Annotated in this window: 47 protein-coding genes and 7 pseudogenes; 20 read left to right on the forward strand and 34 right to left on the reverse strand. The window is 69.4% G+C overall.

Features of this window, described 5'->3' with window-relative positions:
* Window positions 1-856 precede the first annotated feature (856 nt).
* Window positions 857-1119, forward strand: a pseudogene (locus tag ACFYZS_RS03765) (hypothetical protein).
* Between the two features lie 105 nt (window positions 1120-1224).
* On the opposite strand, the gene ACFYZS_RS03770 reads toward ACFYZS_RS03765, so the two are convergent.
* From ACFYZS_RS03770 to ACFYZS_RS03785, 4 genes are all read right to left on the reverse strand, one after another.
* Window positions 1225-1539 carry an SCO5918 family protein gene (locus tag ACFYZS_RS03770; RefSeq protein ID WP_389006408.1) on the reverse strand — a complete coding sequence of 105 codons (315 nt, stop codon included), beginning with the start codon at window positions 1537-1539 and terminating at the stop codon, window positions 1225-1227.
* A gap of 49 nt (window positions 1540-1588) precedes the next feature.
* Complete coding sequence (locus ACFYZS_RS03775; protein ID WP_389006410.1) at window positions 1589-2005, reverse strand: CBS domain-containing protein; 417 nt, start codon at window positions 2003-2005, stop codon at window positions 1589-1591.
* Between the two features lie 46 nt (window positions 2006-2051).
* Window positions 2052-3566, reverse strand: a complete 1515-nt coding sequence (locus ACFYZS_RS03780) for a DEAD/DEAH box helicase (RefSeq protein ID WP_389006412.1) — start codon at window positions 3564-3566, stop codon at window positions 2052-2054.
* A gap of 316 nt (window positions 3567-3882) precedes the next feature.
* On the reverse strand, window positions 3883-4086 hold the full coding sequence (locus ACFYZS_RS03785) for a cold-shock protein (RefSeq protein ID WP_030873616.1): 204 nt from the start codon (window positions 4084-4086) through the stop codon (window positions 3883-3885).
* 1289 nt (window positions 4087-5375) lie between these two features.
* On the opposite strand from ACFYZS_RS03785, the gene ACFYZS_RS03790 reads away from it, so the two are divergent.
* A complete protein-coding gene (locus ACFYZS_RS03790; protein ID WP_389006415.1) occupies window positions 5376-6107 on the forward strand; it encodes an ANTAR domain-containing protein in 732 nt (243 codons plus the stop codon).
* Window positions 6108-6112: 5 nt separating this feature from the next.
* Window positions 6113-6841: an ANTAR domain-containing protein gene (locus ACFYZS_RS03795; RefSeq protein WP_389006417.1), complete on the forward strand. Its 729-nt coding sequence runs from the start codon at window positions 6113-6115 to the stop codon at window positions 6839-6841.
* 23 nt (window positions 6842-6864) lie between these two features.
* On the opposite strand, the gene ACFYZS_RS03800 is transcribed toward ACFYZS_RS03795, so the two are convergent.
* Window positions 6865-8475, reverse strand: a complete 1611-nt coding sequence (locus ACFYZS_RS03800; RefSeq protein WP_389006422.1) for a hypothetical protein — start codon at window positions 8473-8475, stop codon at window positions 6865-6867.
* Between the two features lie 2395 nt (window positions 8476-10870).
* The gene (locus ACFYZS_RS03805) at window positions 10871-12055 is read right to left on the reverse strand and encodes a barstar family protein (RefSeq protein ID WP_389006424.1); all 1185 of its coding nucleotides are present in this window, start codon (window positions 12053-12055) and stop codon (window positions 10871-10873) included.
* A gap of 856 nt (window positions 12056-12911) precedes the next feature.
* Here ACFYZS_RS03805 and ACFYZS_RS03810 point away from each other — a divergent pair.
* The gene (locus ACFYZS_RS03810) at window positions 12912-13253 is read left to right on the forward strand and encodes a hypothetical protein (protein ID WP_389006426.1); all 342 of its coding nucleotides are present in this window, start codon (window positions 12912-12914) and stop codon (window positions 13251-13253) included.
* A 365-nt stretch (window positions 13254-13618) separates the two neighbouring features.
* On the opposite strand, the pseudogene istB reads toward ACFYZS_RS03810, so the two are convergent.
* The 3 genes and pseudogenes from istB to ACFYZS_RS03825 all read right to left on the reverse strand — a co-directional run bounded on the left by istB (window position 13619) and on the right by ACFYZS_RS03825 (window position 16143).
* Window positions 13619-14412, reverse strand: a pseudogene (istB, locus tag ACFYZS_RS03815) (IS21-like element helper ATPase IstB).
* Between the two features lie 4 nt (window positions 14413-14416).
* Window positions 14417-15814, reverse strand: a complete 1398-nt coding sequence (locus tag ACFYZS_RS03820) for a transposase (RefSeq protein ID WP_389006428.1) — start codon at window positions 15812-15814, stop codon at window positions 14417-14419.
* Window positions 15815-15882: 68 nt separating this feature from the next.
* Window positions 15883-16143 carry a hypothetical protein gene (locus tag ACFYZS_RS03825; RefSeq protein WP_389006430.1) on the reverse strand — a complete coding sequence of 87 codons (261 nt, stop codon included), beginning with the start codon at window positions 16141-16143 and terminating at the stop codon, window positions 15883-15885.
* A 146-nt stretch (window positions 16144-16289) separates the two neighbouring features.
* Between ACFYZS_RS03825 and ACFYZS_RS03830 the strand changes: the two genes are divergently transcribed.
* Together ACFYZS_RS03830 and ACFYZS_RS03835 are read left to right on the forward strand one after the other, a co-directional pair.
* Entirely contained in the window at window positions 16290-16661 is a 372-nt protein-coding gene (locus tag ACFYZS_RS03830) for a DUF6193 family natural product biosynthesis protein (protein WP_389006432.1), read from the forward strand.
* Between the two features lie 160 nt (window positions 16662-16821).
* Window positions 16822-18011, forward strand: a pseudogene (locus ACFYZS_RS03835) (IS110 family transposase).
* 115 nt (window positions 18012-18126) lie between these two features.
* Here the strand turns inward: ACFYZS_RS03835 and ACFYZS_RS03840 are convergent.
* The 3 genes from ACFYZS_RS03840 to ACFYZS_RS03850 all read right to left on the reverse strand — a co-directional run bounded on the left by ACFYZS_RS03840 (window position 18127) and on the right by ACFYZS_RS03850 (window position 20298).
* Window positions 18127-18447, reverse strand: a complete 321-nt coding sequence (locus ACFYZS_RS03840; protein WP_389006434.1) for a hypothetical protein — start codon at window positions 18445-18447, stop codon at window positions 18127-18129.
* 653 nt (window positions 18448-19100) lie between these two features.
* Window positions 19101-19535 carry a hypothetical protein gene (locus ACFYZS_RS03845; RefSeq protein WP_389006436.1) on the reverse strand — a complete coding sequence of 145 codons (435 nt, stop codon included), beginning with the start codon at window positions 19533-19535 and terminating at the stop codon, window positions 19101-19103.
* Window positions 19536-19569: 34 nt separating this feature from the next.
* Window positions 19570-20298 carry a helix-turn-helix transcriptional regulator gene (locus tag ACFYZS_RS03850; protein ID WP_389006438.1) on the reverse strand — a complete coding sequence of 243 codons (729 nt, stop codon included), beginning with the start codon at window positions 20296-20298 and terminating at the stop codon, window positions 19570-19572.
* Between the two features lie 507 nt (window positions 20299-20805).
* Between ACFYZS_RS03850 and ACFYZS_RS03855 the strand changes: the two genes are divergently transcribed.
* The gene (locus ACFYZS_RS03855) at window positions 20806-20982 is read left to right on the forward strand and encodes a hypothetical protein (protein ID WP_389006440.1); all 177 of its coding nucleotides are present in this window, start codon (window positions 20806-20808) and stop codon (window positions 20980-20982) included.
* 12 nt (window positions 20983-20994) lie between these two features.
* On the opposite strand, the pseudogene ACFYZS_RS03860 reads toward ACFYZS_RS03855, so the two are convergent.
* Window positions 20995-21275 (reverse strand): annotated as a pseudogene (locus ACFYZS_RS03860) (IS5/IS1182 family transposase); the annotation flags it as partial.
* A gap of 929 nt (window positions 21276-22204) precedes the next feature.
* Here ACFYZS_RS03860 and ACFYZS_RS03865 point away from each other — a divergent pair.
* Window positions 22205-22807, forward strand: coding sequence for a hypothetical protein (locus ACFYZS_RS03865; RefSeq protein WP_389006442.1), 603 nt, complete (start codon window positions 22205-22207; stop codon window positions 22805-22807).
* A 506-nt stretch (window positions 22808-23313) separates the two neighbouring features.
* Complete coding sequence (locus tag ACFYZS_RS03870) at window positions 23314-24402, forward strand: hypothetical protein (RefSeq protein ID WP_389006444.1); 1089 nt, start codon at window positions 23314-23316, stop codon at window positions 24400-24402.
* 349 nt (window positions 24403-24751) lie between these two features.
* On the opposite strand, the gene ACFYZS_RS03875 is transcribed toward ACFYZS_RS03870, so the two are convergent.
* The 4 genes from ACFYZS_RS03875 to ACFYZS_RS03890 all read right to left on the reverse strand — a co-directional run bounded on the left by ACFYZS_RS03875 (window position 24752) and on the right by ACFYZS_RS03890 (window position 30490).
* A complete protein-coding gene (locus ACFYZS_RS03875) occupies window positions 24752-25147 on the reverse strand; it encodes a hypothetical protein (protein ID WP_389006446.1) in 396 nt (131 codons plus the stop codon).
* The gene (locus ACFYZS_RS03880; RefSeq protein WP_389006448.1) at window positions 25144-27246 is read right to left on the reverse strand and encodes a hypothetical protein; all 2103 of its coding nucleotides are present in this window, start codon (window positions 27244-27246) and stop codon (window positions 25144-25146) included. The genes ACFYZS_RS03875 and ACFYZS_RS03880 overlap by 4 nt, the downstream gene beginning before the upstream one ends.
* Window positions 27243-28991 (reverse strand): hypothetical protein, encoded by a 1749-nt coding sequence (locus tag ACFYZS_RS03885; protein WP_389006450.1) that lies wholly within the window; start codon window positions 28989-28991, stop codon window positions 27243-27245. Before ACFYZS_RS03885 ends, ACFYZS_RS03880 begins: the two co-directional genes overlap by 4 nt.
* A gap of 74 nt (window positions 28992-29065) precedes the next feature.
* Complete coding sequence (locus tag ACFYZS_RS03890; protein ID WP_389006452.1) at window positions 29066-30490, reverse strand: site-specific integrase; 1425 nt, start codon at window positions 30488-30490, stop codon at window positions 29066-29068.
* A 136-nt stretch (window positions 30491-30626) separates the two neighbouring features.
* Between ACFYZS_RS03890 and ACFYZS_RS03895 the strand changes: the two genes are divergently transcribed.
* The gene (locus ACFYZS_RS03895) at window positions 30627-31619 is read left to right on the forward strand and encodes a hypothetical protein (protein ID WP_389006454.1); all 993 of its coding nucleotides are present in this window, start codon (window positions 30627-30629) and stop codon (window positions 31617-31619) included.
* 671 nt (window positions 31620-32290) lie between these two features.
* On the opposite strand, the gene ACFYZS_RS03900 is transcribed toward ACFYZS_RS03895, so the two are convergent.
* Window positions 32291-32899: a TetR/AcrR family transcriptional regulator gene (locus ACFYZS_RS03900; RefSeq protein ID WP_389006456.1), complete on the reverse strand. Its 609-nt coding sequence runs from the start codon at window positions 32897-32899 to the stop codon at window positions 32291-32293.
* A 631-nt stretch (window positions 32900-33530) separates the two neighbouring features.
* Here ACFYZS_RS03900 and ACFYZS_RS03905 point away from each other — a divergent pair.
* Window positions 33531-33923 carry an ester cyclase gene (locus ACFYZS_RS03905; RefSeq protein WP_389006458.1) on the forward strand — a complete coding sequence of 131 codons (393 nt, stop codon included), beginning with the start codon at window positions 33531-33533 and terminating at the stop codon, window positions 33921-33923.
* Between the two features lie 84 nt (window positions 33924-34007).
* Entirely contained in the window at window positions 34008-34694 is a 687-nt protein-coding gene (locus tag ACFYZS_RS03910; RefSeq protein WP_389006460.1) for an SDR family NAD(P)-dependent oxidoreductase, read from the forward strand.
* A 222-nt stretch (window positions 34695-34916) separates the two neighbouring features.
* On the opposite strand, the pseudogene ACFYZS_RS03915 reads toward ACFYZS_RS03910, so the two are convergent.
* Both ACFYZS_RS03915 and ACFYZS_RS03920 read right to left on the reverse strand, forming a co-directional pair.
* Window positions 34917-35383: pseudogene (locus ACFYZS_RS03915) on the reverse strand (CGNR zinc finger domain-containing protein).
* A 128-nt stretch (window positions 35384-35511) separates the two neighbouring features.
* Complete coding sequence (locus ACFYZS_RS03920; protein WP_389006462.1) at window positions 35512-36150, reverse strand: TetR/AcrR family transcriptional regulator; 639 nt, start codon at window positions 36148-36150, stop codon at window positions 35512-35514.
* A gap of 102 nt (window positions 36151-36252) precedes the next feature.
* Between ACFYZS_RS03920 and ACFYZS_RS03925 the strand changes: the two genes are divergently transcribed.
* Together ACFYZS_RS03925 and ACFYZS_RS03930 are read left to right on the forward strand one after the other, a co-directional pair.
* Entirely contained in the window at window positions 36253-36675 is a 423-nt protein-coding gene (locus ACFYZS_RS03925; protein WP_389006464.1) for a Dabb family protein, read from the forward strand.
* A gap of 115 nt (window positions 36676-36790) precedes the next feature.
* Entirely contained in the window at window positions 36791-37162 is a 372-nt protein-coding gene (locus tag ACFYZS_RS03930; RefSeq protein ID WP_389006466.1) for a nuclear transport factor 2 family protein, read from the forward strand.
* 686 nt (window positions 37163-37848) lie between these two features.
* Here ACFYZS_RS03930 and ACFYZS_RS03935 read toward each other — a convergent pair.
* From ACFYZS_RS03935 to ACFYZS_RS03945, 3 genes are all read right to left on the reverse strand, one after another.
* Window positions 37849-39384, reverse strand: coding sequence for a hypothetical protein (locus ACFYZS_RS03935; protein ID WP_389006468.1), 1536 nt, complete (start codon window positions 39382-39384; stop codon window positions 37849-37851).
* A gap of 350 nt (window positions 39385-39734) precedes the next feature.
* The gene (locus tag ACFYZS_RS03940; RefSeq protein WP_389006470.1) at window positions 39735-39968 is read right to left on the reverse strand and encodes a WD40 repeat domain-containing protein; all 234 of its coding nucleotides are present in this window, start codon (window positions 39966-39968) and stop codon (window positions 39735-39737) included.
* Window positions 39969-40617: 649 nt separating this feature from the next.
* On the reverse strand, window positions 40618-41085 hold the full coding sequence (locus tag ACFYZS_RS03945) for a lamin tail domain-containing protein (RefSeq protein WP_389006472.1): 468 nt from the start codon (window positions 41083-41085) through the stop codon (window positions 40618-40620).
* A 741-nt stretch (window positions 41086-41826) separates the two neighbouring features.
* Between ACFYZS_RS03945 and ACFYZS_RS03950 the strand changes: the two genes are divergently transcribed.
* The 3 genes from ACFYZS_RS03950 to ACFYZS_RS03960 all read left to right on the forward strand — a co-directional run bounded on the left by ACFYZS_RS03950 (window position 41827) and on the right by ACFYZS_RS03960 (window position 45231).
* A complete protein-coding gene (locus ACFYZS_RS03950) occupies window positions 41827-42300 on the forward strand; it encodes a nuclear transport factor 2 family protein (RefSeq protein WP_389006474.1) in 474 nt (157 codons plus the stop codon).
* Window positions 42301-42460: 160 nt separating this feature from the next.
* Window positions 42461-43474: an L-threonylcarbamoyladenylate synthase gene (locus ACFYZS_RS03955; protein WP_389006476.1), complete on the forward strand. Its 1014-nt coding sequence runs from the start codon at window positions 42461-42463 to the stop codon at window positions 43472-43474.
* A 323-nt stretch (window positions 43475-43797) separates the two neighbouring features.
* Window positions 43798-45231: a YncE family protein gene (locus tag ACFYZS_RS03960; protein ID WP_389007529.1), complete on the forward strand. Its 1434-nt coding sequence runs from the start codon at window positions 43798-43800 to the stop codon at window positions 45229-45231.
* 48 nt (window positions 45232-45279) lie between these two features.
* On the opposite strand, the pseudogene ACFYZS_RS03965 reads toward ACFYZS_RS03960, so the two are convergent.
* The 4 genes and pseudogenes from ACFYZS_RS03965 to ACFYZS_RS03980 form a co-directional block, all read right to left on the reverse strand.
* Window positions 45280-45850, reverse strand: a pseudogene (locus ACFYZS_RS03965) (transposase); the annotation flags it as partial.
* A gap of 187 nt (window positions 45851-46037) precedes the next feature.
* A complete protein-coding gene (locus tag ACFYZS_RS03970) occupies window positions 46038-46331 on the reverse strand; it encodes a DUF1330 domain-containing protein (protein WP_389006478.1) in 294 nt (97 codons plus the stop codon).
* Between the two features lie 33 nt (window positions 46332-46364).
* Complete coding sequence (locus tag ACFYZS_RS03975) at window positions 46365-47798, reverse strand: MFS transporter (RefSeq protein WP_389006480.1); 1434 nt, start codon at window positions 47796-47798, stop codon at window positions 46365-46367.
* Window positions 47795-48253: a MarR family winged helix-turn-helix transcriptional regulator gene (locus tag ACFYZS_RS03980; protein ID WP_389006481.1), complete on the reverse strand. Its 459-nt coding sequence runs from the start codon at window positions 48251-48253 to the stop codon at window positions 47795-47797. The genes ACFYZS_RS03975 and ACFYZS_RS03980 overlap by 4 nt, the downstream gene beginning before the upstream one ends.
* Before the next feature lie 79 nt (window positions 48254-48332).
* Here ACFYZS_RS03980 and ACFYZS_RS03985 point away from each other — a divergent pair, with 79 nt between their 5' ends.
* A complete protein-coding gene (locus tag ACFYZS_RS03985) occupies window positions 48333-48782 on the forward strand; it encodes a hypothetical protein (protein WP_389006484.1) in 450 nt (149 codons plus the stop codon).
* Window positions 48783-48858: 76 nt separating this feature from the next.
* On the opposite strand, the gene ACFYZS_RS03990 is transcribed toward ACFYZS_RS03985, so the two are convergent.
* From ACFYZS_RS03990 to ACFYZS_RS04010, 5 genes and pseudogenes are all read right to left on the reverse strand, one after another.
* On the reverse strand, window positions 48859-51351 hold the full coding sequence (locus tag ACFYZS_RS03990; RefSeq protein WP_389006486.1) for a M48 family metalloprotease: 2493 nt from the start codon (window positions 51349-51351) through the stop codon (window positions 48859-48861).
* Between the two features lie 171 nt (window positions 51352-51522).
* On the reverse strand, window positions 51523-52131 hold the full coding sequence (locus tag ACFYZS_RS03995; protein ID WP_389006489.1) for a hypothetical protein: 609 nt from the start codon (window positions 52129-52131) through the stop codon (window positions 51523-51525).
* A 352-nt stretch (window positions 52132-52483) separates the two neighbouring features.
* Complete coding sequence (locus ACFYZS_RS04000; protein ID WP_389007564.1) at window positions 52484-52903, reverse strand: hypothetical protein; 420 nt, start codon at window positions 52901-52903, stop codon at window positions 52484-52486.
* Between the two features lie 376 nt (window positions 52904-53279).
* Window positions 53280-53614: pseudogene (locus tag ACFYZS_RS04005) on the reverse strand (FAD-dependent monooxygenase); the annotation flags it as partial.
* 174 nt (window positions 53615-53788) lie between these two features.
* Window positions 53789-54364: a TetR/AcrR family transcriptional regulator gene (locus ACFYZS_RS04010; protein ID WP_389006492.1), complete on the reverse strand. Its 576-nt coding sequence runs from the start codon at window positions 54362-54364 to the stop codon at window positions 53789-53791.
* 70 nt (window positions 54365-54434) lie between these two features.
* Here ACFYZS_RS04010 and ACFYZS_RS04015 point away from each other — a divergent pair, with 70 nt between their 5' ends.
* Window positions 54435-55328 carry an NADP-dependent oxidoreductase gene (locus ACFYZS_RS04015; protein WP_389006495.1) on the forward strand — a complete coding sequence of 298 codons (894 nt, stop codon included), beginning with the start codon at window positions 54435-54437 and terminating at the stop codon, window positions 55326-55328.
* 223 nt (window positions 55329-55551) lie between these two features.
* Here ACFYZS_RS04015 and ACFYZS_RS04020 read toward each other — a convergent pair whose 3' ends face one another.
* Window positions 55552-55761, reverse strand: a complete 210-nt coding sequence (locus ACFYZS_RS04020; RefSeq protein ID WP_389006498.1) for a hypothetical protein — start codon at window positions 55759-55761, stop codon at window positions 55552-55554.
* A gap of 21 nt (window positions 55762-55782) precedes the next feature.
* On the opposite strand from ACFYZS_RS04020, the gene ACFYZS_RS04025 reads away from it, so the two are divergent.
* Window positions 55783-55923 carry a hypothetical protein gene (locus ACFYZS_RS04025; RefSeq protein WP_389006500.1) on the forward strand — a complete coding sequence of 47 codons (141 nt, stop codon included), beginning with the start codon at window positions 55783-55785 and terminating at the stop codon, window positions 55921-55923.
* A 208-nt stretch (window positions 55924-56131) separates the two neighbouring features.
* Here the strand turns inward: ACFYZS_RS04025 and ACFYZS_RS04030 are convergent, their stop codons facing one another.
* Complete coding sequence (locus ACFYZS_RS04030; RefSeq protein ID WP_389006503.1) at window positions 56132-56266, reverse strand: hypothetical protein; 135 nt, start codon at window positions 56264-56266, stop codon at window positions 56132-56134.
* Window positions 56267-56392: the final 126 nt, after the last annotated feature.

Genomic DNA, 56392 nt, shown 5'->3' on the forward strand with positions numbered 1-56392 from the left:
GGACGGGTGATGCGGGGATCGCGGTTGCTTGACCGGAGACCACCTCACTATCGATGTCCTGCGGTACCCGGGCTCAGCCTTCCGCCCGGGCGATCCTGATGGCGCCTCAACTCCTCCGTTCATCCCTCGGATGATCCACTACTTACCGCTAATACTGCGTACTGCTGGTACTGCTTGCGGCCTGACCAAGCGCCAAGCTCCGGCAGCCAGCCCCGTCGCCCGTCCTGCATCCGCTCTGGCTTGGAACCCCACTGCCGAACTTCCCGGTGCGCGCGCCCGCAGCCGACGCCTTCACCGAGGTGCTGCTACTGACTTGCACTGCTGGTACCGCTCACGGCGGCCCCTGATGACTGCGGGCCACCCGGTCCGGTCATCAGCCCCGTCGCCTCCTGCAACAACCCTGGCTTCGGAACTCGACCACCGAGCCGTCCGACAACTGCAACTACGGGTACTGCTGCCAGGCAGTTCGTCTCTGCCCGGCCCTGCGGTCTCTCTGGGCTACGAAAGAAACCATAACCACCCCACCACCCAATGTCTACTCTGGCCGTCATAGATTTTCCGGCCCGTCGGTGAAAGGTAGACCTATATGGTCGGGCCAGGATGCGCGGAGCGGCCTGCACGGCAGGTCAGCGACGGGGTGCTCGCCGCAGAGTGTGCGGGAGGCCGCGGACACAGCGGTCTTGGTCGTGTCCGAGCGCGTCACAAACGCCGTGCGCCAGTGCCGGGGCACCTGCGTCTTGCGACTGACGGGCCACGCGGAGAGCATCCGGGCGGCCCCGTTCACGACTCCAGCCCGCGCATGCCTCGTATCCGCACCCCTGACCTGTACGGCGGTACCGGTGGATTCGGCTGGCCCATGGTCAGCCGCCGGCTTGCTCCCGAAGCCGTGTGGAGGCAGCGGGTGTGGGAGGCGCTGACGGATTCCGCCCGTCTGGGCGAGTTCTCCGCGATCTTCACCGCACGACACCCCAGGAGGGGCCACCCACCCACCTGCACTTCCATGTGGCCCGCATTTTTCACGGCACGATGGGGATCCCGGAGACGGGTGGGGATCACCGCGTCCCGATCGCGGATGTCAGCGCCCGGACCATAGGCGACTTCAGCTGCTCCGACCACTGAACCGGCCCCTGCGCATGAAGCCCTGGGTACGCGAAACGGGCCCGACCGGCGTGTGCCGGTCGGGCCCGTTTCGCTCATCGGGTGGCGGCGTCGCTGGGCCACCCGTCAGGCGGTGAGGGGCGTGCCGAGCATCGCGGAGGCCCGCTGGAGAGGGCTGAGCACGAGCGTGGGCGCGGCGGTCCGGGGAAGGCCGCCGCGGCAGGTGAAGCCGAGCTGGGTCATGGCGCGGAGGACTTCGCCAGCGCTGAAGTCGCGGCGGTCCTGGCGGGTGATGACCTGACCGACCTGTTTGACGGGGTAGGTGCGGCGGCCGATGATCACTGACTCGCCGATTACCTGCTCGGGCTTGACGCCCTTCATCGACGCCAGGACACCGCTTTTGGTCAGGTCAAACGGGAAACGGGCGATGACACAGCGCATGGATGCCTCACAGGGTGAAGGGGAAACGGGCCGACCACGGTGCGGTGGTTCAGCGGCTGAGGGCGAGGACGCCCAGGGCGCCGCCCTGTTCGTCCACGACGGGCAGAGCGGTGAGCCTGCGGTATCGCATCGCGTGGTCGGCCTCGGCCATCGTCGTCATGGGCGAGGTGAACGGCCCGCGGTCGCCGAGGACATCGCGCAGACGAGCCCGGTCCGTGTACGCCGCGCCGTCGCGGACGGTGGTGAGCTGGGCACGGGTGACCAGCCCGGTGCACAGGCCGTTCTCGTCGCAGACGAGCAGATGGTCCGCGCGGGCGCCGGCCATGACGGCCAGGGCCACCTCGACGGTCATGTCATCGCAAGCCTGAAGGCCGGCCGCTTCCATGGCGTCGTCCACCGTCGGGTGGACGAGGTCGGCATGGGCATGGGCATGCGCCGGGCGGGGCTGCATCTGGACCAGCGTCAAAAGGTGCCTCCTGCAGAGGTGGGTCAGTGTTCTGATCACGTGGTTTTCAGGCAGCCGCGTCAAAGGCGGTCTGCCGCAGGCTCGCGCGCCGGGCAGCCGACACGGGCCCGCGTCGACCGCGGGAGGCCGTGCTGCGCTTGGGCCGTTCGGGCACCGGTGCGGTGATGGTGACCGGGATGCCGGAGGGGGCCTGGGCGCCGGTGATGCGGTTCAGGGCCTCGTCGCCCGAGCGGACCTGGGTGGTCAGCGGGGTGATTCCCGCGGCCGTCATCAAGCGGGCCATCCCGCGGCGCTGATTGGGGGTGACGAGGGTGACGACGCTGCCGGACGCGCCGGCGCGGGCGGTGCGGCCGCCGCGATGGAGGTAGTCCTTGGGGTCGGTCGGCGGGTCGACGTTGACGACGAGGTCCAGGTTGTCGACGTGGATGCCGCGCGCCGCCACGTTGGTGGCGACGAGAACGGTGACGTGACCGGTCTTGAACCGGGCGAGGGTGCGGGTGCGCTGCGGCTGGGACTTCCCGCCGTGCAGGGCCGCGGCCCGGACCCCGCTGTCGAGGAGGTCCTGAGTGAGACGGTCCACGGCGTGCTTGGTGTCCAGGAACATGATCACCCGGCCGTCGCGGGCCGCGATCTCCGTTGTCGTCCGCTGCTTGTCGGCAGCGTGGACGTGCAGGACGTGGTGTTCCATGGTGGTGACCGCGCCCTGTGAGGGGTCGACGGAGTGGACGACCGGGTCGGTCAGGTAGCGGCGGACCAGCAGGTCGACGTTGCGGTCCAGGGTGGCGGAGAACAGCATCCGCTGACCCTCGGGACGTACCTGGTCCAGGAGAGCGGTGACCTGCGGCATGAACCCCATGTCGGCCATCTGGTCGGCCTCGTCGAGGACAGTGACGGCGACGCGGTTCAGGCTGCAGTCACCACGGTCGATGAGGTCCTTGAGGCGGCCGGGCGTGGCGACGACCACTTCGGCTCCGGCGCGCAGCGCACCGGCCTGGCGGTGGATCGGCATGCCGCCGACCACAGTGGCCAGGCGCAGCTTGACCGCCCGGGCGTAGGGGGTGAGTGCGGCGGTGACCTGCTGGGCGAGCTCTCGCGTCGGTACGAGGATCAGGGCGAGCGGCTGACCCGGCTCGGCGCTCCGGCCGCCCGTACGGGTCAGCAGTGCGAGGCCGAACGCCAGGGTCTTGCCCGAGCCGGTGCGGCCACGGCCCAGGACGTCACGGCCCGCGAGAGTGTTGGGCAGCGTGGCGGCCTGGATCGGGAACGGGGTGGTCATGCCCTCACGGTTGAGCGTGGCCAGCAGCTGGGCCGGCATCGCGAGGTCCGCGAAGGCCTCGACGGCGGGCAGCGCGGGGGTGATCGTCTTCGGGGGTGCGAACTCGCCCTGGATCGCGGCGGGTCGGCGGCCGTAGCCGCCCGAGCGGCTCGGACCACCAGAGCGGCTCGGGGCCGACGAGCCGGAGCGGCTGCCCCGGCCGGAACCGGCGCCGGTGCCGAAAGCGGGGCCGCCGGTGCGGCTGCGGGTGCGAGACGAGCGCTCGTTCGTACGTGTGGGGTTCATGCGGAACCTTCCTTGACGGCACCCATCAAGGAATTCCCGCAGCATAGGAGCGACGTAGGGAATTGCGAGACCGGGCCGAATCGAATGCGAAAGCGCATCTGGCGGACGGGGAATCCGTGGGCTCAGACGCCGAAGTACGGCGGCACCGCGTGGGTGCGACAACCAGGAAAATGAAATCGGGTGCAGCTCCGAGAGGGCCAGTCGGCCGGATCTCTCAACGCTTGACCGCCGCGGGTGGACACACCGCGGGAAATGCATGCAGCTGGGGCCCGCACCCCGAGGGATGCGGGCCCCAGCTGCAGAACGCGTGCCGGCGTCAGGCGGGAACGATGTTCTCGGCCGTCGGGCCCTTCTGGCCCTGCGCGATGTCGAAGGTGACCTTCTGACCCTCGTTCAGCTCACGGAAGCCCTGGGCGGCGATGTTCGAGTAGTGGGCGAACACGTCAGCGCCGCCACCTTCCTGCTCGATGAAGCCGAAGCCCTTTTCCGCGTTGAACCACTTCACGGTACCAGCAGCCATGTCATATCTCCTTTGGGGCAATACACCGACGTCTGCACCGTGCGGACGTCGTGTCGCCGCGATGATGCCCCACCCGGAAATGACCGGGAAATGCAAAACACATCCTGCGGGCCGAAGTCCGACTGGAGGCGCTTGAAGTTATTGGGTACCAAAACTGCAACCGAGATCGACAGTAGCACGCTGAGACGGTCTGCGTGCGTTGAATATTTCCGGCCGCCGCATGGCGGTAGAAACCCTCCTCGCGGCATCCGTTAAATCCTGAGCTCGCGGTGACAGATATTGATTCAACCCGGGCGCAGCGTTTATAGGTGATTGCCGTCGACTGCAGGGTGCGGCCGCGAGGCCGTTGGCCGGTTGGCCGGTTGGCCGGTTGGCCGGTTGCGGACGTTGGACGGTGCCGATGTGGCGGACCGCTGGTGCGGTCCTCGCAGTGGTGAGGTCCTGTACGACGACGAACACGAAGTCGCTGCCGGGGAGGCGGCCCGGGAGCCCGGAGCGGGGAGACGGCGAGATCGAGGTGGAGGGGCAGGCTGTGGGACCGGACGGTGATCACGGCCCGGATGTCGGCGTCGATGAGGGGCCGGCCCTCGACAGTGGGCCGCCGGGTGAGGCGAGACTCGCAGCCCTCGGGCGAAAGGTCCCCGATCAAGGGCTGGCGTCCGGAGCGGAGAAGTGGCCTCTGCGCCCGGGGTCGTGGTGTGGGGCAGATCGCCGAAGAAGCCCCGCCTGCAGGTCCCGCCGGAGCCGACCTTCCCGCCGTTGCCCGGGGCACCCCCACGGAACGTGCCGTCGCAGCCTCCGCCGCCGCCGGCACCTGCGCTGCCGTCCCGCCCGGCTGCTCCGCCGCCTCCAGCGGCGGCATTGGCACACGTCTGGTTGAGGAAGTCGACGGGCCCGAGGCGGACCCCAACGACGGTCGTGTCCTTGGAGGCGCTACCGCTCCGACCTGCGTGGCCGGTCCATCCCCTCGCGCCGTCGGAGCCCCTGAAGTTGATACCGCCCGCGCCTCCCGGATCGGTGCCGTCCCTGCCCGATCCACCCGAGCCCCCGGGGCAGAGCGGGCGCCGGCACGGCCGTCATCGTGACGGCTCATGCGGCGCCCCGGTCCATCCGTGACGCAGTGCATTCACACGAACGCGTCCGGAGTGACGTTTCCCCCCTGACACCGGACCGAGACGGCCACCGTCCCGGCGCTTCCAGCAGAGTGGAGACGGCCGGCCGAGCCCTGAGCGGGGTCTAAGCTGGAGGCAACCTCGCGGCCTGCGAGTCGGGGCGGGGAGGTGAGGAACATGCCGGGCAGTGACGAGATGGCCCAGGTCCTCGCTCAGCTCCGTCCCGAAACGGGCAGCTCGGACTTCTTCGGAGGTGACCCGGCCCGCTGCGCCGTCGTCCTGGGCTTCGACGGCCTCGCGGTCTCCCTGACCACTGCGCAGGGGTTCAGCGAGCTGGTGTGGTGTTCACCCGGTGTCAGCGCGGACCTCGAGGACTTGCAGTTCACGCTCGGTCAGGGCCCTGCCTGGGACGCCGCCGCGCGCCTCACCGCCGTGAGCGAGCCCGAACTGAGCACCGTAGAAGCGGGTCGCTGGCCGATGCTGCTGGGCGAGGCGGTCGCGCTCGGCGTGCGCGCGGTGTTCTGCATGCCGTTGCACCTGGGCGGCGCATGCCTGGGCACGGTGACCTTCCAGCGTGCCGTCCCCGGCCCGATGACGGCCCGGGCCGTCTTGGACGCCCGGATCCTGGCGGCCGCCATGCTCGCCGTCATCCTCGACAGACCCCCCGACCCGGGGGTCTCCGCCACCGCGGAGGGGCACACCCAGTTCCACCGTGCGGCCGTGCACCAAGCCACTGGAATGATCAGCGTGCAAGCAGACGTCACCCTGCCCCAGGCCCTGCTGCTCCTGCGCGCCTATTCCTACCGCCACGCCCGCCCCGTCGCCGACGTCGCCGCGGACGTGGTGGCCCGGCGGGTGCATTTTCGAGAACTGCCGGAGCCGGACGCATCTGGCCGAACGAAGGAGTGAAGGCCATGAACCGCGAAGCCCGCGTCCTGGAAGTCGTCATCGAAGCCGTAGACACGGTGCTCGACGACTTCGACCTGATCGACTTCCTTCAGCGACTGTGCGAACGCTGCGTCGAACTCCTCGACGTCTCCGCCGCAGGCGTCATGCTCGTCGACAACAGCGACACCCTCCAGCTGATCGCCGCCTCCGACGAGCACACACGGCTGCTGGAACTCTTCGCCCTCCAGCACGATGAGGGCCCCTGCGTCGAATGCCACCGCACCGGCCAGATCTGGCTCAATGTCGACCTCAACACCCCTGCGGCCACGGTCGGCTTCCCCGCCTTCGCCGCCCGCGCACGCGCTGCCGGGTTCGCCACCACCCATGCCCTGCCCATGCGCCTGCGCCACCATGTCATCGGCGCACTCAACCTCTTCCACCAGGACACCCGCACGCTCACCCCAGCCGACGTACGCCTGGCACAGGCCCTCGCCGACGTCGCGACCATCGCCATCCTCCAGCAGCGCACGATCGACCGCCAGATCGCCGAGCACCAGCAGCTGGAAGCGGCGCTGAACAGCCGCATCACCATCGAGCAGGCCAAGGGCATCCTCGCCGAACGCTGGCGGACCGACCCCGACGGCGCGTTCACCGCACTGCGCCGCCACGCCCGCAGCCACCGGATCAAACTCTCCGACCTCGCCGCGCAGATCGCCGCCGGCACCCTCGACACGGACGACATCGACCGCTCCTGAGCCGAGGCGTGGGACGGCCGGGCTCAGTTGGTGCGGAGACTGGGGAGGTGCGTGCCGATGTATCCGATGTGGATCTGTCTGGTGCGGCCGCCGGTGTCGTCGTAGAGGTGCAGCCGCGGGGCCGGGGGGCGGCCGGAGCCGATCCGGACGTGCTCACCCATGAAGACCCGGCCCGAAGGGTGGATGGTGTGCGGCACGGGGAAGCAACGGGCCTCGTGCAGGCGGGGACTGGCCATGAGGCGTGCGGATTCGCGGGGGGCGTGGCGCGTCGGGGGGAAGAGGGTGGCGGCATCCGGCCAGCGCAGGTAGGCGCCCAGGTGCGGCAGGAGTTGGGGGCCGTGTGCGGTCTTCGCCGCGGCGTAGCTGTTCAAGGTGCCCAGGGTCTGCCAGGTGCGGCGGATCCAGACCTGTTCGAGGGGGTGGCCGCGCAAGGGGCGGGTGGTCTCGGTGATGTCCGCGAGGACGAGATGGACGCACTCGTGGCGTGTCTGGTGAGCGAGATCTTCCCAGTTGTTCGGTACGACCTCGGTCAGTGCCCGGGCGGAGGCGGGGCGGGGAGCGGCGCGCTGTGAGCGGAGGTGGTTGATCTCTACGGTCTGAGCGTCGAGTAGTTCCTCTGCGGCCTCCGCGTCCCGTTCTGCGGCTCGGAGGCGTCGGCCGACGGCGTGCAGTGCGGCGGCCAGGGCTCCCGAACGGATTCTTGTGGCGAGGGCGGCGAACCGTGCTCGCGCGTCCTGGAGTTCTTCGGTCACGGCTCGTTCGCGGCTCTCCGCTTCACGAGTTGCCCTCAGCGCGTCCTCGAGCGCGCCCCCGATGGTGCGTGTCAGTGCCCGCTCCTCGGCGCGCCGCGCGGTGAGAGCCTCCGTCGGCAGCCGCTGCTCCCCCAGAGTCGCCACGAGACGGCTCAGGCGTTCCCCATCGGATTCCGCGAGCCAGGCGGTGCGCAGGTGGTGGACCCGGTCCAGGACGCGGCTGCTCGTCGGCCAGGGCTCGTTCGCGTAGCGGACGACGACATCGACGAGGGGTGCGGGATCCCGGGTCAAGTCACCCTTGACAGCGCGGGTTTCGGGGATGGTCGCGGGCCGGGGCGGGCGGGAGGGCAGGATCAGGGCGCCGCCCTCGGGCAGCTTCACACCGGTCGACCGCACGAGACGGTTGACGGACCGCCGCTGCGCGCCGAGGACCCGGTACTCCAGGACCCGGCCCGTCAGACCGGGCGGAAGGCCCTCGAGTACGCGCGTGTCGGCGAAGGTGGTGCGGTCACCGTCGTGGACGAGGACACTGATCGAGGAGGGACTCGCGGAGGTCTCCCGTAGCCAGTCGCGCGTGCCAGCGGTTCCGGGCACCGGGTTCGGATGGGCGAAGCGGACGGCGGTGGACTGGTCGCAGATGTCCCACAGCAGGTCCGGGGTGCCTAACAGGGCCGGCGGTGAAGGCCATTCCCAGGCCCGGGGCCGGCCGGCCGTGGCCTTCAACTCGTAGCGGGATCCGCCCTGTTCCGGAACGTCCCGCACGCTCAGGCGTACTCGTAACGGTACGTCGCCTGCGACCGGCCAGCGGATGTGGAAGTCCGCGGCCTGTTCACCGGCGGGGATGTCATGGAGGAAGTCCCCGATGATCCCGCGTGTTGTCACCCCCTCAAGGTGGCCATGGACCAGGGCCGCAGCCTCTGTTCCCACGCACCATCCACGGTTGGCCCAGGCCGTCACGGGCAGGACGGCCGGCTTCGGTGATTCGGTCACGCTCTAATACCCCAGGAGGTCGGGAACGGCCGCTGAGGCTCGACTCGGACAGCCTTCTCGACCCATGCGGAAGGTGCACATCCGTAGGTCAGAACCGGTTGCCATGACGGATGGGGCCAAAGCGGTCAGTGCGGGCGGCTGAATGGAGAGATGGGACAGGGCGATCCGGGACAGGGACCGCCGACAGGACTCCGACTCGTATGCCCATGCCGAGGCAACGCCGAGGGGCCACGGCAGCGAGCCGTGCACACCAACGAGGCAGAGATGATCACGGGGGCGCGGTGATCGGCGGAAGTCCCTCCACTGCCACGGGGTCTGGGTGGCGCGGAAAGGCGGATGATCACGGGGTCTGGGTGATCGACGGCCGGCCTCAGGCCGGACCCGGACGAACTGCGCCGTCACGTGCGGGAGGCACGGACGGGCAGCGTCGCCGGGCCCGCCTGCGGCCGGCCGGGACTGATTCTGCCCATCGACACACGGCTGCCACGACCAAGACCGCGAGGATTCACACGAATGGTTTAGAAGTAACGATTCCTGGAAGCGGCCTTCCGGTTCAAGCTCTGCTCCGGCCCGGCGGTCACGAGGCGGGTCCGCGGCAAAGACTCTGACCGCGTAGTCGTCGCGTGCCGCTCCCGCACCGGTATGGCCCGTCGTCCCCCTGTGGCCTGCACACCGCGAGGACTACAGCATCTGTTCGGCGTGTGCGGTGGCCGTGCGGTGCAGCACGGGTACGAGGGGGCGCAGGCAGTACAGCGTCTTGCCGAGCCACAGGGCGGTCTGCCGTGCCGGGCGGGTGGTGAGGTGGGTGTGGGCGGCGCCGAGAGCATCGATCGCCTTGGGAGCGTATGCGCGGGCATGGCTGTGCGCAGCGGTGGCCAGGCCGTGGACGGCGTACGCGGTTTCCTCGGTGGTGGAGCCGTACAGTCCCCAGCCGCCGTCCGGGTTCTGGGTGGTCAGCAGGGTCTCGACCGCTTCCGTGCAGAGGGCGGCCGCGAGGGGGTGGTCGATCCCCGCCGTGATGCGGGCCAGTTCACCGTGGGGGTAGGTCGGGGACAGGTGCCACTTGCACAGTGTCCGCCTTCGGCGACGGCGTGGGAGAGCCAGCGCAGGACCTGGGTCAGCCGGTCGTGTCGTCCGTCGAGGGCGAGTACGGCCGCCACGTGGATGTTGGTGGTGGTCGACGGGTCGTGTTCGAAGAGGAAGGTCCGGTAGCAGGCCTGGAACGGGTCGTAGAGCGTGTCGAGACAGGTGGAGTCGGGAACGCTCCGGCCTGTGATCCGTGCGGCGAGCATGGCGCAGGCGGTGCTGTCGCTGTCGCTGTCGCTGTCGCTGTCGCCCGGGATGGTGAGCCCTCCGTCCAGTGTGCTGACCGTGCAGAGCAGGCCAGAGGGGTTGTTCCAGGTCCGCGCGGAGCGCGTCCAGTGCTGCCGGGGCGGGTGTGGGCGTGGTTCCCGCCACGTGTTCGAACATGACGGTCCAGGCAGTGGCGAAGTGGGGACCCGGTCGAGGTAGCCGCGAGGGACACGGCAGGTGTGCAGGTAGCGACGGAGTCGTTCGACGTGCTCGGAGGTCGCGTTCTTGCCACGGCGCTCGACTTCGAGGAGGAAGAACGCCGAAGCGGCGGGCGCGTTGGATATGGATCCGTTGGGGGCCTGGAGCGACAGCACTGGCCCGTCGCCGGCTCGCCGGCACCGAGCCGGTCCCCCACCATCGCGTCACTCCTTCGGGGTCGGCCCGCCCACCGACGGCTCCCGGGCCGGACGGTTCAGCAGAGCCATCCACGTACGACCCCCTGGCCTTCCATCAGCGCACTCGGGCCGCCGGCTCCGTGCCCGCCACTCCTGACCGCGGTGCGCGAAGGGCCGCCACCCCCCACGGGTAGCGGCCCTTCGCCCACCGCGTCGACTACGGGGCCGGGGTGAACTCCACGACGGTGTCGCCGCAGCCCCGCCGCGATGTCCAGCAGCCGCTCACGCTCCACCCACCAGCGGACAGGCCCCGGCGGAGCTTGTCCTCAGTCCACTCCTTGCCATACCGACACAGCGCCCCCGGAGCCAGCGGTTCCCACTGCGCCGGGTCCTTGTCTCCCTTGCCCCCGGTTCGTGGCCGCCGTCACCGCCACCAGCGACGACAACTGCCCCTGATCGTTGGCGTACGCCTCCCGCCGCTTCGCGGTCCAGGCGCTGGCGCCAGCTGGCGGGGAGCGTCATTCCAAGCGCGCGGTATTCGTGTGGCCGGTTCGGCAGTCCCATCAGAGTGGTGCTGCTCCGCGAGGTGGTCGGTGGATTCACCGGAGGACAACGGTGACGCCGCGGCTCTCGAGGAGTTGCACGGCTTCCTCGAAGTAGGTGAGCTTTCCGCCGTGCTCGAGGGTGAAGTTCAATGCATGGCGAGCGATGTCGGCGTCATGCCAGATCAAGGTGAAGGGCCCGATAACGCCGCGTTGACCGCCCAGGCAGTCATTGAGATCGTCGAGTCCTCGTCCGAACCAGCGGCCGGGACCGATGAGTGCTTCGCCCAGCGCGCAATAGAGGCCCGGCTCGTCGGTGATGAATCGTCCCTCAAGGTGATGGGTTCCCCCAGTCCGATCCGGCTCGCCGCCTGGATGAGGGCGTATCAGGGCGAGCCACTCAGCTCGCCCGCCCGTGTCCAGTGAGGCCCACTGGTTGGGCGTCGTCGGGAAGCCCTGGTACCAGGTCTCCCAGATGCGTCGGGCACCCAGCGAGGGTCGATCGTCGTCCCCTCCGTCGGCGAGCGTGATGTCGATCAGGGACCCGCCCAGCACGGATGTACTGACCTTGGCGATCTCCAGACGGACCCAATGGGACCCCATCTCCCGCCCGAACCGGTCCAATGCCACCAGTACCCCCCACTCCTGGGTCCAGGCTTGCGGGTTGCGCAGGGCAGCGAGCAGTCGCTCGCCGGGCTCGCAGCCAATGAGCTGCAAGGGGATGTCTGGGCGGGCCTTGCGCGGGGCGAGGAGGCCGTCGATGCTGTGGCATTCGCCGGTAGGCCCGCCCCTGTAGTCCTCTTCGGCTACTGCAAAACGCGGAACGGCAGGCATGGTGCCAGGGCCGGCGCCGGGCCAGACCTCGCTGTGTTCGATCACGCCGGTACCGACGACGACGTCGACAAGGTTCGGATCGGTCGCGTTGGGCGAGTGCGAGATGACGACCGTGTCCACCAGGGTCCACGCGAACTGGGGGCCCCTCTCATCTGAGACGTCGACGTCCAGATTACCCAAAGACCGCGTGGCCTCGTCAGGGAAGGCGAGCACAGCCTGCCATGGGCCTGCGGGCGTGCACCCGCGCAGAGTCAGGAGTTCACGTGGCGGCGGCACCGGGTCGGCGAACAGTCCCTCGACATCGGCGCACCGCCCCCAGAAGTCGCTCTCAAGGTCAGCGTCCTGGCGGGTCAGAAGGTATCTGACCGGAAAGATTTGATCCCACGTGGCATGGTCCTCGACCCGCACGAAGCCTCCGAAAAGCTGAACCGACTTGGCGGGTCAACGATACGGAGCAACGTTCCCTGGCCTGCCGGAAGGGCCAGTCAGTTCTTGTTCTGATGAAGTCTGCCGATGGTCTGTTGGCGTGCCTGTAGGTAGGTGGTCCAGTCGGTTGCGGCTCGGCGGCGGCACTGCAGCGCGGTGATGACGTGGAGCCCGAGGAGCGGGGCCGGGACCGCCGGCGGCAACTCCTCGGCAAGCTGGATCAGGGCGGTCGCGCATGAGGAACGGATGGCGATGCCGTGTCTGGTCAGGACCCGGGCGAGGGAGACTGGCGGAGCGGTGGGTTCCCGGCCGACTGCCGGGTAAGAGCCAGGTGACGGGCGTATCGCCTCTCCAGCCCTGCCTGGGCTGCTGCTCGATGAGTCGGGTGAGAGGGGTGGCGAGGGGCTGCGGGAGGCGGATCTGAGTGCTGTCGAGGCGGATGATCTGGTGGCCGTCCTGGACGTCGAGGTGCCCGGGGGTGAGGGCCATGATGTGGGTGAGGTGCTGGCCGAACAGCAGGAGTAGGGACCCAGCGGCCCTCACGTCCAAGGGGAGGTCCTCGTCGTGGAGGCACTCCTGGAGGAGGTCCCAGTGGATGTCCTCGTCCATTCCCTCCGGCTCGGCCTTGCATCGGTGAGGGACCAGAAGGTCGCCGGTGTGGCCGCGCCGAGCCGTCCAGACCAGGAAGTCCCGCACTGATGCCGATCCCGAATTCTCCTCAGAGCTACTCTTCGCCCCAGTTGGTTCACGGAGTGAACCAACTGGGGAACGTGGGGAGCGAGCGAGGGCGTGACGTGGTTGCTCTTCGGGTGTCAGAGCTGTGGGGGATGATCGGGCCATGCTGCAAGCGAGAGACGAGCACGGTCGTCAGGCGAGGAACCCGGGGCCCACGGCCTTGAGCCGGATGGTGGCGAACCTCGGCCGGGGCAACGCCTTCGTGATCGTCGAGCGAGTCGACGATGAGGCGGCCGGCGACTGGTATGTGCAGGTGTGGCTCAGGGATGACAACACCTACCAGCTGGAGTTCCGTGACGGGACGGCGGCAGAGCACTACCAGACCCGGACGATCTCCCAGGAAAAGGTGATCGCCGCCCTGAACGGCTGGGCCAAGGGGCGCCTGGACTGGAAGGACGCCTTCATGTGGAACAACATCGGCGCCTGGTTCAAGAACGCCGACTGACCCTGCCCGCCGCCTGAGGCCGACAAGGTCAGTGGCGTGCGGTCGCTCAGCCGCGACGCATGGGGATGACGTCGGGACTCGCTGTGGGGATGGTTGGCCGCGCGGCCTCGGGAGTGGCGAGAAGCGCCACGATGGTGACTGGTTTGTCGCAGTGCGGGCAGTTGCGGATAGCTGTAGGCGTCAGGGGTGTGGGTGCCGGTGACTGCCGCGTGACCACGTCGGTTTCCGCTGTGTTGATGGCTTCGTCGCGTTCACGGCGTCGTCGCCTGGCTGCTTCGGCTTTGCAGCGGGGGGTGCAGTAGGTGTGGCGGGTGGCCTGGGGGTTGGCCTGAAACTGGGTCCAGCAGATGGGGCAGGCCCGGAGTTCAACCACCACGTCCGGTCACCCCTTTGCGGAGGTTGTCGGAGTGGGACTGGTGCGAGCGGAGACGGTAGGACGGTCCGTCGATACCGACGACGGCGGCGCGGTGAAGGAGCCGGTCGAGCATCGCGGCGGCGACGGTCGCGTCGCCGAAGGCGCCGGCCCAATCTGCGATACCGACATTGGTCGTGAGGATCGTGCTCGACTTCAGATACCTCTGGTTGATCACCTGGAAGAGGGCCGAAGCGCCGTCGCCCGGCAGCGGGAGTAGCCCAGTTCGTCGATCACGAGCAGGCGGGGTCCGGCGAAGAACCGCATGATGCTCGACCAGCGGCCTTCGAGTGCGGCCTTGTGGCACTTGGCGGCGAGTTCGGCGGCGGTGGTGAAGTAGACGCGGTGGCCGGCATCGACCGCGGAGCGGGCGAGTGCGACGGCCAGCATCGTCTTGCCGACGCCGGGCGGGCCGACCAGCAGGACGTTGGAGGCGTTGTCAAGGAACCTCAGGGTGGCCAGGTCGCGGATGAGTTTCTCGTCGACGCCGGGCTGGGCGGCGAAGTCGAAGTCGTTCAAGGTCCACGGTTCTGGCAGGCAGGCGAACCGGAGTCGGGAGGAGAGTTTGCGGGCCTCGGTCGCCTCGACTTCGATCTCGAGTAGTTTCTCCAGGGCGGTGGTGAGGGTCATCCGCTCGGCTCGGGCCTGGTCCAGGACGCGGGGAAGGGCTTCGGCGGCGTCGTTGAGTTTCAGATAGGACAGGTGGCCTCGCAGCTGCTGGTAGCGGCGGGCCTCGCTCATCGGCATGGTGTCACTCACTCTCACGCTCCTGGTCTTCGTGGGTGGGGGCCTGCCGGAGCCGGTCGGCGACGGCGGCGTAGTGAGACAGGTCGATGACGACCCGGTTCGCGACGTCTGTTTCAGGTCGGCCGCGAAGCTTTTCGGCTTCCGCCTGGGCTGCGGCCGACGGGGGTCGGCGGACCTTGGTGCGGCAGGGAGCCTTGTCGGAGAACGAGGCGAGAACGGCTCGTTCGAGGGCAATGACGTGTCCGGCGTCCCGGATGGTCTGCCCGGCTCCGTCCGGTGCCCGGCGGTGGTGGGCGATGACCGCTCGGCCGGCGGTGACCACGTGCAGGTCGTCCTCGCCGAGGCGGATCCGGACCGTGACGTGGGCGCCGGTCAGCCCAGGCGGGACGGAGTAGTGGTTGCCGGCGAAGGAGACGAGTCCTTGCGGGCTGACGACGCGGGTCTGCTCCAGCTCGGCGGGGAACGGGCGGGTCGGCAGTTCCAGCAGCGGCTCGGCTTCGGCGAGCGCGGCGACCGTGGTTGAGGCTCCGTCGAGCTTGCGTTTGCGGCTGTCCATCTGGACGGCCAGCTTGTCCACGCCGTTCTGGCCTGCCTCGATGCTGATGCCGTCCGGGACGGTTCGCCACCAGCGTTGGGCCGCTGAGTGGTTGGCTTTCTCAACGACGCCCTTGCGGTTGCCCCGCCGGGGCGGGCAGATGTCGATGCCAGCACCGTAGTACTTCGCGACGGCGGCGAACGCCGGAAGAATCCGTCCGGTCGGCGGGTGACAGACGGTGGCCATCCGGTCGAAGCGCCATCGCCGGGCCGTTCCGCCCAGGCGCCGCAGCACGGCATCGATGGACTGAACCAGGTGCGGGAAGGTCTCCGCCTCCGCGAGCACGGCCCGCCATCGTCCCGAGTGGGCCAGGGCGCCGACGAGGAGATGCGCGTTGGCGCCGACGCCCCACTCTGCCGGCGGATCCGGGAGCTCGACCCAGTCGAACTGGATCTCCTCGCCCGGAGGATGCGCGATGATCGCCACGTCGCGGCCGCTCGAAGCCCGGCATGGTTCGCAGTGGGGTCGCGCTTTATATCGCCGCAGGGCCCGGGTGAAGGTTGAGTAGCCGCCCCAATAGCCGAGTTCCACCACTTCGTCGAAGAGTGTCGAGGCCCACAAATGGGGGTCATCGCTCAGCCGTTGCCGGCAGTACTCCAAGAAGGGCATGAACGCGTCCGGCGATTGACGTCGATAGCCGGAGACTCGCTCGCCGTTCAAGTAGGCGCGGATCGTCTTGCGGTCGTGCCCCAGGTGCCGGGCGATCGCCGAGATCGACCAGCCCTGGCGACGCAGTGCCTGAGCATCCACGTCTTCCTCCCAGGTGAGCATCCAGGGCCCTTCAAACAGGCCGAAGTCCGTGCTCACGCAGGCTCTCCACGACACACCGACACCAGTTCGACACGCCGAAAAGGATCACGCAAAGGGTGGGGAGATCACCTGAGCAGGTTTGGCCACCTGAAGAGCGGCACCTGGGGAGATTCAACGAGCGCCATCAGCACCTCGTAGCGGGTGCTGGGGCCGGCGGCGAGCCACTGATCAAGCTCCAGCTGGGTGGCTTCGGACAAGGTGAGGTCGAGCGAGGCGAGATGTGTCATCGAAGTTTGATCACGCCTGGTCAGGGGCCCCGGCCGTGCGGCAACGACGAGGGCGAGCATGACGCCACGGGTGTTGCGTTCAGGGCTCGCGACCGTCAAAGTTCGATGGCAGGCAATCAAGGTTCGTTGACGCAGGACACCACCAGACTGACCCGTCTCAGCGAACTTCGGTAAGTCTCATCGGAGTTTGACCGCCGGGGCCGGAGCGGGTTGTCGTGACCGAGCCCGGACGTCATGATCACGGGATGGCTGAAGAGACGGTTGTCGAGAAGACCTGGCGCGGAATACTGGAGGGGCACCCTGGGGCGCGGCGGGGGGAGCCTGCGGTCATAGCGGCCGGCTACGCCGAACCTCGGCTACGGGCCCGGTACCCGTTCCCGAGCCACGGGGCGCTCAGCTTTCACCGGAACACGCAGTTCCCGTGGAGCAACGACCTGCCGTACATCGTGGGTGACGCGCAATCGTGCATCGTATACGCGCCGCTGCGCGTGGGCGGCATGCTGGGCGGGTCGCTTACGCCGCGGGAGGCGGCCGCGTTGGTGGTCGTCCATCTGCCCGACGACTGCGGGCCGGCCTTCGAGGGGCCCTGGTCCCAGCCGGACCGCTCTGTCGGCTGAGCCGAGTGCCCAGCCGCAAGACCGGTCAAACTTCCCTACGTTGTTCTGCGGGACCGGGCGAGCCCTTCGTATGGTTGGCTGCGAATGATCGCTCCGTAGGGAATCGACAGCGAGGTCGTCCGTCGGGAGGCACCAGCACACCCCACCGCACGGAGGCACCATGGCCGCGATCTGGGCCGGCATCGACGCAGGCAAGACCCACCACCATGCATTGCGATCGACGAGAGCGGCCGCAGGCTGCTGTCGCGACGCGTCGCCAACCACGAGCCCGAACTCCTCGAACTCCTCAGCAACGTCTTGGCCCTGGGCGACGAGGTGACCTGGGGCATCGAACTGTCCGACGGCAGCGCCGCCCTGGCCATCACCGTCCTCCTCAACCACGACCAGCCGGTGAACTACATCTCCGGCCGGGCCATCCACCGCGCCTCCGAGACCTACCGCGGCGAAGGCAAGACCGACGCCAAAGACGCCGCGGTCATCGCGGACCAGGTCCGTATCCGCCGCGACCTGAACCCCTTACGCACCGGCGACAACACCGTCATCGACCTCAAGATTCTCACCGGTCGCCGCATGGACCTGGTCGTCGACCGCACCCGCACCGTCAACCGGCTGCGGGCCCAGCTCTCTGGGATCTTCCCTGGCCTGGAACGGGCCTTGGACCTCACCAACAAGGGCCCCCTGACCCTGCTGACCGGCTACCAGACTCCAGCAGCCATCCGCCGGCTCGGCACCAAGCGCCTGGAGACCTGGCTCCGGAACCGAAGGGCTCTCCGCGCAGATCAGCTCGCCGAGACTGCGGTCGAGGCCGCCGAACGCCAGCACACCAGCTTGCCCGGGGAGAAGCTGACCGCCCAGATGGTGCATACGTTGGCGAACGAGGTCATGTCCCTCAACCGGCAGGTCTCCGAGCTAGACAAGCTCATCGAGGCCCGGTTTCGCGACCACCGGCACTTCAACGTGATCACCAGCATGCCCGGCCTGGGCGTCATCCTCGGCGCCGAATTCCTGGCCGACACCGGCGGCGACATGACCGCCTTCGGCACCCCCGACCGCCTCGCCGGCTTCGGCGGAGTCGCCCCGGTCCCGCGCGACTCCGGCAAGATCAGCGGCAACCTGCGGCGCCCCCAGCGATACAGCCGGCGACTCCAGCGCGTCTTCTACACCTCCGCACTGTTCAGCATCCGAAAGTGCGAGGAATCCCGCCGGTTCTACGACCGCAAACGAGCTGAGGGCAAGCGCCACACCCAAGCCGTCCTCGCCCTCGCCCGCCGCCGGGTGAACGCCTTGTGGGCTCTCCTCCGTGATGGACGGGCCTACGAGCTCACACCGCCGACGGCCCTCGCGGCTTGACAGAACGCATTAGGAATCGATGAGACTTACCGAACTTCGATGAGACGGGTCATTCCCACTGTGACTGACCGCCATAGTTGGCCAGCTGGACAAACTTGTTGGCCGCAGGCGTGACTCAGCCTCTTCGGTCCTCGACCGTCCATCCGTCGCCCAGGTCGCGGCGCAACGCTTCCAGTACTGCATTGGCCTCACACTGGAACGATTCCTGCTGCTCAGGGGTCCAGGGCGAGGGACCCGCCGGGTGGTCCCAGTCGAGTGAGGACTGGTACAGGTCGGCGAGTCTCGTGAGCTCGTTGCTGATAACCGGAGTGATGGGCAGTTTCTCCGGGGCGCACGGGTACCCGTAAGGGCTGTCGAGGTCGGGTATGTCCGACGGACCTGGCCACAACGGGGTATCGACACCGTACTCGAAGAAGAACCGCAGGTGATGGGGCATGCCTCAGCCTTTCACAGCACTGAGCGCGGCGGACGCAAATGGCACGCCGACCCCACCACCGTCACCCGGGCGTGAACGGGCTGGCCACCAGCGCCTAGGCCACGAAGGACACCTCAGAACAGAGCGGATAGGAGTAACGGCGTCGACGACGGGGCGCTTCAAAGACGAACCTGCCGGATCGCCGGGCCGCACGCGCACCACGCGTCCCCCGGCCAGCGGCACGGAGACACGGTGCCCGGGGGACTCGGGTTCGGGTCGTCAGCCGGCTCCTGCAGTCGGGTCCGGCCCCGAAGCGCGGAACGTCCTGCGTGGTCACGTCAAGGCGCAGCCGTTGGAAGCGAAGCGGGTGGCGGTAGATGCCGCCGTGGTCGACGGCGCGGTCGGCGCTGACCTCGGCGACCCTGGCGGGGTGGACGAGGGTGGTGTCCAGGACGACCCGGCTCCCCCACGTCGCGGAGAAGCGCACACCCTCCCACAGGTGCCCGGGACCGGCCGCTGTCAGGTGCTCGGCGACCTGGCGGGCGGCGTCCGGGCTCAGCCGTACGGTCCGGCCGACCGCGCGCAGCCGGCCACCAGTGTCGTGGTGAGAATGCCGGTGGTTCAGCCGAGAACGTGACGGCTCGCGATTTCCGGTACGCAAGCGTGGAGGGTCGCTACACGGCGAACCGGCGTCGGCCTGTGAGTGACCACACGCCGGAGATCCGCCCATCAGTGATGGAGAACATGTCAATGCCGCTCTTCGTGACAGGTGTGCCTGAGCCATCAACGTAGGTCGCAGTCCACCGGGATGCGAGACGTCCGTGAGCCCCGTCGATAACGGGCGGACCATCGAGGTCGTAGGTCAGTTCGGGAAGAGCCTGGCGGTGGGCGGTGATGAAGGTGAGGAGGGTGCTGCGCTCGAGGGTGGAGTCGGTGCCGGTGCCTTCAACGATGTTGGCGAAACACAGCCGGAACTTGGGGTCGATGATCTGCTCCGCGAGTGCGAGATCGCCGCTCCACAGCGCCGTCCACCCCTCCAGCAGCCTCGTGCCGCTCTCTCGATTCGGCAGGGCGGTTTCGGGGGTGGGGGGCTGGGTTGTCAGATGCATGAGGTGCCTTTCCGTCGTCGTGGGGCACCAGCTTCTATGCTTTGGGCGACAGCCCTATGTCGGTGTTTACGAGTTCCTCGAGAGGGACGAACTCCCAGCCGAGGGTGTCGACGGCGGCAAGATCCGCGGGGCGCGGCGGGGCCGTTTCCGCCAGGGCGTTCGCCTGCTGGATGCGGTCGAGACGGAAGCCGCGTACCGCGGCACGGAGTCGGCACCAGCCGATGAGGTACCAATGGTCGCCGCCCAGGAAACCCATGGGTTCGACGATGCGATCGGTACTGGCGCCCTGCGCGTCGGTGTAGTGCAGGTGTAGGACCTGCCGAGTCGAAAGCGCCTCTCGCAAGGTGTGGGGGACGTTGGTCGGCTGCCGTTGGGAGGCAGTGAGGCGGACACGGTCGGCGAGCTCGTGCATGGCGTGGCGCTCGCGTCGGGGCATGACGGCGAGGACCTTGCGCAGCGCCGAACGAGCATCGCCTGCGAACGGTGTCCCGGACAGCGCGTGCAGTCCCACCGCCAGAGCGGTCGCTTCCGCCGGGGTAATCGTCAAAGGTGGCAGGGTGTGGTCCTTGTCCAGGACATATCCACCGCTGCGGCCTGGCTCGGCGTAGATGGGCACACCGGATAGCTGCAGGGCGTTGAGGTCGCGCTCGATGGTGCGGGGGCTGACATCGAATCGCCCGGCCAGCCACCGGGCGCTCCGCGGGCGGGGCGAAGCTGCACACAATTCTTCCACCAGCGCATACAAACGATCAGTACGGTTCACAGGAAGGGACCGTAGCCCAGAGTCGCAACGTGACCGGAGACGTTTGGGCAGGTAGGTACCTCCGCCCTCCACCACCGCCAGCGAGCATGTTCACTCGTACCCGACTGCGCACACTGAGGTGTACGCCGACACGAAGCGCCGACTGGGCCCGGTGATGCGGACAGCCCTGCCAGGCTGGCGCGATCATCACCGGCGCCGGGCGGGAGGCCACACGTATCCCTGACGCCCGGTGATCGCTTGGTCAGGCATGAAATAGCAATCGCCTCGCCCGTCGCATGGTCACGCTCGCAGCCCTGGCCTCCGCTCCCGTCGCCCTCCTCGGCGCCGCTCACGCCGCCAACACTCCGCCCGCCCACGCCGACAGCCCCGTGAGCGCAGACGAGAACAGGGAGGTGCACGTCGACGAGGTAACGGACCTCCTCAACGGCAAGGAGCACGGCTGGGGCACAGGTCACGGACACAAGACGAACCATCCTCCAAGACGCCGACGAGGACCTGAGCCGGTACATGACCGGCATCGACCTCATCGTCAGCGGCAACATCAACTTCGGCATGAAAACCGCCCGCTATCTCCTGCCCGACTCCCCCTACAGCCTCCGCTGGACCGACAAGCCCAGCGACCGCACACCCGACCCCCTCCCCTACCCCGCCCTCACCTGGTGGTGGAATCAAGCCCGCCCCTAAGAGATCCTCACAAAGGCGTTGGACGTGGCGGTGAGTGATGAGGCAGGTGGAGAGGCCGAGGAAGGCTTCGTGGATGTCGTCGCATCGTTCTCATCGGGTCCGTAGTCGGTGGACGCCGTGGAGCCAGGCGATAGTCCGCTCCACGGCCCACCGGTGGATGCCGAGGCCGGAGCCGTGTGGACGCCGCGGCGGGCGATCACCGGATTGATGCCCAGCGCCCACACAAAGCGGTGGTACTTGTCATGGTCGTAGCCGCGGTTGGCCAGCAGCGGGTCGGGCCGTCGGCGTGGCCTTCGAGGTAGAAGCCGCTACGACTGACGGTGTCGGATGCAACAGGTGTGGCGTCATCGCTGGATCGAGCGGCGTGGCTGAGTGGTCAACTTCGACATGGACCCACGCCTGCGCCCCCTTCCGGTCCCCTGCCTCAGCTACACACCCAGAACCGACGAAAAGCGTGGTGTGAGGGCCCGGCCTTCACAGGGTGCAAGGGGGTCAGGCAACCCGGCATACGCAGGCGCTGCAGCTTCTCAATATTCTCACTCCGGAAGAGCTATACCTGGGGAATTGCCCGGCACCGACAGCGTCGTGGCGTTCATCATGTAGGCCATGAAGAGTGGGCGGGGGCGGCTTGCCGCGTGGCTGTACGGCATGGGGGCGGTGCTGGGGCTCGGTGTGGCGGCGCTGATGCTGCCGGGGGCCAAGCAGGGGGACATTGACCCACTGAGCGCGGTGATCGCCTTGGTGGGGCTGTCCGTCAGCGGGTGGGCTGGGCGTCTTGCCTGGCTCTCGTGGCGGCACCAGGAGACCGACGTCGCGGGCACGGCGAGCAGGCTCGCCGCAGCGGTGCTCGACTCCGAGACCAAGGCCAGAAAGCGGCTGCTGGGCGGGCACGGCAGATCGATCGATCTGGACTTCGTCTATATGCCCGCACCCCATCACAACGCGTCGGGGGCCCGGCACAGGGGGAGTTCACGCCAGGTTGTGGCCTATTACCGCCGACTGCGCCCTGGCCGACTGGTGATCACCGGACCGCCCGGCGCAGGCAAGACCCTGCTCACCCTGGAGCTGGTTCTGGGCTTGCTCCAGGACCGAAGGCCCGACGATCCGGTGCCCGTGCGGCTGTCACTGTCGTCGTGGCACACCCTGCTCGCCCCGGCGTCCGCCGCCCCGTCCGGGCGAGGACCCGACGAAGGCCCTGCGGGAATGGGTCTGTTCACATCTGGTGGACTCCCACCGTCTCTCCCCGGCCGCCGCAGGCGCGCTGTTCGACGCTGGAATGGTGCTGCCGGTGCTCGACGGCCTGGACGAGATGGCCGCGGAGAACGCGCCGGACTACACCTCCCAGGCCCGGCGTGCGCTCGACGCGCTCAACTCCTATCAGCGTGGGCTGGACAGCGCGAAGGTGGTGTTGACCTGCCGCAGCGAGCAGTACCGGGCGCTGGAGTCGGCGCGCGTGTGGCTCAAGGACGCGGCCCGGGTGGACATCAGCAGTGTGCGGCCGGCCAGGGGGCGGGCGTTCATCGAGAGCAGGACGGACGATCCAGCGCGATGGGCCGGGGTACTGGACGAAATCTACGGCTCTGCCGCGACGCCTCTGACCGCGCGGCTCGCCACGCCCTGGCGGCTGACCCTGGCCGCGATCGTGTACGAACAGCGGGACCCGGCCACGGGCTCGTACGTGCGAGACCCCCGGGAACTGGTGGAGCCGAACTTATGGACAGGGTTCGGGTCTGTCCGTTGTCCGCTGTCCGCTGTCCGCTGTGAGGCGGGAACGGTGGTCATGGCGAAGTGTTCCGACAGCGACGAATGGCTCGACTCCTACTGAGGATTTCGGGTTGCCGTCGGGTGGTGCCGGTTGGTGATCCTTGCCGTATGCCGGTGAGGTGAGGTATCCGGAGGGTGGGGGCCTGACCGCTGAGCGTCGGGCGTCTCGTGAGGGAATGCGGCTTCAGGCCGGCGAGAGTTTCGCGGCGGGTGAGAAGGCCGCCTGATCCCTCACACGCCACCGGCGGGCCAGCGTTTGTCCGCCCGCCTCGCCCACGCCCGCCGGGAAGAACGGTTCCCCGACCTCATCGACCCCTTACGCGAGGTCCATGTCCGGCCGGCGTAGCCAAACGCCACGCCGTTCCTGCACGCAGCGCCCGACTGGTTCGCCCTGGACCGGACTGCTGGCCATACCACGGCTCTGTACGGGTGGGCTCCGGCGGGGCGAGTGAGAAGCCCTAAGTCCTTCGATACGGTGACGCCCCATCAGGATCTCTGTGAAGATCCTCCAGAGCCGGGTGTACGGGTCGGCATGCTACGAGAACCCATCCAATGCAAGGAGTACCAATGTCTTCCCCAATCGTCCCCGAAGCCGACGGCACAGAGAACCTGGATCTGCCGCCCGTCGAGGGCACCACGGTGGAGTTCCAAGTCCGGGCCAGCCTGGACAGCAGCGGGTCAGAGGCTTCCAACCTGACCGTGGAGCCTGCGGTTGAGGATGAGCTGATGAAGCTGTCAGGGGATGGGCAGGCGATCTTGCCGGGGGGTGAGTTCGATCCTCTGCTGGTGCGGGCGCTGTCAGGCGGGGAGGTTGTGCCGGGGGCGTCGGTGACGTTCACGGTTCCCTCGGGGGACGCGCTCTTCCCTGGCGGGGTGTCGGTGGTGACGGTGACCGCGGATGGTCTGGGTGTGGCGTCCGCGCCGGTGCTGTGGGCGGGCTCGGGCATTGGGCCGGTGACGGTGACGGTGACCTCGGGTGACGCCGAGCCGGTCACGTTCGAGCTGATGGTGGCGCCTGAGGCTGCGGAGGAGCTGCTGAAGCTGGACGGGGATGGCCAGAGCACGTATCCCTGCCAGAGTTTCCCTCAAGCGTTGGCGGTGCGGGCGCTGTCAGGCGGGGAGGGTGTGCCGTGGGCGGAGATCACCTTCACCGTCTCGGCGTCCGACGCCGCGTTCTTCCCTGGCGGGGTGTCGGTGGTGACGGTGGCCTCGGATGGTCTGGGTGTGGCGACCGCGCCGGTGCTGACCGCAGGCGCGGCCATCGGGCCGGTTACGGTGACGGTGACCTCGGGTGATGCCGAGCCGGTCACGTTCGAGCTGATGGTGGCGCCTGAGGCTGCGGATGAGCTGCTGAAACTGTCGGGGGACGGCCAGAGCGTGTTGCCGGGTGAGGTTTTCGCGCGGGCGTTGCGGGTGCGCGGGTTGTCGGGGGGTGTGGCGGGGGCGGAGGTCACCTTCACTGTCACGCCGCCCGACGCCGCGTTCTTCCCTGGCGGGGTGTCGGTGGTGACCGTGACCACTGATGGTCTGGGCTTCGCGTCCGCGCCGGTGCTGACCGCGGGCATGGCCACCGAGCCGGTTACGGTGACGGTGACCTCGGGTGATGCCGAGCCGGTCATGTTCGAGCTGACCGTGGAGCCTGAGGTTGCGGATTAGCTGCTGAAGCCGGACGGGGAAGGTCAGAGCACACTGCCGGGTGAGGTGTTCGGGCAGGTGCTGGAGGTGCGGGCGCGGGCGGCGGGACAGCCGGATCTGGCGGAAGCGACCAGACCACAGGTGACGTCCCCACCCACAACTCGGCCACCGGCGCGAATGCCGCAACCTGCGGCACCGGCAGACAATGAGCCGTCCTCATCCACGTCCATCCGGAAGTGGACCTTTGTGGTCGGTGCTGATGTTCGTCGCAACATCATCATCCACACCACCTCGGCCGTGGCGGCGGTGCGGGCCCGCCTGCTGGCAGCGCAGTGTGCAAGTCCCGGCGCAGACGCCATCGGGCAGCTCTTCAGACGTTGCCGCGCGCTGGAAGGGAGCGGACGACGGCCGAGGGCTGCCGCAGGGCATCGTTCTCGGTCGCCAGCTGCCGGATCATCTCCGCGTAGACCTCCACGGTGCGGCGCAACTCGGTGTTCTCTTGCCGCAGCCGTCGCACCGTTTGGGTGGCCGTCTCGTCGGCATCCGCCGGGCCGTCATCCGCAGCTGCTGCCGGCCGGGGGATACGGGGCTGGAAGTAGCCGGTGATCAGGTCGCTGTAGTGCCGGTAGAAGGTGGCGTGCGCGAGGCCGAGGTGCCGCTCGACCGCGGTGAGGGTGGGGCGGCGGCCGCGGGCTGCGGCGTCGGCGAGGACCGTGTCCATGGCGGCTCGGACGGTGTCGGTGTCGGGGAGGGCGGGGCGGTTCACGTCGGCTCCGGGCTGTGGCGGGAGAGGAAGGCGGTGGTCTGTTGGTGCTGCTCGGTCAGGCGGTGTCGGACGTATGGGGCGAGCAGGTCGCCGTGGGAGAGGGCGGTGTCGAGTTCGGCGGCGTGTGCGGTCAGGGCCGCCCGGTTGTCGGAGGTCAGGGCGGTGTTGCGGCAGGCGAGTGGCTGGCAGTCAGCCATCTCCGGACCGGTGGACTCGCCGTGCCGGGCACGGCACAGGGCGCGGTCTGGGTTGTAGACGCAGGTGACGAACGCACCCGGGTAGACCTTCGGGTCGTGCCGGGCCATGATCCGTTTCAGGCGGGCCTCGTCGGTGACGACGCGTCCTTCGAAGACCGTACGGGTGGCGAACGTGGCGATGCGCTGCTCTGCTTCCGCGGCGGCCGGCCCGGTCAGGGCGATGTGGCCCTCGTCGGCGGACAGGTCGGCGAGGAAGTGGCCGCGGGCCAGAGCCTGCTCGGCTTCGACTTCGTCGCGGAACCCGGATTCGCTGGTGCCCGCGTAGCCTTCGAACAGGTGGATGGACTGGTGGCGGTACTGCAGGGCGCCGGCGATGGCGCCGCCGGGGCGGCGCGCGATGAACCAGGCGAGGGTGCGGCGGAACTGCCGAGTGGTCAGGCGGAAGGGATGCCCGCCGACGTCCGGCACGACGTCGTGCCGCCCCCGGGCGGCAGCGTAGTCGTTGGTCCAGGCGACGAACGTGGCCAGGTGCTTGTTGGTGGTGTCGTACCCGGCGACGCGGTCGGCCAGCTCGGCGATCTGGTGCCGGGCGGCGCTGGGCAGCGGTGCGAACAGGAAGTCCCTTCCGGGCGGCTGTAGCTGCTCCAGGACGGCGACGGCGCGGGCCACGGGGGCGGTGACGACCCAGGCCGCCGGCACCCCTGCGGGCACCTCGCCCTTGAAAGCGAGGCTGTGCAGGCGGTGGCGGTAAACGCGGCCGGTGGGGTCGCGCTGGACGGCGACGCAGCCGCGGCGCAGGTGCTTGATCTCCGAGTCGCGCATCCCGGAGAGGTACGCCACCGTGATCCAGCAGGCGACCTGCAGCAGCTGCTGAAGCCGGGGCACCTCGTAGTAGGAGATGCGCGTCAGCCAGGGCGTGCCGTCCAGCACTGCCTGCGGGATGTGGTTGAGGTAGGAGTCGTCGGCCAGGCCCAGCTCGGCGGCGACGTGCTCGATGAGCTCCTTCTCAACCCGGCCGCTCAGCCGGCCCCGCCGGTATCCGAGCAGCCGGGCCAGGTAGCTGGCGTTCGGCACCCGGCGGCCGGCCGGCCCCAGGCCGAAGGAAGCCGGTGCGGTCGGAAGCGGCGCGCGGCGGGCGCGGTAGGTGTCCAGCAGTGCGGCAAGCACGGTCGGCGCGTGCGACCCAGCGGGTGGCCGGCTGTCCACGGCCGCCCGCTCGGCGCCGGCGGCCAGGACGTCGGTGGCGAAGTCGTCGACCCACCGCAGTGCCCACGTCAGCAGCGGCCCCATCACCTCCTCGGGGATGCGTTCGGTGCTGTTCTCCCCCCGGCGGTGGGAGCGCCTGGCGCGCTCCCACGCCTGCCAGCTGGGCAGTTGGTAGGGGTCGTGGTGAAGGTGCTCGCCGTCGAGGACATCGCGGTAGACCCACAGCATCCGCACGCACCGGCGGTGGAACGCGGTGGTACTGCCCGACATCCGTGCTGTGATCAGGTCCGCGTGGTAGTCCTCCAGGTCCTGCCGCGTCACCTCGGCCAGCGTGTGGTGCTGCCGCCGCTCCAGCCAGGTGAACAGGCGCTTGAGGTCGGTGAAGACGGTGCGGATACTGGCGATCGACAGCGGCGTCTCTCCCAGTGGTAGGTCGCCGGCCGCCAGCAGGACCTGGTGCAGGCGTTTGGCTGCGGGCCGGAACGCCGTCGGCAAGGCCGTGAAGTCGAGCCTGAGGGGCTTGGCGTCCGCGCGCAGCAGCGCGGGGCGAAGCGGCCACACGTCATCGGTGAACACCGCGGTCTGCTCCAGATCAGCCCCGGGGTGCAGCGGCCGACCCGCCAGCACGTAGACCGCGGTGCCCGCGGGCTCGGGCGCCGCCGCGGTGGCAGGGGCGGTGATCTTGCTGGTGATCATGGTGTCTCCTGGGGGCCGTCGAGCAGGTGCAGCGGCAGCGCGGCAGGCTTGGAGCGTGCTGCGGCCGCGCGCTGGCCGGCGGTGAAGCGGGGCAGGATGTGCGCGGTGACGATCTGCCACGTCGCGCCGTGCCGGGCAGCCCAGTCGTGCGCGTCGCGGCGGTCGAGGTCGCCCTGGAGGGCGTCGACGAGCGCCAGCAGCGTCGGCAGGTGGCGCTCCAGGACCAGGGCGTTGGGGCAGGCCAGGCAGGTCAAGAACGAGCTCGTGCAGCGGCCGCCGGCCGGGCTGTGCTCGATGTCCAGGCAGGATGCCACCAGCGTGTCCAGTTGGCCGGACTCGGCATCCTCCCGCACCCGCTCCGGCAGGGCGGCTGCCTCTGCCGCCCCGACCCGGGCGACGGCCTGCCGCGCGGCGGTCTCGGCGTCGGCGATCGCCTCGGTCAGCACGTCCGCGGCCCACTCGGTCGTAAAGGGGTCCCCGCGCAGGTAGTGGGCGAACGAGGTCTGCGCGGTGTTCGTCAGCCGCACCGAGGGCAGGTGCCCGCCGGCCTGCTTGGCGGTCCGGATCTCCACCGTCCGCTTCATGCGCGTCAACCGCAGCTGAAGCGGCCCGCCGCCGTCGTCGGTCAAGCCGTGCCGCTCCGCCCAGGCGCCCAGGCGCAGCTTGCGGGCCAGCTCGGCGTCGAACGGGCCCACGTGGCCGCCGCTGCCGGCGTGCAGGACCGCGCCCCGGCCGTTCCCGGCCCAGATCGACCACAGCGACCCCGTCCCCGACAAGGCCCGGCTGCGGGCCATCAGCCGGTGCAGCAGCAGGTAGAACGAGCCGGCCGAGCCCAGCTGCCGGGCCGGGTCCTGGCTCACGCTCCAGTGCACCTGCGTGAAGGTGTTGGTCTTCCCACGGCGGCGCTTGGTCAGCGTCAGCGCCACCGCCGCCCCTTCCAGCACCTCGTGCTCGGCGGGCAGTTCCTTGAGGGTCTCGGGGTTCCTCCCGGTCAGCCCGGCCGCGTAGACCATCAGCGGGGCCAGGTCGTCGTCCACGACGAACAGCTGCCGCGCCTGCTCGTACATCGCCCGCGGATACTGGCCGACGGCAAGGCCGCGGTAGTCGACCTGAGGTCGGCCGCAGGCCGCCATCACCTCCAGCCGGGCCCCCTGCTCCCGCGCCGCCTCATCGAGTCCGCACGGGTCCGTCCGGTAGCGCGCCAGCAACTCCTCTCCAGCCGCCAGCCGGTCGCGGATCGCGGCCACGTCCCGGCGCGCGGCAGCCATCACCGCCTGGAACTCACCGTCGGAGTAGCCCGGCAGCGCTGTGGACTGCGCGTCCGCCCCGTGCCGGCGCTGGGCCATGTACTCGACGAGGTCAGCCCCGAGCCGGTCCTGGCCAGGCAGAGCCCGCAACAGCCGCAGCAGCTCCTGCACCTGCCTGGCCGCGGTCACCGGCGAACAGGTCTCCAGGCACTTCATCCAGTACCGCTCCACATGCCGCGCGGCCAGCTCCTCCACCCGGCACGGCGGAGCCGCGAGCCCTTCGAGCACCGTGAAGAACCGGCGGATCGACTGCCACTGCCCCATCGCGGCGCGCTGTGTCCGCCGCCCGCCGCCGGGGCCGACCCTCGCCGCCAGCGCCGCGGCGAACCCCTGGTGCAGCCGCGGCAGCGGCAGCTCCGCGAAGCGGAAATCCCGCGACCGGCCGTCCTCGCCGACGAAGTGCACCACCGGACTGCCCCCGGCCTCGGGCAGCTCCACCGCCGGCGGCCGATCGTAGAAGCCGCCGGGAACCGCCGCCGCCCGACCGCGCCCCGCCCGCACGCCCGCCCCGCTCACGCGGCAACCCCGCCCGGCCCGGCCCAGCCGTCCGCGCTGTACCCGGCCGGCTCCCACGAGTCCTCGGGCACCAACTCCAGCCGAGTGCGCATCTCCAGCTCCTGCAAGGTGTGCAGGTAGATCGCGGTGGTGGTCACCGACCGGTGCCCCATCCGAATCCGCACCCAGTTCAGCGGGTCACCGAACACCCGCTGATACGTCAGCCGCTGCTCACCGTTCATCTCGCCCAGCGCCTGCACGTGCCCGCGCCACAGCAGCTCCAACGTGATCACCGCGAACGAGTGCCGCAGCCCGTGCGGACTCGTCCGCACCCGCACGCCGGCCGCCGCGCAGCGCGCGTTGGCATCGGCGAAGACCTGCTTCCAGCCCGAGACCGACATCGGCAGCCCCCACTGGTTCAGCCACACCATCGCCGGCTCAAAGCCCTGATCACCTGCTACCAGCAACCGGCGCCGCTCGGCCGAGTCCAGTCGCGCTACCGGCACCCACCGCCCGCCGAGGCGCACCCGCGGCCGCGCTGGGTCCTCCACCACCAGGGAGCGCCGCGTCGGCGTGTAGAAGCCGCGGGCGCGTCCGTACTCGATCGCCTCCCGCCGGTCCCACTCCAGGTACTCGTGCAGGTCCCGCAGCACCGACACCGGCAGGTACACCGCCCGCCCCGACAACCCCTTGGAGATCGCGTCGGGCAGGACGGTGCGGGCGTTCACGATGCCCGACGCCGCCGGCGGCACGGGCGGGATCTCGAAGAGCGTCAGCGCGGACTGCTCGCCCAGCCGCAGGCCCGAGCGAACCATCGTGTCGGTGTACGCCGCGTTCCTCGATGCCCACCGCCCCCGGAACCCCGCGTTCGGCAGACCGTCCGGCCCGTACCCGCGAAGCCCCACATCCCGCCACATCCGGTAAGACCCCGGCGGCAGCCACCGCACCTCCCGCCGCGGCCCCGCCTTCGACGCCTCCGCCGGCACCAGCCGCCCACCTCCCCCGGCCGCGCCCGACCACGGCGACCAGGCCGCGGCAGCGCGCTGTCGGATCGGGTTGCCCCGCACCAGGTCCTGCGAGACCGCCCACACGTAGAACTGGTTGACGGTGGCGACCTCCCGATCCCAGCTGCTGTCCTCCACCTGCGGGCCGCGCTCGTCCCGCCGGCGCCACCACTCGTACGCCGCCCGGTCCTCCGCCGTCGCGTCCCGCCACCCACACTGCCCGCGCGCCGACCACAGGAAGTCGAAGAACGTCCGCAGGTCACGGGCGTGAGCCGCCTGGGTGTTCCACGGCGACGGCGCCAGCCATACCGAGAAGTACCGGTTCAAGCCGACGTCGAACTCCCCGCCCGGGCCAATCAGGTACGGCTGCCCGTCGGGTACGCCGCGTTCCTCCAGACGCTCGTCCAGCTCGGAGAACTGATCCTTGAACTCCCTCATCAGGGGAGTCATTTCGCGGGGCCACCGCGTTTCACGGCGGGTGAAATAGACCCGCCACCTCAAGATCGACACGACGTCGGACAGTACGCGCGGACAGATCAACAGCGCATAACAGAAGTCGGACGGGGACCGAGCGGTGCACGATCGTCTGCTCGGCCTCTTCGTCGAAGCGGCCGTCGCGAGCCATCCGGCGCCTCGCGGCGCGCTGTACTCTGCCGACCAGACGCGTATGTGGCTACGGACCCTGGCCCTCTACCTGCACCGCAATGAGGCCGAAGGCCGCTCGGTGCGGGGCCGTCGGCTGTCCGGCACCGATCTGGTCCCGCACGCCCTCTGGCCTCTTGCCGGGACGTACCTGCCGCGCGTCGTGCACTGCCTCGTCCTGGTACCGGTCTGGGTGATCCTGCCTTGGCTTGCCGTGCGCTTCTGGACGATGCTCTACAGCGGCCTGGCGGGCCAGATTGCGGTTTTCGTATGCATCGAACTGCTGGCGGTGTGGGCGACCGAGGCATGGCAGGCGTGGCCGACGATGGAGCGGGCCCTGCCGAGGAATCTCTTCTCCCGCAGCGGGGCCCGCGGTCTGCGGTTCGGCTGCGGCTGGGGCCTGACGCTCGGCGCCGTCGTCGGCATGCTGGTCGGCCTCGTGCTGGAGCTGGGGCTGGCGTTCTCCCTCGGGGCCGCCCTTTGGACAGCCCTTTTTCTGACGATGTGGCTGGGCCCGGGGGCGATGAGGCTCGAGGATCCGCAGGTGGCGGACATCACGGACCCACGACACTTCCTGCGCGCCGATGTCGTAAGCACCCTCGGCCGCGGCGTCATGGCTGGGCTCGTCATGGCACCAGCCGTCGTCTTCGTCGTCGCGCCGGGCATCGGGGTCCCGCCTTCTGCCGCACTCGCCTGGCAACTGGGGGTGACGCTGGCGTTCGCCTTGGTGGCGGCGTCCAGTGCATACCGCTATCTCGCGTTGCTGCTGTGCACGCGCCGTGGAAGCCGTCGCTTGCCGTGGCGGCTCACTGCATTCCTCACTTGGGCCGAGTCGGCAGGTTTGCTCCGAGTCGCCGGTATTACCTACCAGTTCCGGCACCGTGAGCTGCAGGACTGGCTCGTCGATCCCGCGCACCATCCATAGCATCGGGCCGACTCCACGCGGGGGGGGCGGCTGATCACTCACGCTGGTTGAAGGCTCTGGTCAACGGACGGTTGACTTCCCGGGCTGCTTCCAGGCCAGCCTCGCGTTCTTCCAAGGCGGTGGCCAGTTCGACAGTGCCCTGTTCGAGCCTGGTGATCGTCCGCTGGAGCTCCTCGGTGTCGGCAGGGGTGCCCAGACCGCTACAGGGACGACCTCAAGATCGTCGTCGAGAACCGTCCAGTACCGCTGTCCGGACGGAATCGCCACGGGGAAATGCCCGCACGGATCCAGGGGCACCTCCTCCGGGGCGGGCTGGCGCTCGAACGTCGCGGTGAAATGTGAGGGTACCGGCTCGGCACAGGCCGGGCTTGGCACCGCTCACGGAGTGCTGATCAATCTTCGATAGCACTGACCGACCAATGATCAAAGTCTTCTTCCGATCCGTGGTCCGCACCCGAGCCGTGCGCAATCCAGGCAGCCGACGAATAGCCGGCCCGAGTCGTACCCGATCCCACGAGTTCCCTCTCACAGGTCGAGCGGCGGGGCCGTCCGTGCGCTCGCGACGGCCGCGTTTCGCTCCTCGTCGGCGGCCTCCGGGACACGGAGGGGTCGCCTTGCGCTGGGCAGGTCGGGGAGCTGGAGGAGGTACCGGCCCAACTCCGGGGCGTGCCTCAGACGAGTGGCCAGTTGCGCAGTGCGGCGTCGGCCATGTTGCGGAGTTCTTCGCGGTCGACGCCACTCGCGGCTTGCACGGCGATGCCGTAGGCGAAGGTGGTGAGGTAGCGGGCCAGTAGCCCTGGATCGGTCTGTGGGGGCAGATCGCCCTCGTGGACGGCGCGCTGGAACCGCTCCTGGATGCAGCGGTAGCCGTCGTTGCGCCAGGCGACGAGGAGGTCACGGATTTCCTGTCCGGAGCTGCTGGTGGTCAGGGCGCCGTGGACGCCAAGACAGCCACGTGGATGGGCCGGGCGGGTGGTGGTTCGAACGGTGCCGGCCAGGATTGCGGTGGCGACGTGGAAAGCGGTCGGCTCCTCCAGGGCTCGGGCGAGGTATGCGCTCGGGCCTTCGGTGTAGCGCTCCAGGACCTTGCGGAACAGCTTCTCCTTGTTACCGAAGGCCGCGTACATGCTGGTGGTGGAGATGCCCATCGCGCTAGTCAGTATCGCCGTGCTGGCTCCCTCGTAGCCGTGCTCCCAGAAAACGAGCATGGCGCGCTCCAGAGCTTCATCGGCGTCGAATCCTCGGGGGCGGCCGATGAGGCCGCTCTGTTGCTTCTCCACCTTCCCAGCCTACCCCTTTCCGCAGCGATCGCTGCGGAAGTGCTACGTTCAGCTTCCGCAGCGATCGCTACAGAAGCTGGAGGGGTGGGATTGTGCAAGGGGGAAGACCGCTCGCGTCACCGGGGGCAGCACTGGCAGCGCCTCCGTCTCCTCGCTCGCGCCGCTGGAGCCGGTCATCGGTCCAGCGGCGAGGCTTCACTCTCGGAACGGGTCTTTCAACGTGGACACCGCGATGAGTCGCTCGCTGTGGACATACCACTCAAGCGGCCACCCGATCGTCCTCTCGGACCTGGGTTGACGAATGGAAAACGCGCGACATCCGGGCCAACAGCGTCCCGCCAAGCCCGACCGGCCCCCGCAGCCTCGGGGCCCCTGGCGACGGCGCGGATTCTTGGCCTCGGGCGGATCGCCCGTGCGGCACTGGCAAACGCCCATGCCTGCAAACCGCATCAGGGCTCCCGCTCCATAACCGTCACCCCTCGTGTGACGAGTCCAGCTCATCGGCCGAGAAGCTTTCGTCAGCGCACATCCGCTTCAGCAACGGTCGACACGGCAAGCCGTGAGGGCGTCGCATCTCACCAGCACCCCGTTGCAGTTCCACTCCGGAGCCGCCTCGCAGAAGGGTCACCTCGTGTCCGACAGAGATCTGCGCGCTTTCTACATGCGCTACCTCCAGGCGCTCAACGCCCACGAATTCGACGGCATGGAGGAGTTCATCGACGACCGGACCACCCTGAACGGTGAGCCGGCTACCCGGGAGGACCTCATCTCGGTTCAGAAACACGACGTGGACGCGGTTCCGGACCTCCACTGGGAGCTCAAGGAGCTCCTCTTCGACGGCGACCGACTGGCCGCACGACTCGTCAACACAGGCACCCCGGTAAAGGAATGGCTCGGCGTCTCTCCTACCGGCGCCTCGTTCGAGATCACCGAGTACGCCATCTACCAAGTCCGCAACGGACGCTTCGTCCACATGACGGCCCTACACGACGCGGGCGAACTTCTGCGGCAACTGATCCGCTGAGTTCCGGATCAGCGCCAGCAACTCCCAGAACGGTCACAACATCGCTGACGGCCCAGCCGGGCCACATGACTCCTAGGGGTACGCATGACCATCACTCTGATCACCGGGGCCAACAAGGGCATCGGTTTCGAGACAGCCAGACAGCTCCTTGCGCTGGGTCACGTCGTCTACATCGGCGCACGTGACGTCGAGCGGGGCGAGAAGGCCGCGGCCTCGCTTGGCGCACGATTCGTCCAGCTCGACGTGACCGACGACGCATCAGTGAGCAGTGCTCTGGCGACTGTCGAAGCGGCCGAGGGCCGACTCGACGTCCTGGTGAACAACGCGGGCATCCTCGGGCAGGGAATCACCGACGGCCCCACGGCCCTTCAGGCCTTCGACACCAACGCGGTGGGAATCGTGCGTGTCACGGAAGCAGCGCTTCCCCTGCTTCGCAAGTCCTCGAACCCCACCGTGGTCACCGTATCCAGCAGCGCCGGATCCTTCTGGGCAGTGACCAATCCGGAGCGACCCGAGTTCGACTTGCCGCTTGCGCTCTACTCCGCTTCCAAGTCCGCAGCGACCATGCTGACGGTCCAGTACGCCAAGTCCCAGCCGGGCATCAAGTTCAATGCAGTCGAGCCCGGCACCACCGCGACCGACATGACCGCGGCATTCGGAATCGGAAGAACCCCGGAGCAGAGTGCCAGGGTCGTCGTGCGCCTTGCCACCCTCGATGCTGACGGACCGACGGGAACGTTCCAGGACGAGAACGGCGAAGTGCCCTGGTAGCCGTGTGGGAGCAGGCGGGGTGGCACTCCTTGACTGCCCCGCCTGCTCCCACCGAGCCCTCCATGCGCCAAAGCGTCGGTGAAAGTCCGTGGCACTGTCCACGCCAACCCAGCCATTCGCGCAAACGCAACGACTCGAGTGCGGAGGTGTGTTCACCTCTTCGGGATTCGCAGACGGGTGATCACGCTCGGAGCACCGTCGGAGGCCGTGAGGGGAACGATCTCAGTGGGTGCGTTCGTAGTGGCGGCGTGCTTTTTCGCGGTTGCCACAGACGCCATCGAGCACCAGCGGGCGCGGTTGGCGCGGCTGCGGTCCAGGAGGAACAGCCGGCACTCGGCGTGGGCGCAGGGGCGGAGCCGGCCGGGCAGTTGCTTCTCGGTGGCGGCCCAGGCGAGTACCGCCTCGACGGCCAATCGGGCGTTCGGAGGAGTCTTGAGGGTCCAGCGAAGACCGTCCGAAGTGACCTCCGGGGTCTGGTGGACCCCTTCGAGCAGCGGGCTCAGCGCGTCGGCCGAGCGCTCTCCGCGCACTATGTCCTGGAGGATGTCCCTCGTCTCGCGCAGCAGGGCGAGTTCCGCGAGGCTGCCTTCACCGCCGCGTTCCCGCGCCCAGCGTCTGCCTCAGCCCGGGCCGCCGAGTGCATCCTGCTCCTCGCCGTTGACCAGTGGCCGGCTGTTGATCAGGTCCAGTCGTCCGAGAACACGAGTGACATCCTGACGCCCGGCAAGCCCCGCCCGGGTGATTGGCGGTGTTCGTGCTGGCGGGCTTCTGTCGGGGTACGTGCTCACGCGCCGCGGGTGGGCGGCACCAAGATCGGTCAGACGGAGGATCCAGGGAGACGCGTCGCTGCCAGCGCAGCGATCGTCCCGTCGGTCAGACGCTGGATCGCGGGGCGGTCCAGCTCCTCCCGCCGCACGAGGACACGAAAGTAGAGCGTGCCGATCATATGGTCGAGCGCGAGATCCAGGTCGCAGTCGGCAGGGAGTTCGGCCCGCTCGATCGCCCGGCGGAGTACGCCCTCGGCTTGGGCGCGCCGCGGCGCCTCGACCGTTTCACGAAGGGTCGCGGCCAGAGCGTCGTCCCTGCCCGCTTCGGACAGGATCGCGGGAATGATGCGGGCGGCCAGCGGGTGACGCATGCCGTCGTAGGTGGCGGTGAAGAACGCGACCAGGTCGCCGCGCAGCGAGCCGGTGTCCGGCATGTCGACTGCGCCTGTTGCGACTTGCGCAATCATCGCGGCCATCATGTCGGCCTTGCTCGGCCACCTCCGATAGACGGCGGCCTTACTGACCGCCGCGCGTTTCACGATCGAGTCCACCGACAAGCGTCCGTAGCCGACGGCGGCCAGCTCTTCGAAGAAGGCGGCCTGGATCGCGGTGGTGGTGCGGTCGTCGAGGCGGGGCCCGCGCCGACCGCGTCGAGCACCGCCCTCGCCCGGGTTCAGCGGTGTGGTCACCGGCTTCACCCTACCCGAGACGGAACGGTTGCGTCTCGGGTGAGATCGCTGCTAAAAATACCCAAGACGAGACGGTACCGTACCGAGTTTTGAGGAGAAGCTGTGATCTTCCACATCAACCGCTTGACGCCCAAGCCCGACCTGGGCGAGGAGCAGGTCGAGGCCTGCCTCGACCTGCTGCGCCAGGTCGGCGAGACCTGCCCCGCCGTGAAGTCGTACGTGGTCGGCCCGCACCCCGCCGAGGGCTTCGCGTACGGAGCCGTGTTCGTGATCGAAGACCTCGACGGCTACTACGCGTACCTGAACCATCCGGCGCATGTCCGCCTTGAACTGGAAGGCATTGGACTTCTCGCGCGGTTCGAGGCCTTCGACATCACGGACTCCGCCGACCCGGAGATCAAAGCGAAGATCGAGCAGGTACAGGCGCGCCATTTCGCCGAACACCCCGAGATCGCCGCACTCGTGGCACAGGCCGCCTCCTTCACCAGGCCCGGCGGCGGAGGCACAGCGGCCCCGTCGTCCTGAGCCGCGCCATCCTGCCGGGCGCTCCCCAGCCACATCCCTGACGAGGCGCCAGGCGTGGAGCGCAGATTCAGACCCGCGCCCAGCGCGCTGTAACCCGCAAGACCAGGAGCTCGCGATGAACACGAACGACCCGATCGACCGGCTCAAGGATGCGATCAACTCCCACGACCCTCAGCAGGTCGCTGACTGCTTCACCACCACCTACCGGTCCGAGACCCCGCATCGGCCGCAAGACGGCTTCACCGGCAATGACCGGGTGCTCATGAACTGGACCGCCATCTTCGGTCAGCTGCCCGACATCCGGGCCGAGGTTCTGCGCCGCGCCACGGCCGATGGCGAACTCTGGTCGGAATGGGAGATGGTCGGCACAGCCACGGACGGCACCCAGGCCGTCATGCGCGGGCCCGTCATCATGACGACCCGCGACGGACGCATCGACTGGACACGCTTCTATCTCAGCCCCGTCGCGGCCAACGTCAATCGATGAGCTGACCCGAGGGCCTGACATTCGGACCGAGCCGACCGCCGGGCGACTCCAACCGCGGCCGCCCCCTGCACGACGGGGCGAACCACCCCTGGACCTCGTCAATGGCTAGCAGCCTGCGCTGTCCGGGGGACCGGCTCCAGAATGCCGGTCCCCCGGACAACCGCTCTACAAAGCCCTCCGAGCACCGCCCGACACCCACGGGAGCGGCGGCGTGCGGATCCTGATGCTCGACCTTCACGGTGTGGATGGCCGGCAGCACGGAAAGTGCCGGAGAAGTCCGGCACTTCGCCGCATCACACCATGAACACCCCGCTACACCTGGGGGTGCGGGGTGGTCTCGGCGGAGCGGCGCCGGCTGCTGGTGGCTCCCCCGGGTGGCGGGTGGGAGCCGGCGATGGTGTGGCTGAACCAGCGGGGGGTCTGCCGATGTCGGTGTCGGGGTGGAAGCGGGTATTCGCCGACTCCAGCGCTCGCTGTGCCGCGCGCGGGGTGGATCTGCGGGCGACGCCGAGGGCGCACGCAGGAGAACCTGAGCCGGCTACGGCGGGAGAACACCGACCTGCGCCGCACCCTGGCCCTGTACGAGGAAACCATCCCCCAGCTCGCCCTCGAAAACGACGCTCTCAGGCAGCAGGACACGCTCATCGCGCTGCCCACCGGCCGACACCCGTAGAAGAGGGCGATTCTCAGGCGGGCCGGGGTGCTGCAAGCGTCTGCGCAGCCTCTGCGGCTTGGCGCAGATTCTCGGTGGGGTGAGCAAGACCGTCGAGCATGGCTATCCCCGACCGGAGTGCTGCCTGGGCCACCTCGTTTAGACCGAGCGGCACAGCGGCCTCTGTGATGAGGAAGTGTTCCTCGGTGACCCTCACCCCCAGGCCGAGCTCCCGCCAAGTGAAGGTCTGGCAGGACGGTTTCGTTAGATCAAGATCGAGCGCCAGCTGATGGGTAGGCGGCGGTGGCGGCGGGCCGTCAAGCAGCGTGACCGCCCGTTGAAGGGAGTGCCAGGCTGCCTCTACCTCGCCGTGGCGGCGTTGCAAAGAGGCGAGGTCGATGAGGGCCGCGCCGCGCTTGTCGGCGTCGTCCTGCAGAGACGCGTACAGGCTGCGTGCCCGGATCGCCTGCCCGAGATCCCCCAGGGCTTTGAGCTCGTTGGCGAGAGACCCGAGCAGCGCCCCATCACGCGGGCCTGTGTCGTCGAGGATGCGTATGAGCGCGGCGCGGGCCAGTTCGGTCTGCCCCTGGCGGCGAGCCAGTGCCGTCCAGGTGAGGTCGTATTCGTCGTGGGGATCCTGGCCGCAGTTCGACTCATCCCAGTCGGCCGCCCACTGAGTGAGGGCTCGTGCGGAATCGGGGAAACCGCCGAGCAGGAAGTGGAAATCGGGGTCGGACTCCCGCAGAGACCGGAGCAGAGCGTGGTCCTGCGTCTCACCGTGCAGGGCGACCAAGACCGCGGCGAGTCGGAGTTCTTCGGTGGGGCCGCGGCGGACTTCCTGTCGCAGGAGTATGCGAAGAAGCTGCAGGTCGGCCGGCTGCCGGTCGTACTGGGCTGCGCGCAGGACGGTGGCCCGCCGTACCGGATCGCCCGCTATCGCGTCCCAGCAGGTGCGGTCCGCCCGCATCCGGGCCAGGTCGGCCCGGCCGGGAGCGAGGACCGCCTGCCAGAGCGGCGGGCGCCGAAGACGGTCGAGCAACGCGTACGCGCAGCCTTCGTCCGCGTTCAGCAGCAGGAACTCCGGCTCGGTCCGCAGAAGGGATTCCTGGAGCGTGCGCAGCAGCTCCCTCCTGGAGAGCTCGCGCAGACCCAACCCGCTGAGCAGCATGCTGCGATCGGCGTCCAGCTCAGGGGCGTAAGAGTCCCGAATCTCGTCTTCGGTCCGCTTGAACACTGTCTCCAGCACCTCGTCATCGGCCGCGAGGTCGAGCTTGGTGTAGTCGTGCCAGCCCGGCAGACCGAAGAGAATCTCCAGAGCCTCGTCCATGCTGGCGCCGATGAGGCCCGCTTCGCCCTCGGAGCTCGCGTACAGCACAGCCCCGTCCGCACATGTGAAATAGGTTCCGCCGGTGTCGTCGCCCGCCACGGCCCTCAGCGGCGCTCCGCTCGCCAAACGGACCTCTTCCACGTGCTCGACCCGGTCAAGATCAAAATCAAAGGATCCCGCAGCCAGCCTCACCAGATCAGGATTCCGGCGCAGGACAGCAAGTACGTGGTCGGGGCGTGTCATGGCCGGACCGTAACAGCCGCCGCTGACAGCAGATCGTGCACGGTCTCAATAGCGGAGGATCTACTCAGCGAGACCGGCCGGACACCGGACACCACAAAACCCTGTCCATAACTTGAGTTCGAACCTCCAGCCCGGGCCGGACGGCAGCACGGGCACGGCTTGAGCAAGCGCGAGAACGGGCGGTTACTCCACCCGGCCAGGCTCCGCCGCCGCCAACCAGGTCGCGCGCCGAACTGCGCAGGTTGGCCGCGATCGGCAGGGCCCGGTGGTCGCCGCTGATCCCGGCCGCACGATGGTCCCGATGTGGTGGAGCGCCGACCGGACTGTGTCCAAGAACCCGAGCACGGGGCTCACCCTTGCGGCGGTCCGGCCCCGTCCACCCACCACAGCCGCACGGTCCGGTCGTCAGACCCGCTGGCGAGGGTCCGCCCGTCGGGGCTGAACTCCAGGTCGTTGATGGGACCGGTGTGCTCGTACAGCACGGGCCCGGCGGGGCTTGCGTCCGCGACGTTCCACAGGCGCAGCTGGTATGCGCGTGTACCGGCCGTGGTGGCCGGCGTCCGTCCGTCCCGGGAGTACGACACCCGGAATCGCGCTCGGTTGCATCAATCGCCTCTGCCCCCGCCGCAAATCCGGCGGATCCCGGGTCACCGCGCTGCGCGCCGTCGTCGACGACCTTGTCACCGCTGACTTGGAGGCGGCAGCTACCGCTCCCGGTCCGTGTCCGCCCCCGCCTCCTCCCCCGGCGGCCGCGCAGCGGCGTCCGTTGGCAGTGCGGCGGCGTCTGGCGGCGGTTTCTCGGCCCACGACAAGTGCTGGCCGCCCGTACGCCAGGCACCGGCCAGCACCGCCACCCCAGCCGCAACCCCCAACACCACGCCCGCCCTCCCGTACCCGGCCCAGTCCGCCCACCACCCGGCCACACCGAGCAGCACCCCCGCCAGCACACTGCATCCCACCCTGCGCCGCCTGCGCACCATCACCCCCTTCACCAGCGCTGCTCCCTCACACGCGACACCTGGATCACCCCGGTCCGACACCACACCCCGCCCGACCGGGCCCCATCTTGGCCGCGGGAAGACTCCGCGGCGCTCACGCGTCCTGTGGTCAGGCCCCGGGCCGGGTGCGTGACCGGGACGGGCGGGCCGGCCAGTCGCCAGTTTCCCGCCAGGGCGGGCCGAGCATCGGGGGCCGCCCGCCGTCCAGGCGGCCCCCGGCAATCGGCCCCGCAGGTCAGTGGTGGCGACGGCCCCAGGACTCGGTGTCGACCGTGCGGCCGCGGTCATCGCGCAGCGTGGCGGTGTCGCCCTGGTTGCCCCAGATGTAGTCGCGGCTGTTCTGGAAGAGGTCGGTGCGGGTGTTGTGGCCGGTTCCGGTGTGGATGCGGATGGTGGCGCGGCCGTTGATGCGGACGTTGTCGAAGCGGTAGCGGTTGCCGTCGCTGTCGCGCAGGGTCCAGCCGCGCAGGTTGACGGCGTCGCGGGTGGTGTTGGTGATCTCGACCCACTCGTTGTTCAGGGAGCGGTTCGAACGATCGTCGCGTCCGGGGCTGTCGGCCTGGACCCGGCTGATCTCCACCCGCGGCCGCTGCTGGTGGTGACCGTCCTGCGCGGCGGCCGGCAGCGCGGCCGCACCGACCAACGCCCCGGCGGCCAGAACGGTGGCGGTGATACGACGGACGGAGGAAGAAACAGACGACATGGGTGACGCTCCCTCAAGAACAGCACTCCACCAGCCGAAACAAGCCGGTAGGGGCGGTGCGGGTTCCCGACCCGGATGAGCCGAGGGCCACACTCTCGACCCGGCACGACCCGCTGCGCAGCCCCCGCCCGACACCAGTTACCGGACACGGACATACCCGTCACACTCACCTGCACACCGCATACATCCCGTGCGGCCGTGCCCCTGACATCCGTTGACCGCTACACCCACCAGCCCCGCAAACCGGGCACCGAGGTCGGTGCGCTCCGGCGCACCACCGGGCACACTCCTCCGCCACCTCACCCGACCGGACCAATTGACCGGGTAACAGCCGTTCTGCGGAATTCTTCGCACACGAATCCGCAATTCGTCCACGCGTCACGCCCCGCGATAGACCCGCGGTGCAGCCCCGGGCCTTCGGCCGGCGCATCGGGAGCGGCATGCCCAAGGGCTTCCGTCAGCCGGTCCGCCGCTACCCGGCACCGATCGGGCCCCCGGCTCTGTTCAAGAGAGACCGACAGCGTTTCTACGGGGATTCGGCAGGCACCGGGTTCCTGGGCAGGGTCCGGATGTTCACGAGTTTCTCGCGAGCATTCACGGGCGTGGACTGGCCACAATGGGTCACGGATCATCGGATGGGGTGGCCATGGACGGGCACGGCTCTGGAGAACATGAGCCCGCAACCGGGGCCCAGCTCGGGTGGGGCTGCCTCAGCCAGGGGCGACCTGATATGGGTTGATCATGAATGCTGAAACTCTTGCCCCTCTGGAACGCCTGCTCGCAGAGCGGGCTTGTGAGCGGCTGGTCGTCGAGTTCGTCCACCGGCTCGACCTCGGGGACCCGGGCTCGGTGGCGGACCTCTTCACGCAGGACGGCACCTGGGAATGGCCCGCCGGCGACCGCCGCATTGCGGGTCGCGACGCCCTGCGCAGCTACTTCGGCAACCGGCCCGCAGACCGATTGTCACGCCGTATATGCACCAACATCCTGGTTACCGTGACCTCTGCGGACACCGCCGCCGCCACCACTTACTTCGCAACCTACCGTGTCGACGGCTACAGCGCGGGCCTCGTACCGCCGCGGCCCCCGGTTCAGGTCGGGCACTACGAAGACACGTTCCGCAAGGTGGACGACACCTGGCTGCTCACCACGCGGACCCTCTTCCTCTCGTTCGCCGGTCCCACTGAACGCCTCGACGGGCCCGGCCAGTCATGAGAGCGGCTCCCGGCTGACCGACCGTCAAGGGCCCTGCGCCACGAGGAGTGGCACTCGCAGATCCAGAGCGAGCCAGAGCCCCGTGGAGTGAACACAGCCAGGGGCGGCATGATGAGGTCCGCAAGAAGTCCGTGGTCTCGTCTCGTCGGCCGACGAGGGCATGGATGTGGGAGCGAAACAGTGGAGTACTGCGATGGTGACGGCAACGACCAGTGACATCGAGAAGGCGGCCGAGGTACTGCGCGCCGGCGGTCTGGTGGCCCTTCCGACCGAGACCGTCTACGGCCTGGGCGCGAACGCGGAGGATCCTGCCGCCGTCGCGCGGATCTTCCGGGCGAAGGGGCGCCCGCCCTCTCACCCTCTGATCGTCCACATCGCCGATGCGGAGCACCTGGACGACTGGGTCCAGACCGTGCCCGCCACGGCGCGTCTGCTGGCCGAGCACTTTTGGCCGGGGCCGCTGACCCTGGTCCTGCGGCGCGGCCGCCGGGTGCCTCTGGAAGCGACGGGTGGGTTGGAGACGGTGGCCGTGCGTGTGCCGGACCACCCCGTCGCTCTCGCGCTGCTGTCGGCCTTCGGGGGCGGCGTCACCGCCCCGTCCGCCAACCGCTTCGGCTCGGTCAGCCCCACCACCGCGGGCCACGTCCGCGCGGAGCTTGGCGATGCCGTCGACTTCGTGCTGGACGGCGGCGCGTGCGAGGTCGGCGTCGAGTCGACCATTGTCGACGTCACAGGCGACATCCCGACCATCCTGAGGCCTGGCGGTGTGACGCGCGAGGACCTCGAAGCGGTGCTCGGGCATTCCATCGGGGTGCCCTCAACGCCTCATGTCCGAGTGCCGGGCCAGCACCCGTCGCACTACGCGCCGAGCGCGCGGGTCGTCCTGGTCGAGCCGGAGAAGGTCGTGGCCGAAGCCGAGCTCGCGCAGATGCGTGGGCACAAGGTTGGCGTCTTCGTCCCTGCCTGCTTCGCCGGCGCCGCGGTCAAGGCACACGCCGTGGTCACGGTCCCCGATTCGATGGACACCTACGCACACGGCCTGTACGGATACCTGCGCGAGCTCGATCAGCAAGGGTGCGACCTCATCATCGCGTCCCTGCCGGTGGAGGAGGGGTTGGGGCTGGCGATCGCCAACCGGCTTCGCCGGGCCGCCGGGCCGCGCCCCTCCCGGTGAGCGGCCCAGGTGCACCCCTCCGCTCCTGAATGATGCCCACCCAGTACCACCGCCGCACCCATTCACAGCCGCCTATGAGAGCAACCGGCCAGGACGGTCGGGCGGTGCCAGAGAGCCGTACGGGGTATTCGACTCGTCCGGATGGTCCCCGCCCGCAGTTGTCGGGCGGGGATTGCGCTCACCGGATGCCTAGCCTCGGCCGGAACGATCCTCAGAGCCTCGACGATCGCGGAAGCGCGCCGACGGGAGACCGGTCGCCGCGGCCGACCCCGGGGGGCCCGCAAGCGGGATCACTCGTCGGTGTTCGTGTACAGGAGGTCTTCATGCCGGGTATTTCGGTCCCGGGCACACCGCGACAAGGGTCTGCCCGGCGGGGCTGTCGCAGGCGCTCGTGGCGGGCCCTGGTAGGAGCGGCAGCGGCGGGGCTCGCGGTCATCGCCGGATCGGCAGCTCCGCCCGCCGCGGCCGGCCCTCCGCCGCCGCCCACACTGCCCCCCACCGCGCAGAGCGGCACGTTCGCCTATGTCGCCAACAATCTCGACGACAACGTGGTGGTGATCGACACAGATACGCGCTCCGTCGTCGACACGATCGGCCTCACCGACGACGACCAGGGCCCCAACCCCGTGGCGGTAAACCCGCAGGGCACCCGTGTGTTCGTCGCCAACTCCGTTTCGAACACCATGTCGGTCATCCTGCCCGTCGCCCGCATCGTGCTGAGCGTCGGCGTCGGCGGCAGTCCCTTCGGGGTGGCGAGCAGCCCGGACGGCAACACCGCCTACGTCACCAACAACACGACGAACAACATGACGGTGGTCGACACGCGGACGGACCCGCTGACCGTCCTCGCCACCGTCCACGTCGGCACCCGCCCCTTCGGTCTGGCCGTAGCCCCGAACGGCACGCGCGCCTATGTGGCCAACCAGCTCGACAACCAACTGGCCGTGGTCGACCTCAGTACCGACCCGCCGTCCGTTCTCACGGCCGTTGACGTCGGTCAGTTCCCGCAGGGGGTGGCAGCCAGCCCGGACGGCTCCTTCGTCTACGTCACCAACTTCGTCGACGGCTCGCTGTCGGTGATCCGGACCGCCGACAACACCGTCGTGGAGACCATCGAGCTGGGTCAGGGCACCAGCCCCTCGCACGTGGCGGTCAAGCCGGACGGATCCCGTGTCTACGTCGCCAACTTCGGCACGGGCAACGTATCGGTGATCGACACCACCACCAATCCTCGCCGCATCGTGACCACCGTGGACGTCGGGCAGCAGCCCGAGAGCGTGGCGGTCACCCCAGACGGCGCCCAGGCCTACGCCACCAGCTCCGGCAACAACAGCGTCTCGGCAATCAACACCGCCACCAACACCGTCATCGGCAACCCCATTGCCGGCTTCAACAACCCGTTGGGTGTCTCGATCGGGACGAGGACCGTAGGCGACACACCCACCCGGCTGTCCCTTGAGGAAGGGAACGGAAACGGAGACGGCTCACCGGGCACCCTGGGCAAACCCGGATCCCTGCTGAAGGCGAGGCTGACCGCGGACGGTGAGCCGTTGGTCGCCAGGGAGGTGGTGTTCGGCGCCGGCTCGAAGGCGCTGTGCCTGAAGGCGACCGACCGCCGCGGCCGGACCACATGCGTGCTCCCCCCGCTAGCCCGCGGCGGCAAGGCCTGTTACACCGCCACGTTCGCCGGCGACGGGACCTACGCGGCCGCCACCGAGACCGTCTGCAGGGCTCACGGCCGGCCGTTGAAGCAGTAGCGCGGCCGCCGACTTCGCGGTGATCGGTGCCCGGCCTGCGGCGCGGGTTCCGCGTGCGCCCTGCCGCCAGGTGACAGTCATGACTGCCTTCGGCCCAAGGCTGGCAGCCAGAGTTGCCACCGACCGTGCGAGGTGTCGCCAGCGGGGCTGGGGCCAGCAGTCGACCGGCCCGTTGCGGGCCGGCGCTTCGGGCTCCGCATCGAGCGGATGAGCCCTTTCGAGGCAGGAACAGCCTCCGCTGAAGCGGGCAGGAGGCGGTGTCAGTCGCGGCGTGGACGCTGAGCGCGACCTGGCAGTTGGCGCGTTTACCCAGACCGTCGGGGCGATGAGCGGCGGCAGGCGCTCACAGATCCGGCGCTGCACCGGCATCGGATCCCAGGTGGACTGGTTCACGAACTGCTGCAGGTTTCTGCTCGTTGCCGTCCGGCAGCCGGCCGGCCATGGCCTGGATCGACTTGCGCCGGCCGTCCAGGATCAGTCCCCGCAGACAACAGTCGCTCTCGGCCCGCTGGTCCTTGCGTCGCAAAGAGACGAACACATCAGCCACATACGAAGCCAACCCAGTCTGTGCACGGTCCACTTCGCGTGCATCCGCACATCCGACATGGCCGCCCGCCAACGGCCCGAACCCGAGAGCGCCTCTCGCATCGCTTGCCGCGCCCAGCGAAACCCGGCGTTGCTGTCACGGATGTGCGTGACAGCACCCGAACCTTTGGCGGTGAAGTGGCTTCGCTGGTCAGCTCACGAAGGCTCTCACCACCCCCTGTGCGCGGGGACGGTCAAGTGAAGACCCGACTGGACCTCGGTCAGTCGATGCCTTCGACGATGCGGAAGTCGCGCTCGACGCCGTCGGCGAGGGCGACCAGCGCCTCCTGGTAGGCCGCACTCTCGCGCGCCGCGACGGCCTCCTCGAAGCTGTCGAACTCGATCAGGACAGTGCGCTCGGCAAGCCCGGCGTCATGGGCGACGACCCGGCCGTCACGGGCGAGGAGCCGCCCGCCGCCGGCCTGGACGGCCGGACCGGCGAGCTTGTTGTAGGCAGCCAGCTTCTCAGGGTCTGAAATGGTGCGGTAGACGCTGACCCAGTAGCCCTTGGGCATGGAACCTCCAGTGTTGGGATGAGTGCATCTGACTTACGGGTTGGTCTCGGACGAGCGTCGGCGGGCGAGGGCGAGGCTTGCCAGCGTCGTGATCGCCATGGCGCCGATGCCGAACAGCGCTGCGGTGGTGTAGGCGCTGTCGTCGGGGAAGAGGTGGCCGGGGCCGGTGCCCGCGGTGAGGATCAGGCCGCCGATGGCGCTGCCCAGGGAGTACCCGACGCTGCGGACGACGTAGTTGAAGCTCATGGCGCTCGACGTCTCGCTCTTGGGGGTGACGGCCAGGATGACTCCGGGCATCGCGGCCGAGAAGCCGCCGACGCCGAAGCCGAGCACGCCCATCGCCGCGAACAGTTCGGCCAGGTCCGACCGGGCCGCCGCGAACAGGGCGAACCCGCCGCCGACCACGACGGCGCTGCCGGCCAGGATCAGGGGGTCGGCGATCCGCGTCCGGATCCGCGGCGTGAGCTTGCCCGCGACGAACCCCAGCACCGAGAACGGGATGAGGACCAGCCCGGCGACGAAGGTCGTCAGCCCGAAGCCGTAGCCGACGCCGTGCGGCGTCTGCGCGTACCGGGTGATGAGGGTGAGCAGGAGGTACATGCCGATCCCGCCGACGAACATGGCGAGGTTCGCCCCGGCGACCGCCGGGTGCCGCACCGCCCGCACATCGACCAGGGGCGTCGAGCTGCGCAGTTCGATGACGGCCCAGACGCAGAGCAGCACCACCGCGACGACGGCGAGGCCCGCCGCCACGGCGAGGTGCCCGCTCCACAGATTCCGTTCGCCGGCGAGGAACAGCACCAGGAGCAGCGCGGAGGCCAGGACGACCGCGCCTGCCACGTCCACGTGGGCGGAGCGGCCTTCGGGGGCTTCGGGCATGGAGCGCCACGCGGTCAGGAGGGCGGCGGCGGTGACGACAAGGCCGAGGCCGTAGGCGGCCCGTACCCCGCCGAGCTCGGCGAGCAGTGCGGCCAGCGGGTATCCGACGCCCGCCCCGATGATCGACACCACCGAGATCAGGGCGATCACGGCGGCGCTGCGCTCCTCGGAGAGGTGGTCCCGGGCCACGCCCATCATCAGCGCCGTCAGCCCGAGCCCGACGCCCTGGGCCGCCCTGCCGGCCAGCAGCCACGCGAATGGCAGCGGCAGCACGGTGAGCGCGCTGCCGGCGACGACGACCGCCAGCGTGGCGAGGACCGTGGCCCGCCGGTGCGGGCCGGCTCCGAGCCGGCCCAGGACCGGCGTGGCGACGGCGCCGCTGAGCAGCGCGACGGTCAGCGTCCACTGCGCGCTGCCGAGCGAGACCTGGAACGAGGTCGCCACGCTGGTGATGAGCGGCGTCCCGAGGCTGGCGACCGCCGCCACGACCAGAGCGATGAACAGCAAGGCGGGGACCAGCAGCCGCGCCTCGGAACGCGCCATCGGGAACGCCTCCACCGCGACCCCGCCGGCCGGCTTCCCGGTCACTGCTTCGGCCCTTCGCGGTCCTGGTCTTCGAGCTCTGCCAGATGCTTCAGCGCCGGAAGGGCCACCACCAGCGCCTCGACCTCGTTGCGGGTGAGCTCGCCGATCAACCGCTCGAACGCCTGGACGCCCGCCTGGCGCCGCGTCCGGACATAGGAGGCGCCGGCCTCGGTCAGGCACACCAGCGTGACCCGCTTGTCGGACGCGTCGCCCCGCCGCTCGACCAGGCCGGACTCCTCCATCACCCGGACCAGGGCGGTCATCGCGGGCTGGGTTACGCCCTCGACCGCGGCCAGATCGGTGATGCGCCGCGGGCCGGTCCGGTCCAGGGTGGCCAGGGTGGCGGCGGACGTCAGGCTCATGTCCCGGGGCAGGCGTCTCACGGCCCTGGTGGCCAGGCCGTAGAGGGCTGCCCCGATGGCGGCGGACGCGCCAGGAGCGGTGTCTTGACGACTCATGCTCAAAGCATAGCCTTTTTATATTCACAGTCTATGGAAATGGTCGACTTGCGCGGGCGGCCTCGACCGTTGGGAGCCGGTGGACGTCGTGGCCGCCATGCCGTTACCCGCCGGCCGGGTCGGCGGCGCGCCGGTCGTGTTCGAGCGGGCGAGACGGGAGTTCAGGGCCGACATCGAGGCGCTGCTCCACGCGATTCGGCCGGGCCTGAACCCGGCCTCGGCTCTGCAGGTCCCCCGCCAGCCCCGCGGCACCGCCACGGACACGGTGGAACCGGTCGCCGCGGAAGCTGCGGGCGACAGCCTTGGCGCCCGGGCCGGCACGGTGTCGCCCTGGCGCGCGGCGATGCCGGTCAGCAGCGGCGTCGAGCCGGTGCCGCGGCTGACAGCGAAAGCACTCGCGGCCGGCACCCGGTGGACGCCCGGGCCGCTTCGGCAGACATCGCTGATGGACTCGGCAGCGAGGCGTTGGGCTAGGTGCGGGTCGTCGGGGCCAGCGGTGTGCTCGATGGCGGCCGGCTCGGCGTCGTAAGCGTCGAGGACCCGCTCCCCGCTCTGGGCGTTCGGCCCGTAGCACTCGGGCCCTGACCGGTCTATGGTTTCGCTCTTCAGGGAAGGTTCACAAGAACGACCCCGGCAGCACCGCAGGTCTCGTTGATTCGCTCTCCGTGTGTTTCGAACGCTGCTGAATCGCCTTCCAGAGCGGCCTTGAAATGCTCCATGAAGGTGAGTGCGAGCGCTGGTTCCCCGCCGCGGACGGCCAGCTGACTGGCCTCATCCAGGCGGGTGTGCATCTCGGGGGTCGTGAGCACGTCCAGAGAGCCCAGCAACTCGTCGTAATGCCGGCAGGCCGAGCGGACCTCTTCGAGCCCACCCGGCGGCGGGCCGAAGCTCCCGTCAGTCTTGTCCGTGGTGCACGCGAACACCGTCACGCTTCCGGCCAGGAGCAGCGCCGCCAGGCCGACCCGGCGTGCGGTGAGCCTGCCTTCGGTCGCCCCCTCGGCCACGGGCCGTGGCGGCGACTCCGGTCGGCTACGGCGGCGTACAGCACAGGCAACACCCCCCACTGTGATGGCGAGCAGCGAGCAGGCCGTACCCCCGACGAGGATCCGCAACAGGGTGTTGCGTACGAGGGGCACCGAAATCCCGCTGCACGCGGCGGGGCGCAGAGCAAGCGCGTCGACACAGCCGGCGGCCAGGACTCCGCCGAAGAACACGGCCGTCACCAGACACCCGGTCAGGAAGGCTGCCATGAGCCCATAAGGGACGGCCATGCGCCCGTGCCGCGTCCGGAGCACGGCTACCGTCGAGACCGCGACGAGGCCCTGAAGGAACATGGCTGCGACGAGGTTCCCGTGGGTGAAGGCGAGCAGGAAGCCGTCCATCGTACGGGTCCTCTCGGAGATGCCGGAATGGATCAGGAAGCGGGAGACGAGAGTGCCACCGAGGAAGGCTGCGGTGGCGGCCAGACAGGTCACGACGATCACGAAGGGCCAGGCGCTCCGGCCCCCCGCCGCAGTCTCCGCCGCGCTCCTCCCCGCCGTCGCCGACCGCGGCGGGGGATGCAGGCGCGCGGCCAGCGGCAGCGCCCACACCACGACGAGCGCCAGGACCAGCGGGGTCCACTGCGCGAAGCGCAGGACCAGCGGGTGTTGAACGGCCGACCAAAGCCAGTACGGCCCCGCCGGCGCCACCTGCGCCACAGTGCGGTGCTCAGCGCGGACCCCCTCCGCGATGGTGCCGAGCCGGTCCGCCGTGTCGGTGAGGACCATCCACGAGGCGATCACGACCGACAGGATCAGCGAGGCGGCGGCCCAGCCCACCACCCACAGCCTGCGTCGTGGAGCGGCTGGAGCCCCCCAGACGGCCGAGGACTGAGCAGCCCACCACACGAAGAAGACGAGTATGACGGCCAGGGACAGCGCCCAGAGGGCGGCTGTCATGCCTTCGGACGAAGGCGGCCAAGGCGAGACCGCCCCCACTCCCCTGTCCACGGCGAGGGGCCTGCCGAGCGCGAGACCCGCCGCCAGGCCCAGTGCAGGGAGCGCCGTGTCCCGGAGGGTGTGTCCGGACTGGGGCGTACGCCACACTCCGAGGCCGATGACCGCCGCGATGGCCGGCGAGACCACGAGCGCTGCCGCCCATCGGCTGTTCAGCGGATCGGCCTCGTGGGCCGTGAGCCACCAAAGGATCAGGAACCCGCTGCCGGCACTCATGGCGGCCATTCCGGCCGCGCAGCACTCCCAGAACCCGATCCGGAACAGGCGCTCCGGATGGTGCACCATACGGATCCGCTGTTCGGTGGTGGGATGGTTGCCGCGCAACGCCTTCCACCACGGGCGGCCGTTGTCTGCCGCCGCCTCGAGCGCGGTCAGCAAGTCCTCGCGGACAACCCACGATGCCGCGCGTGCGTCCGCACCGTACTCCCGCACCCGCAGCACGGCCTGGGAGGTCAGTAAGACGAGGCCCAGCAGGACCGCGGCCCGCAACCCGACGCCGAGCGCGTCCTGGGGTGGGGAGCCGATCAGGCCGACGGCCAGGGGGAGCACGCCGAGGGGGAGAAAGGCCCAGGTCAACGATCGGGTGAGACACTCGATGTCGGTATCCCGGTTCCGCAGGTGTGCCAGCTCGTGCAGCAACACGGCGCGGAACCGCGCGGGGTCCGCCCGGAACAGGGTGACGAACCCCGCGTTGAGGACCACGGCGTACCAGCCCGCGCGCCCGAAAGCGTGGGCGGTGGCCTCACGCCTGGACAGCCGCAGCAGGAATCGTGGTGGCCGGTGCAGGCCCGCTTCGGTCACCAGCTCGTGCAGGCGTCCCATGAGGGCTGCCTGTTCCGCGTCCGCTTCCGGGGCGAAAGCGGTCAGGTCGTGCCTGCGTACGTGCACCTTCGGGTCCGCCCAGTACAACAGCCCGGCGAGGGCCAACAGGAGAGCGATCCCGACCAGCACCCAGGGAGCCTTCGTCCGCTCGTACTCCGCGGTACAGGTGAGGAAGGAGTCCAGGAAAGCGCCGTTCCCCCCGGTCCGGCCGGCTGCCGCGGAGCATTGCTCATAGATCTCTTGCGCCCGGTCTGCGCCGGGTGCGAGGGCGAGGTACACGGTGTTGTAGGCGAAGACGGACGCGCCCAACAACGCGGTGATAAGCAGGAGGAACCGGAAGGTGGTCCCGGCGGGAAGCCCGGACGGTTCCGGTGCAGTCGCCGGTGCGGGAACCGTCGGCGTGGCAGGCGTCGGCATCTCGGACCCCCGAAGGGTGGTGGGCGGACTCGGCTATGCGGTGAAGCTGCCGATCACCGCGTCGGCCAGCAGTCGGGCCCCGTCCTCGTCGATGCCGTATCGCAGGGCCTGTTCGTACACCTTCTGGCGGATGGCCTCCCTCACCGCAGGAGGCAGCGCCTCAGCCGACTCGGCCGGGCGGGCGGTCCCGTCCACCGCATCGGTCTCCGGACCGGCCGCGGAGTCGATGGCCGCCCCAGCTGCCGGGGTAGTGCTCGCCTCGGCGGGATTCTCTTCCTCGGTCGACTCCTCCCCCTCCCCCTCTGCCGGGTCCGGTCGCCGCCGCATGCGTCGCACCAAGTCACGTACCGAGCCCGCGCTCCGCTCCGTCGCCGTCAGCGCCAGGTGTGCGCTCACGGTGACCAGGGCGGTTTCGACCATCGCCAGCACGATGGGAGTCGCTATGGCGATCAGCTCACCGCCGCCAAAACCGAACCGGTCGTCCTTCGGTGTCGCGGCCGCCCGCTTGCGCGCTGCCTTGAGCGCCTTGCGGGGATTCCGGAAGTAGGCCGTGCTCTCGGCGTGGAAGAGGACCAGTTCGTGCGGAGCGACGTCCTCCACCACCTCGCGGGCGATCTCCCTGAGGAGGTCTTCCTCCAGCACGTACGGCTCCGCCTGCGATCGGCTCACGACCCACCCCCGGGTTGCACGGCTCGCACCGGACGGTTCCCCTTCCGGCCGACCAACCCTACGCAGCAGCCAGGCGGCCTACCAGGGTCGTACAGGGCGCGCGTGAGGTGTATTGCACGGCTCCCACGCCCCGCGCACGCCCCCGGCAGCCGTCAGAAGGCAGGGCTACAGGGCGGGAGGAGAGGCACCGATCGGAGCAGGATCCCTGACAGTTGGCAAACGACCTCACAGAAGGGCGAGCGCGAGGACGGCCGGCGGCGCCGACCCATTCCGCCAAGGGGAGCCCCAGGAATGGCCGGCCTCCTCGGTAGCGGATGCGATCGGGTCAGCCGAAGGGGACGTAGCTCTCCCCGTTGAGGAACAGGTACCCCTGGGGGCCGATCTCCCACACGTACGTCTGTGATCCCGCCTGGGTGGAGGTGGTGATCTGGTTACCGGCGACCGCGAAGCGGCCGACAAGGGTCACGCCCCGGATGTCCATCCTGCACGTGCCGTCCGGGTAGAAGCTGTACACGGAGGACTTGAAGCCGTCGGAGCTACCTCCGCTCCAACTTCCGATCAGTTCGGCCGGAATGCCGACGGCCCCGCCCCGGTCGTCGGAGAGGCCGCCGCCCGACACACCACGCCCGCCGTTGCCACCCGCACCGCCCCCGCCTCCGCCCTCACTCCCGCCGCAAGCGCCAAGGGTGAGCAGTGCGCAGAGCAGCGCCCCACATACTGCCGCCGTGCCTCGGGTCTTCCTCATGGAGCCTCCAAGCGCTGCGTAAGCGTTCAGCCCACCGTCGATCCAGCTGCGTCCGAGCGCAAGGAAACGACAGAAAATAGCGCATAGCGATCGGATCTGACCGTCTGGGCCATACTCCCGCCCGTAGGCACGAGCCGACGGGCCCCTCCGCGCACGGTGCTGCGGATGGTCGAGGAGCTCCCCGATCCGGAACCGCCGAGTTCGTCCTTGGCGGCGGCCACCAGGAAGTGTCTTTCCGATCATCGGATCGCCAGTCCGGACGTGAGGGACGCCGAGTTGTCTGATGCCGCGTGGGCGGTGATCGCGCCGCTTGCTGCCGCCAGTGGGCCGGGCCCGCGGACGATGGCGCGATCACCGTCAGGTGCTCGAAGGCACCGTCGAGCAGAATCCGTCGCAGCTCCCCGCGCTGCACCTCGGGGCGTCCGCCCGTGCCGTCGTCGCCCATCTCGTACAGAACGGTGCCGTCCCGTTCGACGAGCCGCATCGTCTGGCGGCCTGATGTGACGATCGCCTGGAATTCGTCGATGAGGCCGGCCGCTTCGAGGGCGGGCTGCCCGTTGCGGTCGTGGATGTCGAGCAGTCCGCCTGCGTGCCCGACGACGGGGAGGATTCCGCCTCGTGGACCGTGACCGGGATTTCGTGGACGTGCAGGAGACGGGCCAATGCGAGTCCGCCGAGTCCCGCGCCGATGACCACGACAGGGTTGCGCATGAGGGCTCCTTGGTGTCAGGGCCGCCCGACCTTCGCCAGCCGCATCAGAAACGTCCCGGCACCTGCCGACAAGCCACCGACATCGAAGTGCCGGTGGGTGACCGATGACCTACACGCGCTGAGCCGTCGTCCCGAACAGCGGGGTTCATGGTCTCCGCGGCCGCCGTCCCCGGCTCAGGGCGCAGTGGCTTCCCAGGCTGCCTCGATCATCCGGAAGATCTCGTCCACCGTGGCCCCGGGATCGTCCGCCCAACAGGCCAGCGCGTAGGCGTCGATGACGAACCGCGCGGTCGCCCGGCAGGCCGTCGCGCTCCGGGACAGCCGGGGATCGGCTGCCATCGCCTCGGCCAGCGCCTGCGCGTGACGCAGGCTCATCGACTCCTCGTACTCCCGCAGGGCGGGTGACCCCTCGATCATGCGGCGGACGGGGGCAGTGCCCTCCGCCGTGCAGTGGCGTACCAGGGCCTGCACCTCACGGTGCAGCGCAGGGATGAGCGGCTCGCGCGGAGCCCGGTCGGTCACCGCCCGTGTGAGGCGCTGCTCGAAGTCCTGGTCACGTTCGAACACCAGGGCTTCTTTCGAGACGAAGTGGGCGAAGACGGTGGTGACGGCCACGTCTGCCTCGGCCGCCACGTCGCGGATGCCCACGGCGTCGTACCCGCGCTCCAGGAAGAGACGCAGCGCGGTGTCGGCGATCTTCTGGCGGGTCGCGGCCTTCTTGCGTTCGCGGCGTCCGGACGGCTCGATCATGCCCTGACACTACCAGGTATGAATCCCTGACCGTTGTGAAACCCTAACCGTTAGGGTTACTGTCGGCCGTATGAGGAAAATCAGCTTCGCCGAGTTCGGTGGTCCCGAGGTCCTGCAACTGGTGGAAGCCGAGGAGCCCCAGGCGGGTCCCGGCCGGATACGCATTGCCGTGCGGGCGGCGGGTGTCAACCCCGTCGACTGGAGGATTCGGGAGGGACAGGTACTTGGAGCCCATCCGGTCGAACTGCCCGCCGGGGTCGGACTGGACGCCGCCGGGGTGGTGGATCAGGTCGGCGAGGGCGTGGAGGGGGTCGAGGTCGGTGACTGCGTGTTCGGCGAAGGCTTCGACACGTACGCCGAGTTCGCCGTGCTGTCAGCCTGGGCCCGCATGCCCGAGGGACTGACCTTCGAGGAGGCTGCCGGGTACCCGTCGGTGGTGGAGACCGCCTTGCGCATCATCCGCGAGGTCGGCGTGCGGCCCGGGCAGAGCCTGCTGGTCAGCGGCGCGTCCGGCGGTGTCGGCTCGGCCGTGCTGCAGATCGCCCGCGCGCACGGCATCGGGGTGATCGGCACGGCCGGGGCTGCGAACCAGGACTACCTGCGCGGCATGGGCGCCCTCGCCACGACGTACGACGAAGGCTGGGTCGAACGGGTGCGGCAACTGGGTCATGTCGACGCGGCTCTCGACCTGGCCGGCTCGGGCGTGATCCGCGAACTCGTCGAGTTGACCGGAGATCCGCGCAAAGTCGTTTCCATCGCCGACCTCGATGCGCCACAGCTGGGCGTCCGGTTCTCCGGCGTGGCCGGGAGCGTACCGGACGCGCTCGCCGAGGCCGTCGACCTCATCAGCCGGGGCAGGCTCCACATCCCGGTCGAGAGGTCGTACTCGCTCACCGAGGCGGCGGCTGCACACGCCGACAGCCGCGCCGGCCACACCCGGGGACGCCGGGTCTTGGTCATCTGAGCCGCGGCCCACCCGGCCCGGTCCACTCCGTGAACAACCTCGTGCGGTTCTGTGGAAGCCCTGTGCCTCTGGGCCGTGTCCGGCTCGCGGAGGCGGGCCACCGCCACAATCCAGGCAGAACATCGGCGGGACCGAACCGTACGGCCAGCAGGTCACTGGACCCGGGGCGGGCACCCCCGACCCCCTCGACGGACAGCGGCAGAGCGTGCCGGGCGCACCACTGCTACATCCGCAAGATCATGCTCACCGCCGCGGGCGCTACCGGCCCGGGCGGCGGGATCATGGGGACCCCGGTGATGATCGGCGAGCCCGCATCATCCGGCGCGTACGTCTTCCACAGCGGCTCCCGGGCCCCGAGGAGCATCGCGCCGCGCTGGCGGTCCCGGCCGGGGCCCGCTTCGTCGGCGAGGACCCCGGCCACGCCGCCCCGCACGACGTGGCGCCGCTCAGCGGGATGTACGGGCAGTTCGCCGGTATCTCGCACGCGTTCGCGCTGATCGAGGGCGAGGACATCGCCCCAAAGGACCTCTCGCCGCTGCTGTCGGAGTGGCTCGGCGCGATGGCTTCTTCGTCGATCACGCGGCCGGCCGGCTGACCTCACAAGATCATTCGGGAGAGGCTGCGAGGAGTTCGCCCGACCTGCGGGTCAGGAAGGGCGCGAGCCACGTCCGCCTGGGCGACGACGCCGACCCGGGGTGTGGTCGTCGGAGACCGGCAGGCGCCGCACCTTGTGCTGGGTCATCGTGCGCAGAATGTCTGCAGTGTCGTCATCGGCGCCGAGCCGAGCGGGAAGAGTCCGGCGGTCAGCGCTCCGGCGAGGGTGCCGAGACGGCGACGAACGAGGTCCACATCAGGTAGGTCCGCCGGATGCTGCAGAACGCGCAGGCTGAGGGGGCGGCGCCGTTCTCGGCTCCGCCGTGCGCGCAGGTCCGTGCCATGGGGCTGGTGGTGTGCTCGGCGAGGCAGGTCCTTCGCATCGTGGGCGGCCGCAGCTGGTGAGGTAGTCGGGTGCGCCCGTGCTGGGTGCCGTCGGCGACCCAGACACGCCAGAAACCCGCCAGAAC

The sequence above is a fragment of the Streptomyces sp. NPDC001903 genome (assembly GCF_042891345.1).
Taxonomy (GTDB): Bacteria; Actinomycetota; Actinomycetes; order Streptomycetales; family Streptomycetaceae; genus Streptomyces.

What these genes read in the sequence shown, in the direction of transcription:
- ACFYZS_RS03890 (WP_389006452.1), bottom strand. Translation starts at nt 30,490, where the DNA reads ATGAGGGAGTTCAAGGATCAGTTCTCCGAGCTGGACGAGCGTCTGGAG.
- ACFYZS_RS03845 (WP_389006436.1), bottom strand. Translation starts at nt 19,535, where the DNA reads ATGCATCTGACAACCCAGCCCCCCACCCCCGAAACCGCCCTGCCGAAT.
- ACFYZS_RS03785 (WP_030873616.1), bottom strand. Translation starts at nt 4,086, where the DNA reads ATGGCTGCTGGTACCGTGAAGTGGTTCAACGCGGAAAAGGGCTTCGGC.
- ACFYZS_RS04000 (WP_389007564.1), bottom strand. Translation starts at nt 52,903, where the DNA reads ATGAGGAAGACCCGAGGCACGGCGGCAGTATGTGGGGCGCTGCTCTGC.
- ACFYZS_RS03935 (WP_389006468.1), bottom strand. Translation starts at nt 39,384, where the DNA reads ATGACACGCCCCGACCACGTACTTGCTGTCCTGCGCCGGAATCCTGAT.
- ACFYZS_RS03910 (WP_389006460.1), top strand. Translation starts at nt 34,008, where the DNA reads ATGACCATCACTCTGATCACCGGGGCCAACAAGGGCATCGGTTTCGAG.
- ACFYZS_RS03790 (WP_389006415.1), top strand. Translation starts at nt 5,376, where the DNA reads ATGCCGGGCAGTGACGAGATGGCCCAGGTCCTCGCTCAGCTCCGTCCC.
- ACFYZS_RS03810 (WP_389006426.1), top strand. Translation starts at nt 12,912, where the DNA reads ATGCTGCAAGCGAGAGACGAGCACGGTCGTCAGGCGAGGAACCCGGGG.
- ACFYZS_RS03955 (WP_389006476.1), top strand. Translation starts at nt 42,461, where the DNA reads ATGGATGTGGGAGCGAAACAGTGGAGTACTGCGATGGTGACGGCAACG.
- ACFYZS_RS03830 (WP_389006432.1), top strand. Translation starts at nt 16,290, where the DNA reads ATGGCTGAAGAGACGGTTGTCGAGAAGACCTGGCGCGGAATACTGGAG.
- ACFYZS_RS03770 (WP_389006408.1), bottom strand. Translation starts at nt 1,539, where the DNA reads ATGCGCTGTGTCATCGCCCGTTTCCCGTTTGACCTGACCAAAAGCGGT.
- ACFYZS_RS03960 (WP_389007529.1), top strand. Translation starts at nt 43,798, where the DNA reads ATGCCGGGTATTTCGGTCCCGGGCACACCGCGACAAGGGTCTGCCCGG.
- ACFYZS_RS04015 (WP_389006495.1), top strand. Translation starts at nt 54,435, where the DNA reads ATGAGGAAAATCAGCTTCGCCGAGTTCGGTGGTCCCGAGGTCCTGCAA.
- ACFYZS_RS03870 (WP_389006444.1), top strand. Translation starts at nt 23,314, where the DNA reads ATGTCTTCCCCAATCGTCCCCGAAGCCGACGGCACAGAGAACCTGGAT.
- ACFYZS_RS04030 (WP_389006503.1), bottom strand. Translation starts at nt 56,266, where the DNA reads ATGGCACGGACCTGCGCGCACGGCGGAGCCGAGAACGGCGCCGCCCCC.
- ACFYZS_RS03950 (WP_389006474.1), top strand. Translation starts at nt 41,827, where the DNA reads ATGAATGCTGAAACTCTTGCCCCTCTGGAACGCCTGCTCGCAGAGCGG.
- ACFYZS_RS03980 (WP_389006481.1), bottom strand. Translation starts at nt 48,253, where the DNA reads ATGAGTCGTCAAGACACCGCTCCTGGCGCGTCCGCCGCCATCGGGGCA.
- ACFYZS_RS03880 (WP_389006448.1), bottom strand. Translation starts at nt 27,246, where the DNA reads ATGATCACCAGCAAGATCACCGCCCCTGCCACCGCGGCGGCGCCCGAG.
- ACFYZS_RS03855 (WP_389006440.1), top strand. Translation starts at nt 20,806, where the DNA reads ATGACCGGCATCGACCTCATCGTCAGCGGCAACATCAACTTCGGCATG.
- ACFYZS_RS03970 (WP_389006478.1), bottom strand. Translation starts at nt 46,331, where the DNA reads ATGCCCAAGGGCTACTGGGTCAGCGTCTACCGCACCATTTCAGACCCT.
- ACFYZS_RS03840 (WP_389006434.1), bottom strand. Translation starts at nt 18,447, where the DNA reads ATGCCCCATCACCTGCGGTTCTTCTTCGAGTACGGTGTCGATACCCCG.
- ACFYZS_RS03945 (WP_389006472.1), bottom strand. Translation starts at nt 41,085, where the DNA reads ATGTCGTCTGTTTCTTCCTCCGTCCGTCGTATCACCGCCACCGTTCTG.
- ACFYZS_RS04025 (WP_389006500.1), top strand. Translation starts at nt 55,783, where the DNA reads ATGTACGGGCAGTTCGCCGGTATCTCGCACGCGTTCGCGCTGATCGAG.
- ACFYZS_RS03795 (WP_389006417.1), top strand. Translation starts at nt 6,113, where the DNA reads ATGAACCGCGAAGCCCGCGTCCTGGAAGTCGTCATCGAAGCCGTAGAC.
- ACFYZS_RS04010 (WP_389006492.1), bottom strand. Translation starts at nt 54,364, where the DNA reads ATGATCGAGCCGTCCGGACGCCGCGAACGCAAGAAGGCCGCGACCCGC.
- ACFYZS_RS03930 (WP_389006466.1), top strand. Translation starts at nt 36,791, where the DNA reads ATGAACACGAACGACCCGATCGACCGGCTCAAGGATGCGATCAACTCC.
- ACFYZS_RS03780 (WP_389006412.1), bottom strand. Translation starts at nt 3,566, where the DNA reads ATGAACCCCACACGTACGAACGAGCGCTCGTCTCGCACCCGCAGCCGC.